The sequence below is a fragment of the Nostoc sp. genome (assembly GCF_036917095.1).
Classification (GTDB): domain Bacteria; phylum Cyanobacteriota; class Cyanobacteriia; order Cyanobacteriales; family Nostocaceae; genus Nostoc.
In genome coordinates this window covers 1-43356 of the sequence record NZ_JBALFH010000047.1, presented here as the reverse complement: position 1 = coordinate 43356, position 43356 = coordinate 1, and the positions used below count along the sequence as shown (strand labels likewise).

The 43356-nt window shown below is 40.9% G+C and carries 41 protein-coding genes, 1 tRNA gene and 1 pseudogene; 25 read left to right on the top strand and 18 right to left on the bottom strand.

From position 1 onward, the window contains the following. Positions 1 to 158 precede the first annotated feature (158 nt). Positions 159 to 1007 (bottom strand): photosystem I biogenesis protein BtpA, encoded by an 849-nt coding sequence (btpA, locus tag V7L01_RS29555; protein WP_335041260.1) that lies wholly within the window; start codon positions 1005 to 1007, stop codon positions 159 to 161. Between the two features lie 757 nt (positions 1008 to 1764). On the opposite strand from btpA, the gene rimO reads away from it, so the two are divergent. Together rimO and V7L01_RS29545 are read left to right on the top strand one after the other, a co-directional pair. Next, positions 1765 to 3084 carry a 30S ribosomal protein S12 methylthiotransferase RimO gene (gene rimO, locus V7L01_RS29550; RefSeq protein ID WP_335041258.1) on the top strand — a complete coding sequence of 440 codons (1320 nt, stop codon included), beginning with the start codon at positions 1765 to 1767 and terminating at the stop codon, positions 3082 to 3084. Between the two features lie 279 nt (positions 3085 to 3363). Then, positions 3364 to 4893, top strand: a complete 1530-nt coding sequence (locus V7L01_RS29545; protein WP_335041256.1) for a DEAD/DEAH box helicase — start codon at positions 3364 to 3366, stop codon at positions 4891 to 4893. A gap of 156 nt (positions 4894 to 5049) precedes the next feature. On the opposite strand, the gene V7L01_RS29540 is transcribed toward V7L01_RS29545, so the two are convergent. From V7L01_RS29540 to V7L01_RS29530, 3 genes are all read right to left on the bottom strand, one after another. Further along, positions 5050 to 5997, bottom strand: coding sequence for an aldo/keto reductase (locus V7L01_RS29540; protein ID WP_335041254.1), 948 nt, complete (start codon positions 5995 to 5997; stop codon positions 5050 to 5052). Between the two features lie 240 nt (positions 5998 to 6237). Next, on the bottom strand, positions 6238 to 6462 hold the full coding sequence (locus V7L01_RS29535; protein ID WP_100901136.1) for a hypothetical protein: 225 nt from the start codon (positions 6460 to 6462) through the stop codon (positions 6238 to 6240). Between the two features lie 201 nt (positions 6463 to 6663). Then, positions 6664 to 6879, bottom strand: a complete 216-nt coding sequence (locus V7L01_RS29530; protein WP_335041252.1) for a hypothetical protein — start codon at positions 6877 to 6879, stop codon at positions 6664 to 6666. 318 nt (positions 6880 to 7197) lie between these two features. Here V7L01_RS29530 and V7L01_RS29525 point away from each other — a divergent pair, with 318 nt between their 5' ends. The 3 genes from V7L01_RS29525 to V7L01_RS29515 all read left to right on the top strand — a co-directional run bounded on the left by V7L01_RS29525 (position 7198) and on the right by V7L01_RS29515 (position 10277). Further along, complete coding sequence (locus V7L01_RS29525) at positions 7198 to 8172, top strand: protein kinase domain-containing protein (protein WP_335041250.1); 975 nt, start codon at positions 7198 to 7200, stop codon at positions 8170 to 8172. A 30-nt stretch (positions 8173 to 8202) separates the two neighbouring features. Further along, complete coding sequence (locus V7L01_RS29520) at positions 8203 to 8871, top strand: vWA domain-containing protein (RefSeq protein WP_335041248.1); 669 nt, start codon at positions 8203 to 8205, stop codon at positions 8869 to 8871. A 119-nt stretch (positions 8872 to 8990) separates the two neighbouring features. Further along, positions 8991 to 10277, top strand: a complete 1287-nt coding sequence (locus V7L01_RS29515; protein WP_335041246.1) for a PP2C family serine/threonine-protein phosphatase — start codon at positions 8991 to 8993, stop codon at positions 10275 to 10277. 229 nt (positions 10278 to 10506) lie between these two features. On the opposite strand, the pseudogene V7L01_RS29510 reads toward V7L01_RS29515, so the two are convergent. Beyond that, a pseudogene (locus V7L01_RS29510) lies at positions 10507 to 10728 on the bottom strand (hypothetical protein); the annotation flags it as partial. Positions 10729 to 10731: 3 nt separating this feature from the next. Continuing rightward, a complete protein-coding gene (locus V7L01_RS29505) occupies positions 10732 to 11553 on the bottom strand; it encodes an Rpn family recombination-promoting nuclease/putative transposase (protein ID WP_335041242.1) in 822 nt (273 codons plus the stop codon). A 256-nt stretch (positions 11554 to 11809) separates the two neighbouring features. Here V7L01_RS29505 and V7L01_RS29500 point away from each other — a divergent pair, with 256 nt between their 5' ends. The 4 genes from V7L01_RS29500 to V7L01_RS29485 all read left to right on the top strand — a co-directional run bounded on the left by V7L01_RS29500 (position 11810) and on the right by V7L01_RS29485 (position 15985). Continuing rightward, positions 11810 to 13243: a BCD family MFS transporter gene (locus tag V7L01_RS29500; RefSeq protein ID WP_335041240.1), complete on the top strand. Its 1434-nt coding sequence runs from the start codon at positions 11810 to 11812 to the stop codon at positions 13241 to 13243. An 84-nt stretch (positions 13244 to 13327) separates the two neighbouring features. Then, positions 13328 to 14134, top strand: coding sequence for an inositol monophosphatase family protein (locus V7L01_RS29495; RefSeq protein WP_335041238.1), 807 nt, complete (start codon positions 13328 to 13330; stop codon positions 14132 to 14134). Positions 14135 to 14357: 223 nt separating this feature from the next. After that, positions 14358 to 14930, top strand: a complete 573-nt coding sequence (locus V7L01_RS29490; protein WP_335041236.1) for a hypothetical protein — start codon at positions 14358 to 14360, stop codon at positions 14928 to 14930. 98 nt (positions 14931 to 15028) lie between these two features. Next, on the top strand, positions 15029 to 15985 hold the full coding sequence (locus V7L01_RS29485; RefSeq protein ID WP_335041234.1) for an MDR/zinc-dependent alcohol dehydrogenase-like family protein: 957 nt from the start codon (positions 15029 to 15031) through the stop codon (positions 15983 to 15985). Positions 15986 to 16072: 87 nt separating this feature from the next. On the opposite strand, the gene V7L01_RS29480 is transcribed toward V7L01_RS29485, so the two are convergent. The 4 genes from V7L01_RS29480 to petP all read right to left on the bottom strand — a co-directional run bounded on the left by V7L01_RS29480 (position 16073) and on the right by petP (position 18995). Next, a complete protein-coding gene (locus V7L01_RS29480; RefSeq protein WP_335041232.1) occupies positions 16073 to 16360 on the bottom strand; it encodes a hypothetical protein in 288 nt (95 codons plus the stop codon). An 83-nt stretch (positions 16361 to 16443) separates the two neighbouring features. Continuing rightward, positions 16444 to 17490, bottom strand: coding sequence for a chlorophyll synthase ChlG (chlG, locus tag V7L01_RS29475; RefSeq protein ID WP_335041231.1), 1047 nt, complete (start codon positions 17488 to 17490; stop codon positions 16444 to 16446). A 92-nt stretch (positions 17491 to 17582) separates the two neighbouring features. Further along, complete coding sequence (locus V7L01_RS29470) at positions 17583 to 18683, bottom strand: Get3/ArsA fold putative tail anchor-mediating ATPase NosAFP (RefSeq protein ID WP_335041229.1); 1101 nt, start codon at positions 18681 to 18683, stop codon at positions 17583 to 17585. A 120-nt stretch (positions 18684 to 18803) separates the two neighbouring features. Continuing rightward, on the bottom strand, positions 18804 to 18995 hold the full coding sequence (gene petP / locus V7L01_RS29465; RefSeq protein ID WP_335041227.1) for a cytochrome b6f subunit PetP: 192 nt from the start codon (positions 18993 to 18995) through the stop codon (positions 18804 to 18806). 831 nt (positions 18996 to 19826) lie between these two features. Here petP and V7L01_RS29460 point away from each other — a divergent pair. The 14 genes from V7L01_RS29460 to rfbD all read left to right on the top strand — a co-directional run bounded on the left by V7L01_RS29460 (position 19827) and on the right by rfbD (position 36162). Continuing rightward, entirely contained in the window at positions 19827 to 20675 is an 849-nt protein-coding gene (locus tag V7L01_RS29460; RefSeq protein WP_335041265.1) for an ABC transporter permease, read from the top strand. Positions 20676 to 20841: 166 nt separating this feature from the next. After that, positions 20842 to 22194 (top strand): ABC transporter ATP-binding protein, encoded by a 1353-nt coding sequence (locus V7L01_RS29455; protein WP_335041225.1) that lies wholly within the window; start codon positions 20842 to 20844, stop codon positions 22192 to 22194. Beyond that, positions 22182 to 22697: an acyltransferase gene (locus tag V7L01_RS29450; RefSeq protein WP_335041223.1), complete on the top strand. Its 516-nt coding sequence runs from the start codon at positions 22182 to 22184 to the stop codon at positions 22695 to 22697. The genes V7L01_RS29455 and V7L01_RS29450 overlap by 13 nt, the downstream gene beginning before the upstream one ends. Positions 22698 to 22726: 29 nt before the next feature. Further along, entirely contained in the window at positions 22727 to 24514 is a 1788-nt protein-coding gene (locus V7L01_RS29445) for a methyltransferase domain-containing protein (protein WP_335041221.1), read from the top strand. Beyond that, positions 24511 to 25557: a glycosyltransferase family 4 protein gene (locus V7L01_RS29440; RefSeq protein ID WP_335041219.1), complete on the top strand. Its 1047-nt coding sequence runs from the start codon at positions 24511 to 24513 to the stop codon at positions 25555 to 25557. The genes V7L01_RS29445 and V7L01_RS29440 overlap by 4 nt, the downstream gene beginning before the upstream one ends. 62 nt (positions 25558 to 25619) lie before the next feature. After that, complete coding sequence (locus tag V7L01_RS29435) at positions 25620 to 26855, top strand: glycosyltransferase (RefSeq protein WP_335041217.1); 1236 nt, start codon at positions 25620 to 25622, stop codon at positions 26853 to 26855. A gap of 85 nt (positions 26856 to 26940) precedes the next feature. Beyond that, positions 26941 to 27657, top strand: coding sequence for a glycosyltransferase family 2 protein (locus V7L01_RS29430; RefSeq protein WP_335041215.1), 717 nt, complete (start codon positions 26941 to 26943; stop codon positions 27655 to 27657). Between the two features lie 107 nt (positions 27658 to 27764). Then, complete coding sequence (locus tag V7L01_RS29425; protein ID WP_335041213.1) at positions 27765 to 29855, top strand: hypothetical protein; 2091 nt, start codon at positions 27765 to 27767, stop codon at positions 29853 to 29855. A gap of 183 nt (positions 29856 to 30038) precedes the next feature. Further along, the gene (locus V7L01_RS29420) at positions 30039 to 31010 is read left to right on the top strand and encodes a GDP-mannose 4,6-dehydratase (RefSeq protein ID WP_335041211.1); all 972 of its coding nucleotides are present in this window, start codon (positions 30039 to 30041) and stop codon (positions 31008 to 31010) included. 8 nt (positions 31011 to 31018) lie between these two features. After that, entirely contained in the window at positions 31019 to 32179 is a 1161-nt protein-coding gene (locus V7L01_RS29415; protein ID WP_335041209.1) for a glycosyltransferase family 4 protein, read from the top strand. Then, entirely contained in the window at positions 32179 to 33273 is a 1095-nt protein-coding gene (locus V7L01_RS29410; RefSeq protein WP_335041207.1) for a glycosyltransferase family 4 protein, read from the top strand. Before V7L01_RS29415 ends, V7L01_RS29410 begins: the two co-directional genes overlap by 1 nt. 99 nt (positions 33274 to 33372) lie before the next feature. Further along, positions 33373 to 34449 carry a glucose-1-phosphate thymidylyltransferase gene (locus V7L01_RS29405; RefSeq protein ID WP_335041205.1) on the top strand — a complete coding sequence of 359 codons (1077 nt, stop codon included), beginning with the start codon at positions 33373 to 33375 and terminating at the stop codon, positions 34447 to 34449. A gap of 118 nt (positions 34450 to 34567) precedes the next feature. After that, the gene (gene rfbC, locus V7L01_RS29400; protein ID WP_335041203.1) at positions 34568 to 35113 is read left to right on the top strand and encodes a dTDP-4-dehydrorhamnose 3,5-epimerase; all 546 of its coding nucleotides are present in this window, start codon (positions 34568 to 34570) and stop codon (positions 35111 to 35113) included. Positions 35114 to 35271: 158 nt separating this feature from the next. Further along, a complete protein-coding gene (rfbD, locus tag V7L01_RS29395; RefSeq protein ID WP_335041201.1) occupies positions 35272 to 36162 on the top strand; it encodes a dTDP-4-dehydrorhamnose reductase in 891 nt (296 codons plus the stop codon). Positions 36163 to 36224: 62 nt separating this feature from the next. On the opposite strand, the gene V7L01_RS29390 is transcribed toward rfbD, so the two are convergent. Next, on the bottom strand, positions 36225 to 36965 hold the full coding sequence (locus tag V7L01_RS29390; protein ID WP_335041199.1) for a 2-phosphosulfolactate phosphatase family protein: 741 nt from the start codon (positions 36963 to 36965) through the stop codon (positions 36225 to 36227). 335 nt (positions 36966 to 37300) lie between these two features. Between V7L01_RS29390 and V7L01_RS29385 the strand changes: the two genes are divergently transcribed. Further along, positions 37301 to 37720 (top strand): BlaI/MecI/CopY family transcriptional regulator, encoded by a 420-nt coding sequence (locus tag V7L01_RS29385; protein ID WP_118169357.1) that lies wholly within the window; start codon positions 37301 to 37303, stop codon positions 37718 to 37720. After that, positions 37720 to 38562 carry a M56 family metallopeptidase gene (locus V7L01_RS29380; RefSeq protein WP_335041263.1) on the top strand — a complete coding sequence of 281 codons (843 nt, stop codon included), beginning with the start codon at positions 37720 to 37722 and terminating at the stop codon, positions 38560 to 38562. The genes V7L01_RS29385 and V7L01_RS29380 overlap by 1 nt, the downstream gene beginning before the upstream one ends. Before the next feature lie 57 nt (positions 38563 to 38619). Here the strand turns inward: V7L01_RS29380 and V7L01_RS29375 are convergent, their stop codons facing one another. From V7L01_RS29375 to V7L01_RS29345, 7 genes are all read right to left on the bottom strand, one after another. Next, positions 38620 to 38817, bottom strand: coding sequence for a hypothetical protein (locus V7L01_RS29375; protein WP_335041196.1), 198 nt, complete (start codon positions 38815 to 38817; stop codon positions 38620 to 38622). A gap of 79 nt (positions 38818 to 38896) precedes the next feature. After that, positions 38897 to 39361 carry a hypothetical protein gene (locus V7L01_RS29370; RefSeq protein WP_335041193.1) on the bottom strand — a complete coding sequence of 155 codons (465 nt, stop codon included), beginning with the start codon at positions 39359 to 39361 and terminating at the stop codon, positions 38897 to 38899. A 295-nt stretch (positions 39362 to 39656) separates the two neighbouring features. Further along, complete coding sequence (locus V7L01_RS29365) at positions 39657 to 40832, bottom strand: aminotransferase class V-fold PLP-dependent enzyme (RefSeq protein ID WP_335041191.1); 1176 nt, start codon at positions 40830 to 40832, stop codon at positions 39657 to 39659. A 24-nt stretch (positions 40833 to 40856) separates the two neighbouring features. Further along, positions 40857 to 40928: transfer RNA gene (locus V7L01_RS29360), tRNA-Asn, on the bottom strand. 144 nt (positions 40929 to 41072) lie between these two features. Further along, positions 41073 to 41624: an NYN domain-containing protein gene (locus V7L01_RS29355; protein ID WP_289798693.1), complete on the bottom strand. Its 552-nt coding sequence runs from the start codon at positions 41622 to 41624 to the stop codon at positions 41073 to 41075. Between the two features lie 290 nt (positions 41625 to 41914). Then, the gene (locus V7L01_RS29350; RefSeq protein ID WP_334720748.1) at positions 41915 to 42592 is read right to left on the bottom strand and encodes an ABC transporter ATP-binding protein; all 678 of its coding nucleotides are present in this window, start codon (positions 42590 to 42592) and stop codon (positions 41915 to 41917) included. A 13-nt stretch (positions 42593 to 42605) separates the two neighbouring features. Further along, a complete protein-coding gene (locus tag V7L01_RS29345; RefSeq protein ID WP_012410874.1) occupies positions 42606 to 42878 on the bottom strand; it encodes a hypothetical protein in 273 nt (90 codons plus the stop codon). Positions 42879 to 43356: the final 478 nt, after the last annotated feature.

Genomic DNA, 43356 nt, shown 5'->3' with positions numbered 1-43356 from the left:
GTTTCCGTCGTTAGCGGTAGCGGTAGCGAGGAACGAGCGTCTGGGGGACTGCCGAACCCGAAGGGTCTTGGGGTCTCTCCAAGTGGAGCAACTGCCGTCATCGGGCATTGGGCATATTGTTTCTCCCCATGCCCTATTCCCCATTCCCTATGCCCCAATTAAGAATGTAACTTCACTTGTTCTGCTGGCTTGCGTTCACCTTTGGAGTTCCAAATGCGACGTGCAGCTTCCACAAATTGGCTGACGCGAATTGGGTCAATTGGTTGCTCAATGCGTCCGTGACGTTTCAATGAACTAGAAACTATTACACCATCTGCTGCCTGCATCAATGTATCAATATTTTCCCAATTGGCCCCACTACCGATAAACACTGGCGTGCCATTTGCTGCGCCACAAGCTAGTTCCAAATCTTCTAAGTTAGGAGGGCTACCAGTAGCCCAGCCGGATAAAATCACTCCGTCTGCTAAACCCCTTTCAATGGTGTCTTTCACGGCGACTGTGAGATTTGGAGAACTCAAAGGACGGGCGTGCTTCACCAACACATCGGCCAGGATTTTAACATCACACCCTAACTCCCGTCGATAGCGGAGTAGCTGATGGGCTTCTCCTTCAATTAATCCTTGGTCGGTTGCCATCACCCCTGTGAGAACGTTGACGCGGATGAATTGTGCCTGCACACAGCTAGCGATCGCTATTGCACTTTTGGCATCATTTCGCAAAACATTTAAGCCCACAGGCAAAGTCACCAAATTCTGTATCCGCTGTACCACAATGGTCATGGCACTCACAACCACTGGATCGACTTGGTTTTTGGTAAACGGCGCGTCGAAAAAATTCTCTACAATCAACCCATCAACCCCTCCACTTGCCAAGGCTGCGGCTTCTTGTTCGGCGCGGTCAATCACCGCTTTTAGGCTACCTCCCCAACGGGGTGAGGTAGGCAGTGGTAGCAGGTGAACCACGCCAATAATTGGTGAGCGAGTTTTAAATATCTGATATAAGTCCACGTCTTTAATCCGCCTCGCGGAGTCCAGAGTCCAGAATTTTTTGACTATTGAACGCCAGTTCAACGCCACTCCCCTGAAGGTCGGAAACCTCCGTGTGGGGGTGGCTCTTCAACGGGGGAAACCCCGCACGTGACTGGTTCCTCTTGACCCTTGACTCTTGACTTTTCATTAACTAGTCAAATGTGTTTTATGATAGTCGGTTTATTGCCTCCTTCCTCGGATGGAAATTGGCGTCAAACCTCCCATAAGATATGTTAAGATAAAACCTGGCTACAAGAGGAGTTTGCCACTCACTAGACGCAAGGCAGCTTTCCGTGGTTTAGGCGTCTCGTCCGCGCACAATCGTAGGACTTTGCCAATCGCCAGGGTAGCATTACTGCTTTATAAGCGTAGTCGCTTTCGTCGACTTCCCTGAGGGTAGCGACTTCTCACAACAAGCCCTTTGGGCGGCTTCCCGATGGGTAGGTTAACAACGCACACGCTGCGGTAATGTAAAATACCAATAGGCGAATTGTTAAAAAAGATTACAAGTGTCAAATGTACCCAAAGACACTTCAATTTACCCTGGGGAACAGATTGATAAAAATATCATAACATGACCTCTATTTTTATTATTGATAGGGTCATAAGTCTACGGACAGTTGCTGACAGTGGGAATCTGCCACTGTACAGTTATCAGAAGGATAGCGATCGGAAAAAAGCGAAATTAGCGCCAGAATGTTTGACTACAAGAAAAAAATGAAGATATTTTCAAAATATGGGTGACAAGCCAACAATTGCGATTTCTCACCTGGGCTGCGAGAAAAATCGAATTGATACAGAACATATGCTGGGGATGCTCGTAGAAGCAGGCTACGGTGTAGATACAAATGAAGAGTTAGCAGATTACGTTATTGTTAATACCTGTAGTTTTATTGAAGCAGCCCGGCAAGAATCTGTCAGAACTTTGGTAGAACTGGCAGAGGCAAACAAAAAAATCGTAATCACTGGCTGTATGGCGCAACACTTCCAAGAACAACTTTTGGAAGAGTTGCCCGAAGCAGTAGCCGTTGTGGGCACTGGCGATTATCACAAAATTGTAAATGTAATTGAGCGTGTTGAACTTGGCGAGCGGGTCAAAGAGGTTAGTATTGAGCCAACCTATATTGCTGACGAAACTACACCGCGCTATCGCACGACAACGGAGGGCGTAGCTTACCTCCGGGTTGCGGAAGGATGTGATTATCGTTGTGCATTTTGTATAATTCCTCATCTTCGAGGGAACCAGCGATCGCGTACTATTGAATCTATAGTCGCCGAAGCCGAGCAGTTAGTTAGTCAAGGGGTAAAGGAAATTATTCTAATTTCCCAAATCACCACTAATTACGGTTTGGATATTTACGGTAAGCCAAAATTAGCCGAATTACTTCGCGCTTTGGGGAAAGTAGATATACCGTGGATCAGAATGCATTACGCTTATCCCACGGGACTGACCCCAGATGTGATAGCGGCGATTCAAGAAACACCCAACGTCTTGCCTTACCTGGATTTGCCCTTGCAGCATTCTCATCCAGATGTTCTCCGCGCCATGAACCGTCCTTGGCAAGGACGCGTAAATGATGGGATTATAGATCGCATCAAAACGGCGCTACCAACAGCCGTATTGCGGACAACATTTATTGTTGGTTTCCCAGGAGAAACAAGCGAGCATTTTGAGCATCTACTAGAGTTCGTCCAGCGGCATGAATTCGATCATGTTGGTGTCTTCACCTTTTCCTCTGAGGAAGGAACCCCAGCTTACAATTTGCCAAATCAGTTGCCCCAATCGGTGATGGACGAGCGCCGATACCAACTTATGGAACTCCAGCAACCGATTTCTCAAAAGAAAAATCAACAGGAAGTAGGCAAAATCGTTGATGTCCTGATTGAGCAAGAAAATCCTGAAAGTGGTGAATTAATCGGTCGTTCAGGTAGATTTTCCCCAGAGGTTGATGGTCTGGTGTATGTCAAAGGCCAGGCAAAATTAGGAACCATCGTGCCAATAGCGATTCACCACGCTGATACATACGACCTCTATGGTCAAGTAGTCAATAACTAAATTGTCTTTTGTCTTTTGTCTTTTGTCTTTTGTTAAATGACCCTTACAGATTTACCCTTATCCCAAGCTCGACGCTGCATTAATGGCAGTTTTCATGAGGGTTTACCTGAAGTTCGGGGACTCACTCGTGGGCATAGCTTCTCGAAAAGTTGAGACTTTGCTATCACCCTTGGCTGACTAACTAGCCAATAACTAATGACTAATGACTAATGACTAATGACTAATAACTAATGACTAAATGACTAATCCAAAATCCTTACAAAAAATTTAGGAGAATTAATGACTCTTTCATTCCAAGAATTAGGCATTTCCCAAGAACGTGTCGAACAACTAGAAAAAATTGGTTTTACTGAACCAACTAACATTCAAGTGCAAGCAATTCCCCAATTGCTAGCCGGTCGTGATGTAGTAGGTCAATCTCAAACTGGAACAGGCAAAACGGCAGCATTTTCACTGCCTATTTTAGAGCGGCTGGATGTTAATCAAAAAGCTGTGCAAGCCATAGTTTTAACACCAACTCGTGAATTAGCAATGCAAGTTCACGATGCGATCGCGCAGTTCATCGGTAATGAAGGATTGCGGGTATTAGCAATCTACGGTGGTCAATCAATTGACCGTCAAATGTTGCAACTCAAACGTGGCGTTCACATGGTTGTGGGTACTCCCGGACGCGTGATCGATTTACTCGATCGCGGCTGTTTAAAGCTCGATCAAGTGAAGTGGTTTGTGTTGGATGAAGCCGATGAAATGTTGAGCATGGGCTTTATCGACGATGTGATCAAAATCCTCTCGCAAGCGCCCGTAGATCGCCAAACAGCTTTGTTCTCGGCAACAATGCCACCATCGATTCGGATGTTGGTGAACAAGTTCTTGCGATCGCCTGCAACTGTCACCGTTGAGCAACCAAAAGCCGCTCCCAACAAGATTAATCAAGTAGCTTACTTGATCCCCCGCCACTGGACAAAAGCCAAAGCTTTACAGCCAATTCTGGAAATGGAAGATCCAGAAACAGCTTTAATCTTTGTCCGCACCAGACGCACAGCCGCAGAACTTACCAGTCAGTTACAAGGGGCTGGTCACAGTGTCGATGAATACCACGGTGACTTGTCCCAACAAGCACGGGAACGTTTATTAGTTAGATTCCGTAACCGTCAAGTTCGCTGGGTGGTAGCAACTGATATTGCAGCACGAGGGTTAGATGTCGATCAACTCTCCCACGTAATCAACTATGACTTACCCGATAGCGTAGAAACCTACGTCCACCGTATTGGTCGTACTGGTCGTGCTGGTAAAGAAGGAACAGCAATTTCTCTAGTACAGCCATTTGAGCGCCGCAAACAGCAAACATTTGAACGTCATAACCGCCAAAGTTGGCAATTGCTGACCATTCCCACACGCGCCCAGATTGAAGCAAGACACATTCTGAAATTGCAAGAACAAGTGCGAGAAGCTTTGACAGGCGAGCGTTTGGCTTCATTCTTGCCAATTGTTAGCGAACTGATTGAAGAATACGATGCTCAGGCGATCGCCGCAGCTGCACTGCAAATCGCTTACGATCAAACTCGTCCTGCTTGGTTGAGTTCAGACGTGGAAATTCCCCAAGAGGAATCCTCTGCTCCCAAACCAAGACTCGGCAAACGTCGTGAATCTTCCAGCGATCGCCCCCGTGCTGCCTGGAAATCAGATAGCAGCAATGGTGAAGAAAGACATTCTTCTCCCAAGCCCAAACTGCGGACAAGTGGACAGGATTCTTCTGCATCTCCTAGTAAAAAGATAGGTTCACCTACAGCTAGGGAATCAGCTTCTTAGTCTAGAGTTAATTAATTTTGGATTTTAGATTTTTCCTTTAATCCAAAATCCAAATCTAAAAATTAGCAAAGTTGAGAGTTGAGAGTTAAGAGTCAAGAGTTAAGATTTTGACTTTATACTCTTGACTTTTTGGCTTTTTTAGACAGTTTAAAAATACTACAGCCAAGGACGGCTAACTTGTTCTAACTCTCCAATTTCATCGTCGCTCAATCTCCAGCCCAAAGCACCAGCATTCTGACGTACCTGTTCGGCTGTCTTCACCCCAGCAATGGGAATAACGTTCCCTTGAGCAATTAACCAGTTGAGTGCAACTTGAGCAGGGGTGCGATCGTATTTTTCTCCAAAATTGCGTAGCAAAGATATAACTGGGGCAATTTTTTGCAGACCTTCTTTCTTAAATCGCGGGTCTCTTTTCCTCGCACCAGTGGGGGTTTCAGTACTATCAATACTGTACTTGCCTGTCAGTAATCCCTGTGCTAGAGGACTATAAGCCAAAATAGTCACACCCAACTCACGGGCAGTTGCCATAATACCTTTGCTTTCAACTTGACGAGTAAGTAAAGAATAGCGTACTTGGTTCACAGCCAAAGGCACTCCCCGGGCCGCCAATATTTGATGCGCGTCTCGCATTTGCTCTGCTGAGTAATTACTCACACCGACTGCCGCAATTCTGCCCCGCTTCACTTCATCCGCTAGGGCATTCATCAAAGTTTCTTGACTTAAAAAGAAGGCAAAAGGCCAATGCACTTGGTACAGGGCGATCCGCTCAAGTTGTAGCCGTTTGAGGCTGGCTGTTAAAGCATCAGAGACAGATTGGGCTGTAAATCGCCACGGTAGGGGGCCAAATTTTGTGGCGATTTGTACAGATTGTTGTGTCTGTTGCAGAAATTGCCCTAAAAATTCCTCGCTCTTTCCCATTCCGTAGATTTCGGCAGTATCAAAGAACGTAATCCCAGCTTCTAAGGCTGCGGTAAATGCTTCTTGTAACTGTTCTGGGCCGTAGCGATCGCCATAATTCCAAAATAGTTTATCACCCCAAGCCCAAGTGCCTATGCACAAGGGTGTAACAGATGGGCCATTTTGCCCCAATGTGATGTTTTCCACGGTTGCAAAATTTAGTTTATTTACATTTCTTTACTTTTATAGTGTATCGTTACAGACAAGATTAGGTGTGGGGAAGTCGATCTAATCTTTTTAAGGATCTTCACGGTGCGATCGCATTTAAACCCTGAATCAAACGCGCATAAACAAGATCCCCGACAACTTTTACGAAGTCGGGGATCTGCGGGCTGCAATTCTCACAAATCAAATAGGATTGCTATAGTTGAGTGTATTTACTTGTAATTATGAATTAGATGGTTTCTCCTGCTTGACTTTTTTGATTAATTGCATGTAGACATTAATTTCACTAATTTCTACATCATGCTCAACTCTGGTTACTTTCCATTTCTCTTTTTTTAGGTAAACTTCCTCTCCTACTCTGGGAGTAAATTGGAGATCGTAGAACTTTTTTAGAAAATCTTTTTGATTTTCTTCCCATAATATTACTTTGACTGGTTCTTGACTCATTGCTTATGCCTTTTTGATTACTAGATGAAGCTAAGTAGTTTGATGACATACATACGGCAAGTGTATCTTACTAATTCAATAGAATAGCGTAGTTAAAACCACATTTTCATAATGTTTAAACTTACCTGGGTAATGCTCAGGGAAACCACAATTCTAGACTCTTAAACCAACTCAAATCTCTGTAATCTAAAACGAGACGCTTCATCCTTGTATCAAATAATCTTTATTAACTGAAGCATCTGTAGGAGCATTTTCCACGATTCCTGCTAGCGATAGTAGCCTTGAACCATTTTTGGGGCGTAACTTTTCCGCCAGTGCTTCCTGTACAACACTTGATGGGTTTTGCTCTGGGCGATCTTTTAAGTATTGGTCAAGTTGTGCCCACAACTCATCAGGAATATATAGTGTGCGTTTCATTTTTTAGCTTCTGAAGGTACAACACTAGTTGTACTCTCATTGTAATTGCTGGAGTGCGATCGTCACCACTTCGCCGGAACTGGCTGGAAATCAAACATAAAACACATAGCACTTCAGGACTGGCGCAGGCTAAAAATCAAGGATTTGGCACGTAATTTCTGATTAAATGTTATCAAACCTCAGAAATTGGGAAAGATATGTAATAAGAGTGTTGCAGCAGTTCATGAAACTATTCTGATGTCAGGATACCCGTTTGTTAATAGCTGTTATTTTTTATGGTTGGGGAACACTTGCTTTTCTAGAGATGGGAGCTAATTTATGGATGTCTATGATGGAAAAGGTAACAGCCGTAAGTTAGGAGAAAAAGTTGGTGGAGGAGGTCAGGGAAATGTTTATTTAGTTCGTTCAGAACCAACTAAAGTTGTCAAGATATTTCATCCAGACAAATTAAAAGAAAGAGGCACAGAATTTCGAGAAAAAATAGAATTACAAAAAAGTATGACAGAATTAGCCCAACACTCCAATATTGCTTGGCCTAGAATTTTAGTTTTTGATCAAAATGCTCACTATATTGGATATGCAATGAAGAGGGTTGAAGGCATACCTTTGACAAAATTAGCACATCCAATGTTATATGAAAAATCCTTTCCGGATTTAGACCGAATCAATATAGTAAAAATGCTTTTGATATTATTAGATATTGTAGATGAATTACATAAAAATCAGGTTTATATTGGTGATATAAATTTAGGAAATATTATTTGTGACCCGCAGACATTTCAGCCTTATTTAATCGATGCTGATAGCTATCAAGTTAAAAAAGATAATAAGGTTTATCGCTGTCCTGTTGGTAGACCTGAAATGACTCCGATAGAACATCATGGGAAAGATTTTCAATATATAACGAGGACAATTGAAAGTGATCTTTTTTCCCTAGCAATTCTTATGTTTCAGTGTTTGATGCTTGGCCGACATCCTTATGACAATATTGGTGGTGGAAATCCCGTAGAAAATTTAAAAAATGCTAGTTTTCCCTATGGTGAGGGAGGGGCAAGACCCGGATATGAAGGAGCGATTCCAAGAGGTAATTGGTACAACATTTGGAGTCATTTGACATATAACGTCAAAAGTTTATTTATTCAAACATTAAAGAATGGTGTTACTCAACCATCGCAACGCGCATCTATTACAGACTGGAAAGATGCCTTAGAAAAATACTTTCATGCAATGCAAAGAGGATATAATGCCAAAGAAATGAAGCCTAAAGATCCAAAACAGAGTCAAAATTCCTAAATTTTAATAGAAAAAGCTGGAGATAATTAAATGCCTACTAGTTATTATGATGATCTAATTGACAATCCAACTTCACGCTGCCCATGTATGTTAGTTCTAGACATTAGTGTGAGTATGCGTGGAGAACCAATCAACGAGTTAAACCAGGGAGTTAATCAGTTTATTCAAGCTGTTATTCAAGATGATTTTGCATCTTATGCCGTTGATGTAGGTATCATTACTTTTGGCGGAACAGCACAAGAAATTGTCCCAATTCAATCTATTCAGAAAGTAGAAGTGCCTACCCTAACTCCTACTGGAAATACGCCATTGGGTGAAGCTATAAATAAAGCAATTCAGGTTCTAGAAAAACGTAAACAAGAATATAAAAAGTCTGGAGTTTCTTACTACCAGCCTTGGTTAGTACTAATGACTGATGGTGAACCAACTGATAACTATCAGGTTGCAGCAACTAAGCTGCGTAAGCTAGCTGAGACGAATAAAATGCTTGTCATTGCAGTTGGTATTGGTGAGCGTTGCAATCTTAGTAAACTTGCTGAATTTTGTTCATCTGACAACCCACCCAAACAACTTACAGGTCTAAAGTTTGAAGAATTTTTCAAATGGCTTTCTCAAAGTGTGGGGGAAGTAATTACTAAATCTACTCCCGGAGTGAGTTTTCAAGCAACGCAATCAACTGATGACTGGGAAAGCTTTTAAGTATGCTATTTGAATTTATCAACAGATTGTTTCAGAATCTAAAGACTTGCTTGACTAGGTTATTTTCTCAGAGTTTTCAGAATGTTGATGAGGAGAATTTAGTTAATGGAGATGAGTTAATGGCAGTAGAGCAAAAGATACTATTTAGAGAAGCAGAATATAATGACTTTATAAATAGATTTCCCGGAGTTCGTCAGCACATAATAACAAATACGACAGTAGATGGTGTTACTACCTACTACTTAGAAAGTATGAAGCGTTTGAAGGAAATTCAAAAAAAACAGGGTAAGGAGGTCATACCAGATGAGTGTATAAAATATGCTAAAGATATAAAAAATACAGGTTCTGGCACTGGTAGAAAAAAATCTACCAAAAAAACGTCATCTCCAACTAAATCTTTATCGGCTGAAGCATCTATCTTGCCTGAGCAAGAAGATACTGAACTTATAAATTCTCCTAACTTAAGCATTGAACATCCAGATTATCAAGGAGTCAGTGAGCAAACAGAGAAAACTATTACACAGGAATACGTTAAGCTTGAAAAAACTACTTCAGAAACATCTGAACCTGCAAGCATTACGCAAGCATTAGCTACTTCAGAAGAGTTTATAGATATTCAAAAGAATTTGACAACTTGGAAGAAATGGCGAAGGGTCTTTGATGCTGTTGTTGGAAGTTCGCATTTACGGGTCGATCCTCCTATCCCCTGCCAAGATTCAGCATTATCTGTATTGATTCCAAGAGCTGCTCTTTTTGTCGCAGATGGCGCTGGAAGCGCAAGATTGTCTCATTTTGGTTCCAGTGCTGTAGTTAGATACTTAAATCGTTTTACAGCATCTATAGAAGATATTAACCAAGAAATATTAGATAAAGATCGACAAGAAGACAGAGAGATTGAAAAAAAATATGCTCATCGTTTTATAAAATATGCCATTGAAATCCTTAAGGAGTTGTCAGAGGAGAAACAGGAATCATTTGATTTGTTTAGATGTACATTATTAATAACAATAATTGGTATAAATCAATTATTCTGGCTGAAAGTTGGTGATGGTTTTATAGTCGTTGAAAAAGGAGAAAATCTGGAATTGCTTGGGCCTTTAGGTAAAGGTGATTTTGCAAATCAAACTACTTTTTTGACTGAACATCTGACTGAGGAGGATATTCACTACGGTTTTATTGATGTTCAGAATGTTACAGGGGTAGCTGCTTTTACAGATGGTGCTGGGGAAAAGCTTGTTAGTAACGATGGGTTAAAAATATCAGGAGCTTTGAGTAAATTTTTTCAGGGTATCCGTACTAGGGAGTTTACCCAAACTGAACTCAATCAATTTTTGAGTAATAAAGAGATTTGGCAAAGAACAACTGGTGATGATAAGGGTATTGCGATTTTGTCATCTTTGCTGTAGATCGAAATCCAAAATTATTACATTATATGTTATAATAGCACGTTTTTGAAGACAGTATAGAGAGGCTGGAGTCCCCTGCTAGCAAGTCCCAACTGCGATGAAGTCATGAACATCTTAATCTGTCATATTTTGGAGCGATCGCTCTAGATACCATAAAAGGGCAATTGAGGATTTTAATCAAGGTCTCCTCATTTTGCCAAAATATGACAACAGACATGAAATATCAATTCTATGTATTTTGTTGTGTGGCAAGCTGGACAGCTTCTATATCAACATTGAGATGTTGAGCAATCTCCTCCATACTCATCCCTGTTTTTAGTAACAGAGGCACGGTAAGTTTCAACATTTCAGCTTCCCGTTCTTCTCGGCCTTCTTCTCGACCCTCGGCTTTCGCTTCCTGATAAACTCTTGTTTGCTCCAAAGTCAATCCCAGCATAGCTTCAACTTCCTCATTCTATGTGCTTGACTGTACGGCAATCTGGACAGCTTCTATATCAACATTGAGGTGTTGAGCAATCTGCTCCACACTCATCCCTGTTTTTAGTAACAGAGGGACGGTAAGTTTCAACATTTCAGCTTTCTGTTCTTCTCGACCCTCTTCTCGACCTTCTTCTCGACCCTCAGCTTTCGCTTCCTGATAAACTCTTGTTTGCTCCAAAGTGAGTCCTAGCATAGCTTCAACTTCCTCTCTACTCAAGGTCGAAAACTTATAAACGGCAATTGTGGTGATGATGTCTAGTATTTCGTTTTTCGGCAGCGTGTCCGTTTCCTCTAATTTTACCCGCTCAATCAATTGCTTTGCTTGCTCTGCCATCACTTCATCCGATGCTAGAGTCAACTGCATCAAGTTGATGCCTATTGGCTGCTGATTAGTCGCGCCTAACTCATCTAAATAGATTCTCTGCACTTGATCGCTGTTGAGAAATATTCGATGAGTTCTTTGATCGCTTGGTTCCAAAGAGCGTGATGAAAAAATTACCACACAGAACCAGTCATCGTACTGAAAACGATTCCGGTTCAGGTACATCAACGACTCGGTAAAGAACCGATGGTAGAGGGCTTCATCTTTTTGGAATTGAACTTCAGCAAAAAAGATCACCTTCGATGTTGCATCCTCTGGAGCTAAAAACACACCATCGATGCGAAAAGCGGTTTCTTTGACTTCAAGTGATTCAAACCGATAGTTTTGCCCTTGCAGAGGAGGATTATCAATCAGTTCAAAGAGTAAACCAGGAAAGCGCTTAAAAATTTGATAGTAAATGGAGTCTCGTTTCACTACTTCATCCTAAAATTCTCTCGTTATGCGTTCGCGGATTACCACCAAGCCCTAAAGATTAATCCTAACTTGGCGCTAATCGAGGTATATAACTGCTTGCCAAATTAGTGCGATGCCTGTGGCAGGCGTTCGCGTAGCGTCTCGAAGAGAAGCCATCGCAACTTCAACTTTTCATTCGCTGATTTTGAGCGGGTAGGGTTTATCTTTATTTAAAGAGAGAGAGATTAAATCCTATAAACTATACGAAAAAGTAGCTATGGCAAGTGGTGAAGTATTTGATACCAAAACTAAATCCTTATCTGTGCCAAGGGTAAACCTGCTGACCATGTTTCGGCTGGGTTTATTTCAGATGGGGTTGAGTATGATGTCCATTTTGACTCTGGGGGTACTCAACAGAGTCATGATTCAAGAAATAGCAATTCCGGCGACGCTGGTATCAGTCGTTCTAGCACTGCCTTTATTTGTTGCTCCTTCTCGTGTCTGGTTTGGCCAGATTTCCGATGCCAAGCCGTTATGGGGATACCATCGCACAGCTTATGTTTGGGTGGGCGCAGCAATATTTGCGATCGCAGCATTTTTAGCTGTACAAGTAATGTGGCAGATGAATCTTGCCGCTACTAGTGCAGGTGGTTGGGTATGGACAACCCAAACAATCGGCTGGACAGCGCTTTTGGCTTTAGTTTTCGCTATATACGGTCTAGGAATTTGTGCTAGCGGTACTGCTTTTGCTGCTTTGTTGGTGGATATATCTGAAGAAGATAACCGTTCTAAAGTAGTCGGTGTGGTTTGGTCGATGCTGATGGTGGGGATAATTGTTGGGGCGATTATTAGTGGCAGCTTGCTAAAACAATTAACGCCAGAAGCAACTGTAGAAACCTTGCAGGGAGCGGTCAACAGACTGTTTACTATCGTCCCAGCAATTGTATTTGGTTTAGCGATCGCAGCCACATTCGGCGTAGAAAAAAAGTACTCACAATACTTAACCCGTTCCACACTGGTGAACCGAGAGGACAGCATTACTCTAAGCAATGCTTGGAAAATCTTAACAGCTAGTCCGCAAACAGGTATATTCTTCACCTTTTTACTGGTGATGACTATCAGTTTATTTATGCAAGACCCGATTTTAGAACCTTATGCGGGTCAAGTGTTTAAAATGCCCCTAGCGGAAAGTACCAAATTAAATATTTTTTATGGAATCGGTCTACTGATTGCCTACGGCGTTACTGGCTTTTATATTGTCCCGCGTTTGGGTAAGCGCAGAACTGCACGTTTCGGCTGTATGTTGGTAGCATTCTGTGCAATATTGCTAGGTATATCAGGATTCACAGCTAATGCAGCAGTTCTCAAATTAGGTTTGGTATTGTTCGGTTTAGCCACAGGTTTTTTAACTACAGCCGCAATTAGCTTGATGTTGGATCTCACCGCAGCAGAAGCCGCAGGTACGTTTATTGGGGCATGGGGATTAGCGCAGTCCATCTCTAGAGGAATCGCGGTGGTAATCGGAGGTACAGTTTTGGATATTGGACGGAAGCTGCTACCTAGCTTAGAACTAGCTTATGGACTGGTATTCGTTCTAGAAGCCGTGGGAATGGTGCTGTCGATTTGGTTTTTGAATCGGGTGAACATTACAGAATTTCAAACAAGTACCAAGCAAGCGATCGCTTCAGTTTTGGAAAGCGATTTAGACTAAACTGTATAGGGCATTGGGCATTGGGCATTGGGCATGGGACAAATGACCAATGACCAATGACAAATGACAAATGACTAATAACCAATGAATGATTTTTGGACAACAATTCTTGATTTTGCCCAAACTACCACTACTAGGGTGGGCAAGCAATTAATGCAAGATTTTGGGAAAGTACAGGCTGACCAAAAAGCTGATGGTAGTTTGGTGACGCAAGCCGATAAATGGGCAGATCGAGAAATTCGAGATGCGATCGCTTCTAATTTTTCTGGTTACGGCATTTTGAGCGAAGAGAGCGATCAGTCATTTCCCGGTACGGAGTGGTGCTGGGTAATTGACCCTCTAGACGGTACAACCAACTTCACACGCGGCATTCCCATTTGGACAATATCTCTGGGTTTACTGTATCGCGGTACACCCATTTTTGGGTATATTTACGCGCCAACTTTGAATCAAGCTTTTCATGGTTTCTGGGCAGGTTCATCTGGGTTAACACCTCCAATAGGAGCATTTCTCAACAACCACCCCATCCATACCAGTGTAGATAGTCCCAGCAATAATCACTTTTTTAACCTCTGTTCCCGTAGCACCGCAGTTATCCAAAACGGCTTTCCCTGCAAAATTCGGATGTTGGGTGTAGCTAGCTATAATTTTTTGACAGTTGCCACTGGGGCTACTCTTGGTGGGATTGAGGCGACACCAAAAGTTTGGGACTTAGCCGGGGCTTGGGTAATTGTCCAGGCTGCTGGTGGGGTCTGGTCATCGCTGAAGTCAGAACCATTTCCGTTGTCACCGGGAGAAGATTATAGCGATCGCTCTTTTCCCACCCTTGTAGTTAGTCGTCCCGAATTAATTCCGGTATTTCAACCTTTTCTCGAAGGCGTAAAAATTTAATTTAATCTGCCGCTCTAATCCCTGAAAACAGTTATTTTGTCAACCAGCCTAGTGGGGGACATACTCGACATTAAACTTAACAAAACCCTAGCCAAACAAAGAATTTAGTATAAAGAAAGCTGGTAATATTCCTGATTTAACTGCCAGACCAGTGTAGTTATTAATTCAAGTATTTTTGTAGCTTACATTACACTACACTGGCTAATTTAGTATAAATAATTTTATGTTGTCCGATCTAGATTTAATTCGAGAGTTTGTGCAAAACTCTATCCAAAAAAAAGAAGTTTTGTTGTCAAACCCTGCTTTGACAGCACAAACAGTGTATAAGACCAACCAACTGACAGCAAAATCTGAAGGCGTAATTGCCACCATCCAACTATCTAACACCCTAACTGAATTCTCGATTTCTCCAAAATCATCCCAGTGGGGATTGATAAATCAGGCATTAGCAGAATATAGTTATCTCCTTAAAGGAGAAGTAGATAGTCGGGGTTTCTATCAGTATCAATACTGCGAAATTCCCAAAGGCTATGAAATGCACTGTACTAAATGTGTGCTTCTATGGCGAGCTTGGTGGAAATATCGCAAATCTACTTCAAGACTGGGGATTCCGTTGGAACTTCTGATCAGAACACGAGATTCATGGTATCCAATTAGAGATTTAATTATTAGCGACGGACTTCTTTATATCAAAACATTAGGAAGCGAGATAGCGCTTGACTCAGATGACTTGGTTACTTGGTTAAGCAAAATTGATGTAACCAAAATTAAAGAAATACCTTCTACAGAGACATAGGTATGGTTATAGGGGTACAGATGTACGTCGGTATATATATTTATAAAAATTTTTCAAAGTGGTATGACAACGTAATTAGGCAAAGGACGTGAAGAGAAATGAAAGGACTTTGGCTCGAAAATAACCAGTTGCAACTACGCACAGATATTCCTATTCCTGAACCACCACCAGGAGAAGCCTTAGTACGCGTCTTGCGTGCGGGTATCTGTAACACCGATTTGGAACTACTCAGAGGCTATTATCCTTACACTGGTATTTTGGGGCATGAATTTGTCGGCGTGGTTGAAAAAGGGCCAGAACACTTAGTTAACCAACGCGTAGTTGGAGAAATCAACGCTGTGTGTGGGCATTGTCGGTTTTGTCGCAGCGGACAACCAACTCACTGCGAAAATCGCACAGTTCTAGGTATTGTCAACCGGAATGGAGCCTTTGGTGAATATCTCTGTTTGCCGGTGGAGAACCTGCATCCCGTACCTGATAATGTGCCAACAGAAGTAGCAACATTTACCGAACCTATAGCAGCAGCTTTGGAAATTCAACAGCAAGTGCCATTGCGTCCAAGCGATCGGGTGCTAGTGGTTGGAGATGGCAAATTAGGGCAGTTGGTAGCCCAGACGCTAGCCCTAACTGGCTGTGAACTCTTAGCTGTGGGGCGTCATCGAGACAAACTGGCTAACTTAGAGGCACGGGGGATAAAAACGAGTCTAGCCGACGCTGTTACAGATGGATATTTCGATATCTCAGTAGAATGTACTGGCAACCCTGAAGGATTTGTGATCGCCCGTCGCGCCTTACGTCCCCGTGGTACGCTTGTACTGAAAAGTACTTATTCTGGCAAGCTAAACCTGGATGCTTCTTCGTTAGTAGTGGATGAAATTACTCTCATAGGCTCCCGTTGTGGCCCCTTTGCTCCAGCACTCCAGCTATTAGCAACAGGACAAATTGACGTGCAACCTTTGATTCATGCAACCTATCCCCTCATTGAAGGGCTTGCAGCTTTTGAACGCGCTCAGAGTCGGGGTGTTTTGAAGGTATTGTTAGAGATTAGTCATTAGTCATTTGTCATTAGTCATTAGTCATTTGTCATTAGTCATTTGTCATTTGTCATTGGTTATTCTCCATCAATCCCCAGTCCCCAGTCCCTAATACAGATAAGGATTCGTCTTCGGTAGATAGTCCAAACAATGGATCGCTTCTTCTGTATTGGCAATAGATGGACGTACAGTACATTTAAGACGGTAGTCGTCGGTAAAAAATTGGCAACCAGTACAAGGGATTTGATGCATTTGCTTGGCTGTAGCCACACTTTCTCGTGCCGCCGACCAGAGACTCAAAACAAAGAGAATAGTTACAGTCCAAGCAACGACAAAGCAAATCGGGACTAAAAAAGGTTGAATCGCATGAATGAGAAAAAATATCAGTTCCAACACAGCATTTCCTGATACAAATTAGGAGTTAAAAGTATATTAACTCCTAACTCCCAATTTCTAGCTTCTTACGATAGAAGTATAATTTAAATGCCAGAATGACCCAGCGCTAAACCAGTGACAAGCATTCCCAGAACAAGGAACGGTTGGGCGCTGGCTTGGTACTTAACATCATTCTTCACGGGGTCACGCAGGAAATACATATCCTGCAAGGTGATTTGCGGAATGATTAACAGTATTAGTATTGTTGCATACAAATTCTCATGGATGCTAACGAGATAAGCTGCTATCAATCCTTGAAATACATCAATCGTTACTACACAAATCCATGCCGCAGTAGTGATACCAAACATTACTGGTAGTGACTGTAATCCTAGCTGGCGATCGCCTTCTACACTCTTAAAATCATTAACAATGGCAATACCCAATCCAGCCAAGCTGTAGAACATTGTCAAAATAACAATTGTGGAATTGAGATCGCCAAACAAGGCGTGTCCTGTAGACCAAGGTAGGGTAATATAGCTTGCGCCCAAGGCGTAGCTGCCTAGCCAGCCGTTTTGCTTGAGTTTCAGGGGAGGTGCAGAATAAATATAGGCGATGAAAGAACCGATAATCGCGATCGCTGTAATTGTCGGGAATTCATGACCAGACCACACATCTAGCACAAATGCCAAACCAATACCAGCAATCAGTAATACCCAAATCTGAATAATTACCTGGGGTAGGGGAATTGCTCCAGAGGGAATCGGGCGATAGGGTTCATTGATAGCATCGATTTCGCGATCGTAGTAATCATTGAGGATTTGGGTGTAACCGGTCATCAATGGCCCAGCCAGCAGCATACAGGTTGCTACCTTTAACACATTTTCCAGCGTCCAAGTATAGTTACCCGAAGAAGCCGCACCACAGACTACACCCCAAATTAGGGGAATCCAGGTAATCGGCTTCATTAGCTGCAAACGGATTTTCCAAATTGAAGTTTCCCCAGACGCTGCACCTTTCATCCCCAGCAGTTGCCTAGTTTTCGCACTGCGATCGGCAGATGCCTTCGCTTGCTCATTGGGATTATTTGCCACTGAGTCTAGTGTCTCAGATGGGTTGGGGTCTGGGGTAATGGGAGTTGATTCTGACATAAGGCGTGTTTTTTTTAGAGTGAGGAGTCAGGAGTTAGGAGTTATGAATTATTGTTTTATTCCTAACTTCTCACTCTTAACTCCTAACTAAATTAAAACGAAATTATCAAATAATTATTCTGAAACTTTGCTCCAGCAACGGGTCTGCCACTCAGAGCCGGGGGTAACGGAATATTGCGCCGCTGATCTCCTGCTTCTACAGTGACTTCTGGCCCATATTGGGTAAGTTTTACTTGCTTTTTGTCAAAACTTGGCAAGAATAAGCGTACTTGACGATTGTGGATGTCTATTTCAATTGGTTTGGGAGCCTGTAGAGCTTGTGCTTCAAAGTTGGGTAGGGCGTCTATCAATGGTTGCCAGTCACCTGTTGGCGAGTCAGGAACGACGCTCACAGGTAGAGGGATAAATTCCTGTGACAGGTTGGCATTAGTCTCAGTAGACACAACTAGAACACCACCAACAGTTAAGCCAATTTGTTGAGCACTACCCCACAAATAACGAGCATTTGCTACCTCAATCGGATCTCCAGTGGTCACTAAGAAAGCAGCCAGACGTTTGGGATCGGCAAGAGCGGCTCTCCCCTTTTCTAAGAAATTATTGACTTGGTTAGTGGGCGCTGCAAAGTTATCTGCTGTCCAATTGATATTGAAAAAGCTGCTAATCAGCGGTTGAATCAAAGGCGATTCAGTAATTGTTTTCCCCAAATCGGAGTTGACGAACAATTGTCGAAATCTCCGGACATACCAACTGATAGATTCTGGCAAACCCAACATTCGCAACGTTAAAGAGTCGCCTGTGCCATCGTACACAATCGCATCATATTTGCCACTGGCATCATATTCGCGAATAGCATTCAGCGCTAGGGCGTTGTCCATGCCTGGTAATACTACCAGTTCTTGACCAAAAACGTCTTTGAAGATGGGCGTCCGGAGATATTGTGCCTCCAGTTTCTTCACTTCATCCCAGTTGCGTTCTAGTAGTACAGATGCTTGAAACTGGACTGCTTGCAAATTGGGAGCAATTTCCTGAGGATCGGCAGCAATGGGAATACCCAGCAGAATTGACAATGTTGGTTCTGGATGTCCTGCTAGGAGTACGCGCTTGCCTTGACTTGCCAATAATTTGGCGGCGGCGATCGCAATTTTGGTACGAGCGGTGCCGCCTTTGCCCAAAAATGTCAATATTAGAGCCATTACTTGATTCCTATTTTCACCGCCGAGCTTTTCAACTCCAACTTAGCACTCAACAAAGACTCTCAACCTGTGCTTTCAACTTCCGAGTCAAAGAAAAACCCAGATTTGAGTTCTTTACTACTACACAGGTTTGATTTCATCTTCAAAGAACCAAGTAGAAGAATTGTCGTCAAAGAGAACCACTACACCGATCCCAGCACCATCGGTGACTTTGTAGCCTTGGATGATACCTACTTGCCCTAGTTTTTTTACAACAGGGGGAGAGACGCGATCGCGCAAACGAAAGACTTTGACCTTTTGTCCGATTTCCATGCCTGATTACAATTCAGATAAACCAAGTTTCAGTGTAGCGGAATCCGTCACTCAACGGTCACTGATTCCAGGAGAGTTCAGGAGTACTGAGTAACCCATAGTATAGATATAGGGGATTAGGGACTACAACCATCAAAATAGTCAATCCCAACATCGAATATCCCAGTTCAGACGGTCAACCATTGGCAGAATCAGACCACATCTCTACGCAATTATCACCACTCTAGAAGGAATTAAACAATACCTAACAGGCAGGCTACACTTTTAGCAGACCAATTTCTCTATTTTCCATAGGACTAAGAGTGTCGGTGGAGGGGGATTATGGGGATTTTAGCGTCTAGATACGGGGGAGAAATTACTAACACCGACGTAGTTAGCTGAACAATTACAGCAAGAACACCAATCGGCTAATAAATTAGCAGAATATTTGCGATCGCAGGGAGTCGATCCAGATAGGTTGAGTTCAGCAAAACTCGTATCCTTAACAAAGAAAGCAGTCTTGTAAACAGAAGTTATATTTGTTGTAGTAAAAATACACTTGACAATAGCCAACTTATAGTATGATTAGCAAGATAATTTGGATACAATTTTCTAGTGATGATAGATTCTCAAAGCACTAAAGGGATTTCCAACAAATAAATTATCCAATCTTGTGGAGTAAGCCGGAAAGCCCGCCCTAATGTAAGGTGGGTGAGACCCAACCTCACAAGAAGTAGTTTTTATTTTTTTATTTGAAAGTCCCTAAAAAAGGAACTTTCATAAATATGATACTTCTGTGAGAGCAATTAGGTGAGTGGGTAGTGAGCGAGGAAGTAGAAATTGTTGCCGACAATGCGGGGAGTTGTACGTAAGGTAAGGAGATGGAGGGGCATCTTGCCCATAGATGAACAGTTGTGGACGAAGTTCGACTTACTGCGAACTCTAGTACGCCGGGATTTAGAGGCGCGTTACAAAGGTTCTGTTTTGGGCAACTTGTGGCCTTTGCTAAATCAGCTATCACAGTTACTGATTTATACTTATGTATTTTCCACTGTACTGAAGGTGAAGCTGACTAATCTCAATGGTTTACCAGCAAATGATTTCACCTTTGGTTTATGGCTATTTGCAGGGTTACTTCCTTGGATTGCTTTTACGGGTGGTCTAATGCAGTCTGCTAATTCGGTGCTAGGACAACCGAATTTAGTCAAGAAGGTAGTGTTTCCTTTAGCTTTGTTACCTCTAGTGCCAGTTTTATCAACATTTATCGAGAGTTCCTTTGGTTTAATGGCATTGATTTTTTTCGTGGCGGTCAATGCTCATACTTTACATACTACCTTGGCGCTATTACCCTTGATCTGGCTAACGCAGTTATTGCTAACAGCAGGATTGGGCTATTTAACCGCAGGACTAACGGTGTTTTTGCGAGATATCCCGCAGACTTTAGGAGTGATTTTAAATATTTGGTTTTATCTGACACCGCTTGTCTATCCAGCATCAGCAATTCCAGAGGAATGGCGGAGTTTGGTATTCTGGTTAAATCCAATGGCAGCGATCGCTGAAGTTTATCGTGACATAGTTTTAATTGGGGAGGTGAAGCATTGGGGTGAATGGGGAGTTGCTTCTGCGATCGCAACAATTATATTTTGTTTTGGTTTTACAGTGTACAAGCGTTTGCGTCCAGCTTTTGCAGATGTTTTATAGGCAGCTTTCATTATTAAAGTGCTTTTAAAACACGCAAATGCTACCTATATAGTAAATAGATAACAATCTGATTCGATAAAAAGCCAAAAATTTAATGACGTAAATAATTTTTAATTGATAAAGTTGTAGCGTGTAAAATTCTTTAGTAGTTTAAGTATGCGGTGTTATGGGTGAGGAGATTGCAATTTCCCTGAAGAATATCTCAAAGAGCTATAAGCGCTATGCTCGTCCGGTAGATAGACTCAAAGAAATTTTACTACCTGGTAAGAGCCACGCTCAAGAGTTTTGGGCATTAAATAATATTAGCTTGGAGATTCCTAAAGGAGAGACACTAGGAATTATTGGTCAAAATGGTTCTGGTAAAAGTACATTGCTACAAATTATTGCTGGAACCTTGACACCAACGATAGGAGAGGTATCGGTTCACGGCAGAGTTTCAGCTTTACTAGAACTAGGTAGCGGATTTAATCCTGAATTTACAGGCAGACAAAATGTATTTTTTAATGGGCAGATTTTAGGATTAAGCCGAGCAGAAATAGAAGCAAAGTTTGACAAAATTGCTTCCTTTGCTGAAATTGGCGATTTCATAGAACAACCAGTCAAAACATACTCTAGCGGTATGTTTGTTCGTTTAGCATTTTCAGTAGCAATTAACGTTAACCCAGAAATTTTAATTGTAGATGAATCTTTAGCAGTAGGTGATGGGATCTTTGTCCATCGTTGTATGGCAAAAATTAGAGATTTTCAAGATTCTGGAGGAACAATCTTATTTGTATCCCATGATGTAGGATCTGTGTCACGTCTTTGCTCTAAAGCTATGTGGATTAATCAAGGGATTCTTGTAGATGCTGGACAACCGGCTGAAGTATGTAAACACTATCAAGCATGGGTACATGAAGAAGTAAATAAAAGAACTAGCATAAATTTGGATTCAAATAAGAATGAAAATATTGGTGCTAATGAAGAAGAAATTGATTTGACTAAAATCACCATTAAAGAATCAAATCCTTTTACTAAAAAGCCGTATATGGCTTTTTATGGATTTGAACGATTTGGTACAGGACGTGCAGAAATTGAGTATATTTCCGTGTTAGACAGTCAGGGTCAACCTATTCAGTTGGTTTATCCTGGAGATGTATTAAAAATTAGAATCACTACATTCAGACACGACAAAGTTAGAAAGCCAAATGTTGGCATAGCGCTACTCGATAGATTGAGGACTGTTTTATCAGGATGGAGTACAGAACTCTTAGATAAAAATTTTGCTAGCTACTGGCTATCTAAATCAGAAATAGGAAGAGCAACAGTTGACTTTGAGTTTATTTGGCCCCACTTAGCTGGTGGTAACTATGCCTTAGATATAGCATTCGGAGATGGAACACACGAAAATTTAGAAATGCTGGACTGGATTCAGAATGCCATAGTTATACAAGCAGCAGTTAATGATTTGGTAGAAGGAGTCTTTCAAGTATCTGGCAGAAAGATCAGACTCTATGAGGAATCGCTATGTACACAATAGTTAAAAATTATTTTAAATCTAAGCTCGAAAGCTGGATGAAATTATATTTTGATATTTACCTCAAGCAATCTCTAACGCAAGGCTATTTTGATCAGCGCATCAAAGATGTAAGCTTAAAACAATACTTGGTTTTTGGCGAACCTCAAAGACTAAAATTGTCACAAACATGCGTTGTAAATAATGCATTATTTAACTTATCTTCGGGAAATATAGTAATAGGAGAATATGTTTTTTTTGGGCACAATGTTAGTGTAATAACTGGAACTCACGACTATAGAAATTTTGGGCAAGAGAGGATGCACAATTTTCCAGATGAAGGAAATGATATTGTAGTTGAGGAAGGGGCTTGGATAGCAAGTAATGCCACCATAATTGGCCCCTGTAAAATTGGTAAGAATTCTGTAGTAGCGGCAGGTGCTGTTGTTAAATGCGATGTTCCTAGTTATCATGTTGTAGCAGGGATTCCAGCAAAAATAGTCAAACAGATAACCCCGTCAAAGTGAAATTTATATATTATTTAAAAATATAAAAAATGATTGAATCTAACGATCCGGAAATCAAGATTGATGAATTAATACAAAAAATTGTTGAGCAGGTGAGAAAAAGCCAAGTTAATTCTCAATTACCAAGTTCGCAATCTAATCTAGACATATCGAAACTGAAGTTAAGTATTAGTCATATTGAAAATTTTCTGAAAAATGCAGAATCTCGTTCACTGGTACGTACAAAGTGGCCAGACAAACTTAATATATTTCCTTTTAATTTCAGTACTAAGTTACAACAATTTATTCTAAAAGTAATCAATTTTCTCTTTAAAGATCAACGAGAAGTCAATTTAAATATAATTAACTCTCTAAAAGAGTCTGTAGCACTTAATCAGCAGTTAATAGAACAAATTGCAAGTTTAAAAGCGCAAGTAGATAAAGGGCTGGATGAGAGTCTAATTGCAATGGATAATCACATCCAAAGGCTAGGTGAACGCCTCGATACAGTAGATAATCGCTTTCCAGAGTTGGATGAGCGTCTAATTGCAATAGATAATCACATCCAAGGGCTAGGTGAACGCTTCGTTATAGTAGATAATCGCTTTCCAGAGTTGGATAAGCGTCTAATTGCAATAGATAATCATATCCAAGGGCTAGATGAACGCTTCGTTGCAGTGGATAATCGCTTTCCAGAGTTGGATAAGCGTCTAATTGCAATAGATAATCATATCCAAGGGTTAGATGAACGCTTCGTTGCAGTGGATAATCGCTTTCCAGAATTGGATAAGCGTCTAATTGCAATAGATAATCACATCCAAGGGCTAGATAATAGCTTAAATGCTATTGATATAATTTCTACCTGGCTAACTGGTATTCAAGAAAGTTTGGATACGGTGAATAGCCGAGTACAAGAAATAGATGAACAAAAAACTATTCTAAATGCTCATATTGAAAGACTAAATGAGCATTCAATTACAACAGATAGCCGTATAATTACAGCCAATACTCGTATTCAAGAAATAAATGAGCGTTACATCAGAAACGATGGATACCTTAAAAATGATCTAATGCAACAGAAGCGTTTAATAACAATGTTTATGCAAGAGGCAAGGAAACGTTTACCGGAACCTTTTAGTCAAGAGCAATTAAAAACTTTTATTAATGAAGATATACATTTTCTAGATGCTTTTTATGTTGCTTTTGAGGAGAAATTTCGAGGTAGCCGTGAAGACATTTTAAGTAGGTTAAAAGTTTATTTGCCATTGATTGAGGAAGCAAAGGTAGGCACAGCCGAATCTCCAATTTTAGATGTGGGTTGTGGGCGGGGTGAATGGTTAGAACTTCTCCAAGATTCAGGATACATTACTAGGGGGTTGGATATTAACAGAGTAATGATAGAGCAGTGCCGAATCAGAGGACTAGAGGTTATAGAAGGAGATGTAATTAGCTATTTGCAATCTTTGCCAGATGCTAGCTTGGGTGCAGTAACTGGTTTCCATATCATTGAACATTTAGCATTTGAGGTATTGCTAAAGTTATTTAGTGAGACTATGAGAGTGCTTAAGACAGGAGGATTGGTGATTTTTGAAACACCAAATCCAGATAATATCTTAGTAGGTAGTAACACCTTCTATTTAGACCCGACACATCGTAATCCACTGCCAAGTCCTACGATCGCATTTGTGGCAGAATCATTTGGTCTATCCAAAGTTACATGTATTAAGCTTCATCCTGATACCATTCAACCTAGATTAACTGGGTCAGAACTGGCTGAACGCTTCAGTGATTACTTTTATGGGCCACAAGATTATGCACTTGTAGGATTTAAACCATGAGAGTATTAATAGTTACGACTCAAGTTCCCTTTGTGAGAGGAGGTGCAGAGATACTAGCAGAAGGTCTTCTAAAAGCTATATCTGCTGCCGGTCATGAGGCCGAGATAGTTGCAATTCCCTTTAAATGGTATCCTCCAGAGCGGATTCTGGATCATATGTTGGCTTGTAGATTATTAGACCTCTCAGAATATTGTGGTCAAGCAGTAGACAAAATTATAGGTTTAAAGTTTCCTGCATACCTAATACCTCACCCTAATAAGGTTATGTGGCTTTTGCATCAGCATCGCACAGCTTATGATTTATGGCATACAAATTATTGCGATTTAATTAAATTTCCTAATGGACTACAGGTTCGTGAAGCAATTATTAATGCTGATAATAAAGTCTTAAAAGAGTATAAGTCTATCTATACTATTGCTGGAAATGTTTCCCGAAGATTAAAGAGATTTAATCAAATAGATTCTATCCCGCTTTATCACCCTCCTCAAAATTCTGAGCTTTTCTATTGTGAAGATATAAATGATTATCTGTTTTTTCCCAGTAGGCTTACAACTATTAAGCGACAAGAACTTGTAATAAAAGCCCTTGTAGAAACAAAAAATCCTGTAAAGGTATTGTTTGCAGGGAAACCAGATACAGTAAGTTATGCTGAACACTTAAAGGATTTAGCTAAAAAATTACATATAACCAAAAGAGTAGTTTTTTTAGGTGAAATTAGCGAAGAAGAAAAAATTAGAACCTATGCAAAAAGTATAGGAGTTATTTACCCGCCTTTGGACGAAGACTATGGTTATGTCACCCTGGAAGCAATGCTAGCTTCCAAACCAGTTATTACTTGTATGGATTCAGGAGGTTCTTTAGAATTTGTCCGTCATGAAGAAACGGGTTTATTTGCTGAACCTAATTCTAAATCTCTTGCCGCAGCTATGGATCAATTATGGGAAAATCGTTCTTGGGCACAAGCTCTTGGTAAAGCAGGACGAGATTATTATCATAGCCTTAACATTTCATGGTCTAAAGTTGTTCAAAAGCTAGCTGCATGAAAATTAACTGGTTTTCCCCATTATCACCTGCAAAGTCCGGTATTGCTGAGTATACATCTCAATTGATTCCTGCTTTGCAAAAATATGCTGAAATTGTTCTGTGGACAGATCAACAGCACTGGATTTCATCTTTGGAAAAGTACGCCACAGTCCGCCATTATGATTTGGATAATACTCCTTGGGTTGAAATTAACCAAGCGGATTTAAATGTATATAACATAGGCAATAATTCAGACTTTCACTTTGCTATATGGCAGATTAGTTGTCAATGTCCAGGTTTAGTGGTTTTACATGATGTTAAATTACAGCACTTTTTTGTTAACATCTATCTACATCGAGAACAAAAGTCGAATCGAGATGCTTATTTATTTCAGATGAAAAAATACTATGGAATTCAGGGTGAGCAAGCAGCCGTGAAGTTTTCGAGTGGTAATATTTCAACTGAGTATATGGCTGAACTCTATCCGCTAACATTTTTAGCTTTAAAGAATGCAGTAGGTGTTGTCACACACACAAAAGCGGATTTCCAAACTATTAAGCAAGAAAAGCGATGGTTTGTCGGCTATGCGCCATTACCATACATGAGTGAATGGCAAGCAAATTCGCAAAGTAAAAAGAATAAAGCACCTTATCGCTTAATAGTATTTGGCTATCTTGGTCCAAACCGTGGGTTAGATTTTTTGTTTAATGCATTATCTAGTTTTTCTGAAAAAAATCAGTTTTTCTTAGATATATATGGGCAAGTTTGGAATAAAAATTATATTGAGCAACAAATTAAATTATTAGGACTTAGTAATATAGTAAAAATACATGATTTTGTTGCGGATGCTGAGTTAGACTTGGCTTTAGAAAATGCTAATTTAGCCATTAATTTACGCTATCCGACTATGGGAGAAGCATCACTGAGTCAACTTCGGATTTGGAGTCACGCACTTCCCAGTCTAGTTACACGGGTTGGTTGGTATGCAGAACAATCGGAAGACACTGTTGCATTTGTGCGTCCAAATTATGAAATTGAAGATATCCAAAAGCATCTCAAAAGTTTTTTGGTGAATCCCAAATACTTCACAAAAATGGGAAAAAATGGGCAGAAAATTTTACGGAAGGAACATAACCCAGAAATTTATGCTCAGGCGATCGTGAGTTTTGGACAAAAAATTCAAAGGTTTCGATGTAGTGTAATAGCGGATCAATTAATAGACAAAATAGGAGAAGAATTAAGTAATTGGATGGATTACAAAACACTGGATATACAGATAGAAAAAATTGCTCAAGCAATACATTTTATTAGTAATTAATTCTCTCTTTTATAAATTTAATTCTAAATAGATAGTTTTAGATAAACATTTTTGTACTACTGATAGAAGAGGAGTTAATTACTGTATGAAGCTATCTGTTGTTATTCCTTGTTACAACGAATTGGGAACTATTAGCAAAGTTGTAGAAGCCGTCAAGGCATCGCCTGTAAAAAATTGTGAAATTATTATAGTAGATGATTGTTCAATAGATGGTACGAGAGAGTTACTTAAATTAAAAGTAGAGTCACAGGTAGACCAAGTAATTTACCATCATAAAAACAGAGGTAAAGGTGCAGCTTTAAGAACTGGTTTTGCTGCGGCTACTGGAGATATTGTTATAGTTCAAGACGCAGATTTAGAGTACGATCCGCAAGAATATCCCTTATTGATTAGGCCGATTATTGATAATAGAGCTGATGTAGTTTTCGGTTCTCGTTTCCAAGGTGATAGACCTCACAGAGTTGTCTACTATTGGCACAGAGTGGGCAATGGATTCTTAACAATGTTGTCTAATATGTTTACCAATATAAATCTAACAGATATGGAAACGTGTTATAAGGCTTTTCGACGTGAAATTATTCAATCTATCAAAATAGAAGAAAATCGATTTGGATTTGAACCTGAAATTACAGCCAAGGTTGCGAAACTTGGCTGTCGTATTTATGAGGTTGGTATATCTTATTATGGTCGAACTTATAAAGAAGGTAAAAAAATAGGTTGGAAAGATGGAGTTAGAGCTATTCATTGTATACTAAAATACAATCTATTTAAAAAAAATTATGTTGACAAGATATCTAAATAAAAAATAATTTTATTTGCCTAGTAATGTAATATAGGGTGAATATTTTTATGCTGGTTTATTAAAATTAGCAATTTAAAAAAATTATGCTTTTAGTAATTTAATAAACAATGAATAAAAATCTAAAAAAATTTTCTATTCCTGCACTCTACACTATTGTTTGTCTTGTCGGAATTTTTATAGCATTTTATCCAACAATCCTCAGTAGATTCACTCTGATGCAAACCGATCCTGGGGATACTAGACTAAACAATTACTTTTTAGAGCATTCTTTTCAATTATTGATAAATAAAGACTATGCAGGTGGTTTATGGTCGCCAGCCTTTTTTTATCCTTACAAAAATGTTCTGGCTTTATCAGACAATCTATTTGGATCTGCTCCTATATATTGGTTATTTAGATTATTTTTATCAGCCGATGTTGCATTTCAAATATGGATGATTGCTGTTTGTATTCTTTGTTTTGCTAGCTTCGCTCTTTTAATGCGGAGATATCAGGTAAGCCATTTATTGAGCGCTTTAGGAGCCTTACTGTTTGCCTTCAGTATGCCTAGAATTAATCAAATTGGGCATCAGCAATTACTACCCCAGTTTTTTACACCTCTAGCTTTTCTTGTAGGGTGGGAATTTTTCCTGCAACCAACTCGAAAAAAGATAACATTGTTTTTGCTGCTAATTTATCTGCAAGTACTTGCCGGAATTTACTTAGGTTGGTTTTTACTATTTAGTTTACCTATATTTTTTGCCATAGCTTACAAATTAGCTCCAGCATCAGTCCGCCATAATCTTTTATCATACTGTCGAGCTGATTACAAGGCAACGATCGCAATTATTGTAGTATGGGCAGCAACAATGTTTGTTACCCTACTTCCATATTTGGAAGCCAAGTCAGCTTTAGGGAAAAGATCATACTCAGAAGTAGATACAATGCTTCCCAGAATTTCTTCTTGGTTTGCAGTTGCTCCTGGTAGTCTTTGGGCACCTTTACTTTCCTGGGTTTCTAAAAGCTTACCAATGCCATGGCCAGGAGAACATCGCATGTTTGCTGGGATCATAATTTTTTTATTAATAGGAGTTTCTGTATATACACTATTTAAATCGTATAATATATTAACTGTTCAAAGAGCATTACTTGTAAAAGTATGCTTTTTTGTCTTTATTACTTTGTTTTGTTTGTCACTGCGCCTACCTTTTGGGATATCACTTTGGAGAATAATTTATGAAGTTGTACCTGGAGCCTCTGTAATCAGGGCAATTACTAGAATATGGTCAGTTGCATATTTTTATTTATTGGTTGCTGGAATATTATGTTTTGATTCTTTATTACAATCAACAGTAATTATCAAGCGCCGTCTTTTCAAGTTAGTTATAGTAAGTATATTTTGTCTAATAGGTATATCAGAGCAGCTTATATTCAATTTACCTAACTACGAAAAAGCTCCATTACTGAAAGAAACTACAGAAATTAGCAGTTTAATGAAACAAGGTTGTAACGTTGCATATTTATCTTCAAACGTTGAAAAGCCTTTTTATATCGATCAGTTAACAGCAATGTGGGCTGGAATAGAAGCAAACATTCCAGTTGTAAACGGTTATTCTTCTGCTCCTCCACCTAACTATGGTGATATAGGACAACCCTTAAGCATATCTCAAGTGCTAAACTGGTTAAGTTTTTTTAATAAAAATATTTCTGGTAAATTATGCGTTATATTTCCAAAATCATTAGAACAAAAAGATAGTTTTCTTGCTACATTAGCACTTCAACAAAACACGATCGTATCCAGCAATTTTATTTCTTACAGAATTCAATTGCCAATAGAACAAATATTTAAACAGGAAATTAAAGTTTTTGATTATCCGAAAATTATGGTAATTAATTTGCCAAAAAAAGTACCAATTATAGTAAAAAACACAAGTAACTTTTTATGGTCTAATAAAGGAGATAAACCAACTAATCTTTCTTATAAATGGATAGGGATAGACTCTCAAGGGAAGTCAACTAATATTCAGGGGAATCGAACTCAACTGCCTTTTGATGTAGCTCCTGGAGAGTCGCTAGCAATTAATGCAGTTATCAAACCACCTACTACACCAGGAAAATATACTCTCATTTTAACAATGGTGCAAGAAACGGTTGCTTGGTTTAGCGATAAGCAATCTTCATACCCTAAAATCGATGTAACTGTTATATCAGATTCTTAGTTTTTAATTTGCGGTATTACATATATTCTGCTTCTCACTTGAGTCAATTTAAGTATTGCTTCTCCATCTATTTCCTTAGGTTATATTTTATTTTAAAACAAAGCTTGGGAGTGTAACTAATAGTTTGCTATAAGTACTGAAGAACTTTTTAACTTTTAGTTTTTTAAAAGTAGGCTTAGAACTGTGACTAAAAAAGCTCTGATTACTGGCTTAACTGGACAAGATGGCTCTTATCTTGCTGAACTACTATTAACCAAAGGCTATCAAGTCTTCGGATTAGTCCGCCGCTCAAGTTCCAGTAATCTTGAGCGCGTCAATCATCTTTCTGGTGATATCCAAATCCTTTCTGGCGATCTTTTAGATCAATCATCATTAATGGATGTGATTACGGAAGCTCAACCTGACGAGATTTATAATCTCGCCTCTCAAAGCTACGTTCCTCTCTCTTGGACACAACCTGCTCTCACTGCTGAATATACAGCTCTAGGTGTCTCCCGCCTCTTAGAATCTATTCGTCGCTGCAAACCAGATGCCAGATTCTATCAAGCATCTAGTAGTGAAGTTTTTGGTCAACCTGATGAATCGCCTCAAGCTGAACGCACCGCCTTTCGTCCGCGCAACCCTTATGGTGTTGCCAAAGCATACGCTCACTGGATGACTGTCAACTATCGGCAGAAATACAACCTTTACAACTGTTGTGGTATTACTTATACTCACGAATCGCCTCGACGTGGCACAGAATTTGTATTTCGCAAAATCACGCATGCAGCTGCCCAAATTAAATTAGGTTTGGCAAATGAACTAAAATTAGGCAACCTAGATGCCCGTCGTGATTGGTGCTACGCCAAAGATGCTGTTTACGCTATGTGGTTGATGTTGCAGCAAGCACAACCTGATGACTATATTATCGCTAGTGGTGAAACTCACTCTGTCAGAGAACTCGTTGAGTGTGCTTTTAACAGCGTTGGTCTAAACTGGCAAGATTATGTCTCAGTTGACCCTGCTTTTTATCGCTCTGATGAACCTGTGCAGTTAGTTGGTTCTATTAATAAAATTAAGATGGAGTTAGGTTGGCAGCCTCAGCATTCTTTTGAGCAATTGGTTGAGTTAATGGTTGATTACGATCTAAAAAAATTAAGCAACGGCGGAGCTTAAATATTCTGATGCTAAAAGTTGTAGTTGATGCCACCCCAGTGGATTCAAAACCTAGTGGGGTTGGCTTTTATATTGCTAATTTAATATGCGCTCTTGATGTATTACAAAAAGAGGAAAATTTTCAGTTAGGAGTAGTCTATCAACCAGGATTAAAAAATTGGCTTCGGGGTGACTTCATTGTTCCTGAATGCTTTAAAAATTCTTCTCAACAGTATCTCTTGCCTTTACCTGTAAGAGTCTCAGATTTATTATTAGCTTTAGCTTTTAAACCTAGTTTATCTTACTTTGAAAAATATTTTGGTTATCCCGATATATTACATGGTACAAATTACTCAGTTTATCCCTGTCAAAATAGTTTAAAGGTAATGAATATATACGATCTGACTTTTATTAAATATCCTAACTATACAGATTCAGTCGTAAAAACATATACAAAAAGGGTAAAGCGATGTTTACAGTGGACAGATTTAGTTTTAACTATTTCAGAAAGCTCTAAAAAAGATATTATTGAATATTTACAAGTAGACCCAGAAAAAGTCTATGTCACACCTTTAGCTAGTCGCTACTATCCTAATTACTTGTCTGAGGAAGTTGCCCAAATTCTAGAAAAACAAGCTAATTATGATTTTTCCAAGCCATATCTACTTTTTGTCAGCACAATAGAGCCAAGAAAAAATATTAATAATATAATTACAGCATTTAATCTTTTAAAAGAAAAGTATAAAATTGAACATCAATTAATATTGATTGGTAGGAAAGGATGGAATTACGAACCGATATTTGCGGCTATTGAAAATTCGCCTTGGGCAAACCAAATTCATCATCTTAATTACCTATCTAATGAATTAGTTGCATTATTTTACTCTAAAGCTGATGTCTTTGTTTATCCATCTCATTACGAAGGGTTTGGTTTACCCGTACTGGAAGCAATGACTCTAGGTGTTCCTGTGATTAGTTCCAATACTTCTTCAATTCCAGAAGTTACAGGAGATGCTGCTATATTAGTTGACCCTAATAACCCTATCGAGCTAGGGGAAGCGATACTGAAAGTAATCAGTGATTCCCAGTTACGCCAAGAATTAATTAATAAAGGGAAAGCCAGAGCAAAATTATTTTCTTGGGAAAGAACGGCAAAAGAAACATTAAACGCTTACAGAACCATTATTTAATGAAAATAGTAGATAATACCTCTGCCAAACAATTAATTATTAACTTATCTATTCTCTTATCTCAACCAACAGGTATAGGCAACTATGCTCAAAACCTTTTTCCTTATTTAAAATCTTTGCAACCCACTCTATTAGTAGCGCAAAAATATCCCGATTTTGACTGCTATCCAATCCCGTCAAATTTAACACCAGACTACGGCACTAAAGGTCATTTTAACCGCCTCATTTGGACACAATTTCAACTACCACAAATATATAAAAACCTCAAATCAAGTTTTTTATTCTCCCCGTTACCGGAAGCACCCCTTTATAGCAACTGCCGTTTTATCGTCACATCTTTTGATATGATTCCGTTGCGCTTTGCTAAACGCTTCTCACCACTTACACCTTACCACCGCTACTACACTCCTCAAGTCCTTAAGCAAGCACAACATATTATTTGCATCTCCCAGAGTACGGCTAAAGACATCACTGATTTTTACCAAATTCCTGCCAGCAAAATTACTGCGATTCCTTTAGCGCACGATCGCACTCACTTCCTTCCTCTCAACCTCCCCACCAGCAACTACTTTCTCTACATTGGCCGCCAAGATCCTTACAAAAATATCGAGCGACTCATCAGTGCTTTTGCGGCGTTACCTAACTGTAAAGACTATGAACTATGGTTAGTAGGGCCAGTTGATTCGCGTTACACCCCGACTTTAAAAGTGCAAGTTGCAGAATTGGGTGTAACTAATCAGGTGAAGTTCCTTGACTATGTACCATATAGCGAATTGCCAAAAATCATCAATCAAGCGATCGCTCTGGTTTTTCCTAGCCTTTGGGAAGGTTTTGGTTTACCTGTCCTCGAAGCAATGGCTTGCGGTACTCCCGTCATTACCTCCAATCTCTCTTCTTTACCTGAAGTGGCTGGCGATGCAGCGATTCTAATCGATCCCTACAACACTGGAGAAATTACAGAGGCGATGCAGGCGATCGCAACTAATTCGGAATTGCGATCGCGCCTTTCTAGACAAGGTATCATTCACTCTCAAAAATTCAGTTGGGAAAAAACAGGGAAAGCAACTGTCGAAGTGTTATCCCGTTACATATAAAAGATAAACTAACGCCAGAATTTAAATGCAATGATTTGAGATTTTGTCAAGTTTTCAGATTATCTTGACTAATGACTCGATAATTAATCCTAAATCCTGATGAAAGCATTAATTCTTTCTGGCGGTAAAGGTACACGCTTACGTCCCCTCACCTATAGCGGGGCAAAACAACTTGTACCAGTTGCTAACAAACCTGTTTTATGGTATGGCATTGAAGAAATGGTCGCGGCTGGTATTAGTGATATTGGCATCATTATCAGTCCAGAAACCGGGGCAGAAGTTCAAGGAAAAACTGGAAATGGAGAATCCTTTGGAGCGAACATCACCTACATCGTACAAGATAAGCCACTTGGACTTGCTCACGCCGTCCAAGTAGCTCGTTCTTTTTTAGGTGATTCTCCCTTTGTCATGTACTTGGGCGATAACCTGATTCAACTAGGTGAGTTAAGTTACTTCCTGCAACAATTTAGCCAACAAAAGCCAGATGCTTTGATTCTCTTACGTTCGGTTGCCAACCCTAGTGCCTTTGGTGTGGCCCAGGTAGATGAAACAGGAAGGGTATTACAGTTAATTGAAAAACCCAAAGTTCCTCCCTCAAATCTGGCATTGGTAGGGGTTTATTTCTTTTCTCACCTGATTTATGATGCGATCGCCAATATCCAACCTTCCACCAGAGGCGAACTGGAAATAACTGATGCCATTCAATACTTAATCAATCAGAAAAAGCAGGTTGTAGCCTACAATCTTCAAGGTTGGTGGCTAGATACTGGCAAAAAAGATGACTTATTAGAAGCTAACCGATTGATTCTCGATACTTATCTGACAGCATCAGTTGTGGGCGAAATCGATTCTCAAAGCCAGATTATTGGACGAGTGCAAATCGGTGCAAAATCTCAAGTAATTAACTGCACAATTCGGGGGCCAGTAGTCATTGGTAGCAATTGTCATTTAGAAAACTGCTTTATTGGGCCTTATAGTAGTATTGCTAATAATGTCACCCTCATTGATACCGATTTAGAACACAGTGTGATTTTAGAAGGTGCTAAAATTGCCGGAATCCATCAGCGCATTATTGATAGTGTGATTGGACAAAGGGCACAATTGAGTCTTGCACCCCGTCGCCCTAAAGCCTTGCGATTTCTGATTGGCGATGACTGTCAAATTGAATTAACGTAATTTGCTTGTTAAAAATAGGACAAGCCACAGTCAAAGTTGGAACACAGTGCCTGTAAAATATGAATGCGAAATTCATCTAACAATCACAACACTGCGTCACATCCGATAAATATTATTAATGAGCATTGTAAATACCAAGATTCCTGAAGTTCTGCAAATTGAACCCCAAGTATTTGCAGACGATCGCGGTTTCTTTTTTGAAGCTTACAACCAGCAGAGATTTGCTCAAGAAATTGGGATTGTTACAAACTTCGTCCAAGATAACCACTCTTGCTCTAAACAAAACGTTCTACGTGGATTGCACTATCAAATCAAACAACCTCAAGGAAAACTCATCCGTGCTGTTGTCGGTACTATTTTTGACGTAGCTGTAGATATTAGAAAAAGCTCTCCTACCTTTGGTAAATGGGTGGGTTCTGAACTCAGTGCTGAGAACAAACGCATACTGTGGATACCATTGGGCTTTGCTCATGGCTTCCTCGTCCTTTCAGAAGTAGCTGAAGTTCTCTACAAAACTACAGATTATTACGCACCCCAAAGCGATCGCACAATTCTATGGAACGATCCAGATTTAGCGATAGATTGGCCCTTAAGTGCGCCACCAATTTTATCAACTAAAGACCAAGCTGGTAAACCTTTGAGAACTGCTGAAGTATTTGATTAACGTAGTCATTGGTCATTGGTCATTGGATTTTGTCAGATGCCCAGCCTCTTGCTATACCCTAAGCTTACTTTTATAGTGTGCAGAAAAACTTTGTCTTTCATCGAACTAATTCAAACCAAGTTAAAGAGTGGGCATGGCTTCTCTTAGACAAATGACAAATGACTAAATCAATTTTGCTGATTGGTAGCAATGGTCAAGTGGGTCAAGAACTACAACAAATACTCTCATCTAACGGCAATGTTATCTCAGTAGCACGCCCAACAGTAGACCTTGCCCAACCTGATACCCTCCGCAACGTTATCAGATCCAAGCAGCCGCAAATTATTATTAACGCTGCTGCTTACACTGCTGTAGACAAAGCTGAAAGTGAACCCGAACTTGCTACCGCTATTAATGCTAATGCACCCCTAATTCTTGCCCAAGAAAGCCAAAAATTAGGAGCTTGTCTAATTCATATTTCGACCGATTACGTTTTTGATGGTAATGGCTGTAATCCATACCAGGAAACCGATGCGACTAATCCTTTGAGTGTCTATGGTAAAACCAAACTTGCTGGAGAAGAAGCTATTCGGGAAACTTGCGCCCATCACTTTATCCTCCGCACTGCTTGGGTTTATGGAACCTTTGGCAAAAGTAACTTTGTCAAAACCATGCTGCGACTAGGTGCAGAACGCCAAGAACTTCGTGTTGTCGCCGATCAAATTGGTAGCCCGACTTGGGCGCAAGATATAGCCGCAGTTATAGCGCAGACGATTCCCCAGTTAACCCCAGAAATTAGCGGCACTTATCACTACACTAATAGCGGCGTTGCTAGCTGGTATGATTTTGCCGTTGCCATTTTTGAAGAAGCCCAACAGCTAGGCTTCCCTTTGAAAGTTGAACGTATTGTCCCCATTACAACTGCCGAATATCCCACACCAGCCCGTCGCCCTGCTTATTCCGTCCTTGCTTGTGGAAAAATTTCCGCAATTCTAGGGACTTATCCTTCTCATTGGCGACAAAGACTTCGGCAAATGCTTGCAGATTTGAAAATTGAGCATGGGGCATAGGGCATTGGGCATTGATTATTCTCATCTGCTCCTCTGCTCCCCTGCTCCTCTGCTCCTACTCTCTATTTCTTTTGACTTTTTAAAACTCCCGTTTCATGTTGTATGGGCAAGACATCCAAAATATCAGTTTGGGAACAATATTTTAAATCTTCGTGACAGTCAAGACGCAACAATCGTTGGCCGTGACTAGCTTGGTGAAGTAATCCCAATAAGTTATCTTGCCATTGAGAGTAAAGAGCGATCGCACTTATTACTTCATCATTACCAGCTAGTTCTTCTGCTGACAACGTGGTTTTCTCCAAAAGACTATGAGCGATCGCACCCGCACAAACTGTATCCTCTAAAGAAAAGCTGCCTTCCCAACCAGAACCGACAATCCACACTGTCTTTGGTTGCAACTCTTGGAGAAATTTCACTACCGCTGCCCGGTTAATCAAGGCTGCTGCTAATACATTTGGGGAGTCTTGTACCCGTTGTAAAGCACGTGTACCATTTGTGGTACTGATAAACAAACGCCGCCCCTCCACTAATTCTGGTGTGCAGTCGAGGGGAGAGTTACCCAACTCAAAGCCAGCTACTTTTGCGCCGCCGCGTTCTCCAGCCCGGAGACGTTTTTCAGGAGGCCATTTTTCGCTAACTTCAATTAACCGATCTAAGTCGCTGAATACTTGTACAGCTTCGCCTCCAGCTGCCAAAACTGTCGCAATTGTGCTAGTGGCTCGCAAGACATCGACTGCGATCGCACATTCTGGCGCTTCATCCGTTGGAGTCAATTCAGGAGTGTGGTATACGAATAGCTTCACGCGCTGGATACACCTGCTTAAATAGTACTGCCGCAAATAACATTCTACCTAGTTGGTGTCACTAACTATAGTCACAATTATTCGCCAAGTATTTTTTAGCATCAAAATGCACCATGTAACCCATTTAATACATAAATACGCAAAAAGCCCATTTTTATGCTTTTAGACTTTCAGATTTAGGGCACTATCCTGTAATCTAAAACAAGAACAGACTTTCTAAAGCTGTATTTGGCATTCCCAGTTAGCACCACTACGCATCCTGACTAAGCTTGCCAAATAAAAACTCAAATTTTCACCTCCACTCCGCTTATCCAAAATCTCAAATCGAAATCGCTATGGCACCTTTACCCGATTACCGCCCTAAACAACTATCTTTAGGCCCCTTGGAAGCGGAAATTTTAAATATCATCTGGGAACTTGGTTCAGCCACAGTAAAAGATGTACACGATCGCATCCTTGCCGATCCCAACCGCGAATTAGCGTATACTTCTGTCACTACCGTCTTACGTCGCCTCACTGATAAAGGTTGGCTAGCCTGCGACAAGAAAGAGCGGGCATTCTATTGGCGGCCAATGCTGAGTAAGCAGCAATCAGATGTAATCAAAGCTCACGAGCAATTACAGCGATTTCTAGCAGTAGGAAACCCCGATGTTATTGCTGCCTTCGCCGATAGTCTGGATGAAGCAGCTAGCGAGCAAATCGCAGCGATCGCCAAACGTATTCAATCTGCACGCCAAGCCAGGGAGGAAAAATGATGCATCTAATAATGATTTTGAATTCTTTGGCAGTTGCCTGGTGGTTAAGATCCGCTGGGAATCAACCCCAAGGCAATTGGAATCTGCGGTGGCAGCGATCGCTATTTTTGTTTCTCTTCCCGCCCTTGCTAATTTTCATGACTGCGATCGCCGTGCTGTTCATGGGGCCTCAAGGACAAATGGGCGGGATGTACACAGGCTCCGTCAGCTATGTAGTGGCATTAATTTATATGGCATTTTTTGCCATTTCATGTATTAAACTTGCCTTCCAGGGTTGGCAGTCCGTGGAATCTGCCCGTAACTGTCCTTTGGTGAATGTTGGGGATAGACGAGCCAGGTTACTGCAAACGAGCGCGTTGTTTGCGGGTCAAATTGGTTTTTGGCAACCAGAATTAGTGGTTAGCCAAGGATTAGTGCAAACTCTCTCACCGGCTCATTTAGAAAGCGTCTTAGCCCATGAGCAAGGGCATCACTATTATAGGGATACGTTCTGGTTTTTCTGGTTGGGTTGGGTGCGTTCCTGTACTGCATGGTTGCCAAATACAGAGCCTTTGTGGGAAGAACTTTTAGCTTTGCGCGAACTCCGTGCCGACGGTTACGCAGCATTGCAGGTTGACCCTCTGGTGCTAGCGGAATCGCTTTTATTAGTGGTAAGCTCCAGCCCAGTACTATCAGAAATTTGCTGTGCTGCATTGGGTTCCTCTGGTGCAGGCGATCGCTTAGAACAGAGAATAGAAGCCTTATTAGCGCCACCAAAACCAATCCAAGAACCTCAATTGCAGTCCTGGCATGGTTTTCTTTTGGCGTTATTGCCTCTAGTGGCTGTGATATTTCATAGTTAAGTTGAATTTATAGCAGGGAACAGCCAATAGGCAACAAGCATAACTATATTTCAACTGCTATAAAAAGCCACTACAGCCCAAAGCTGCGACGGTAGCGACATCGGTCGTGTCTGTAGTGACTTCTGCTTTCCCTATAGTAACTTCTGCTTTGACGTTACCGTGTTTCGCGCAAGCTGTAGCAACTTCTGCTTTCCCTGTAGTAACTTCCGCTTTGACGTTACCGTGTTTCGCGCAAGCTGTAGCAACTTCCGTCATGACTGTAGCAACATTGGTTATGTCTGTAGCGATGTCGGTTACGACGATAACGATGAAAACTTTATTCGCCTCTACACCATTACTCTTCTTCTAGCAACTGTTCTATATATTTTTGTACTAAAGGCACTTGAAAAGCATTGCCTTCTTGAGTCAAGATTTCTTTTCGCGTTAGTTTGCGGACAACGCCTTTGTCTTGCTGTGTGGGAGTTTGCCCGTGGATTATCCTGCGTAGGAGAGAGCGATCGCTCTCTGCTAAACTCGTCCATAATTCCCGAAAATACCGATCGCCTCGCTCCAGCACAACAGGTATAACTTCTTTAACATCCTGTGCAGTAGCTTTTGCTGTATCTGCTTCTCGCCTATTTTTTCTGATATCGCGGTTTAGCAACTCCACCAACTCATAACATACCAACTGAACGAGATCAGGTTGACAGCGAGTAACTTGGATAATTTCATCTACAGCAGTTGGTTCATAGATATCGCTGAAGTTCTCTACTGGCTGTTGAATCAAATCGCGGGCTTCTAACTCGTGCAAGTAGGTCATTCGCAAAGCACGGGTGTTAATTAGATAGTCACTCCAGTAATCATCAAGTTCAGATAACTCCTGTGAACCACTAAAAAGTAAAATCCACTTCTGTTGAGCCCCATAATCTCTTTGCAGACCGCCAAGACACGATGAATCACCGTTTCTACGAAAGACCGATTTGTAGAGACGGCGATTTATCGCGTCTCTTGCCTTAAACGTGGTATCGGATAAAAATATTTATTTGGCAAATACGCCAATACTGCTAAAAGTGCAAAACGTACCCTTGATGCGATCGCCAGTTTCCTAAACTAGATTAACAGCACAATCCCTTTAACACCTTTGCTAAATACTCATACTGCTCTAAACTATTGTAAATCTGCGCCGAAATCCTTACCAACAGCCGAGGTTGTTCCTGCCACGGCATCACCTGCACTTGAATACCAAACTTATCAAACAACTCATCATGTACAGACATGAAATCACGGTTTTCCAAAGTCGCAGGCATTGGCACAACTGCCATTGAACCAATCATCTCCTCTGGACAAGGCGGCTGCACTCCCAGCGCTTCACAAAGTAGCTGTCTTCCCTGCAACACTAGCTGATGATTTTGCTGTCTCAATTCTGTCCACCCACCAGGTAGCAACGAACCCATAAAAGCGATCGCTTCCGGTACAGACATATAAGCTGTAGGATCGTCTGTACCTGTCCAGTCAAATTCCAACTGAAAGCGGGTTTTATCAGTGCGTGGCGAATTTGTCCCGTGGCTAATTGTCAGAGGACGAATTTCTGACTGTTTATCTCGTCGCACATACAAAAATGCTGCCCCCTTGGGCGCACACAGCCATTTATGACAATTCCCCGTGTAATAAGTTGCGCCAATCTCCCGCAAATCGAGAGAAATCATTCCAGGCGCATGTGCCCCATCGACCAATGTATCTACACCCCGTTGTTGCAACTGCTTCGCCAACTCTTGAATCGGGAAAATTAGCCCTGTCTGACTGGTAACATGATCCAAAAGTGCTAATCGTGTTTTTGGTGAAACTCGCTCAATTACTGCTGCGATTACTTGCTGTGGCGAGTCAATGGGGAAAGGAATTTTTGCCACTACCACCCGCGCACCAGTGCGACTGGCAATAAAATCAAGTGCATTGCGGCAAGCATTATATTCGTGATTAGTTGTAAGTATTTCGTCCTCTGGTGAAAATGTCAGCGACCTTAACACCGAATTAACGCCAGTCGTCGCATTGGGGACAAATACCAAATCTTGTACATCAGCACCCACAAACGCCGCCAGCTTACTTCTGGCATCATCTAGCAGAGGTTCCCATTCCCTACCAAAAAAGCGTAAGGGTTCATGTTCGATCTGCGATCGCAGTCTTTGTTGAAACTCCAGCACTTGTTTAGGACAAGCACCAAAAGACCCATGATTCAGAAACGTCACAGCCGATTCAAGCGACCATAAGTCTCTGATGGATAATCTAGAATCCAAAATTTAAAATCCAAAATTGATAAACTCCCCAGGCTGGATTCGAACCAGCGACCAATCGATTAACAGTCGATCGCTCTACCACTGAGCTACTGAGGACCACTCACGATTTATAATAGTAGGGCTAAAAATAGGATTTGGCAAGTACTTTCGCCAATATTTTTTTTAGATAGTTAATTTAGAGAAATTTTGCAGCCAAAATTTATTCAGGAACTTAAGCAGAGACTCTGAGATATTAAATATCTACTGTAATCCCATTCGTAATTCAGCCAGACGCTGCCGCGCTTTAGCATCAATGGCATTAGCTAAAAACCGACTCTTAGATTGTTTGCGCGTATGATACTTTTGTCGCATTCGGCAAACAGTGGTTTCCACTTCCCCACAGAGTTGCTGTGCTGACAACCATTCAGCCCCATACCCTTGGATCATCAACTGCTGTGCCCGATCTGATGTAGCAACAATCACACGCGAAATCAAAGATTGGGCTATTTGGTGGCGAAAAGAAGCGCAGGATTTTTCAATATAAGTATCTGCGGTTTGCCCAAAATCAGTGTAATAAACAGATAAAAGCTCAGTAATAATTTCTTTATTACTAGAGGTATTCTGATATTGGGCATCAAAAACTATCTGAGTTGTGTAACCTTGAAACGCACTATAACCAGTCATCGCTTCCACAAGTTCGCCCCGTGCAGCCTCTAGTCCAACGCTATCACGCGTTTTTTTAAGGCAAGGCCAAGCGCCTATGATATTGTAGCCGTCCACTAACAAAACGGCTTGGAGTAAGGAACGGGGCATGGTTTTTGATCACAATTTTCTAGAGTTAACAAAATTCATTCATAAGTTTTATAATAATTGATGCATAGTCTGTAACACTATGCTACATAGAATAAAAAATACGGTAGCCTCACAAAACTAAACCCTAAGACAGACGCACCAACTTAAAACGCGCCTTTTAAATAAAGGCGCGTCCTAGTTCTTTGTTATTAGTGTTTAGGAGTGCTGTTAACGGATAGCTAGGGTTTAGCGCGTGCAATGAATTTTACTTAATTTACTCAGCACTCGATTACTCAGCACTCAGCACTTAATTAAGAGGCTTCGCTGTGCACCTCCATCAGACGTTGTTTGAGGCGTTGGGCTTCACCACTATCTACTAGAGAGCCTTTTTCTAGCAAGAAAGCACCGTCACAGTAATTTAGCTCATCTAATCGATGTGTCACCCACAGGGCTGTAATACCTCGACTTTTGACAAGGCGACGGACACCAGCAACTAAATCCAACTGGCTATCTGGATCTAGTAAAGCAGTGGGTTCATCTAATAATAAGACTTCACAGCGACGGGCGATCGCACCTGCGATCGCGACTCGCTGTTTTTGTCCCCCAGAAAGTGCATAGATAGGGCGTCGTTGCAAAGTAAGCAAATTCACCGCTCCAAGCGCCTCCTCAACCCTGGCTCTGGTAGCAGCAGGTGGCAACTTTTCTTCCACCAATCCAAAAGCCACATCAGCACCAACTGTTGGCATCACCAGTTGATGATCTGGATTTTGGAAGACAAAGCCAACTGGTTGCAAAAGCCGAATTTCGCCAGATTCAGGAGCTAATAACCCCGCCAGCAGTCTCAGTAAAGTAGATTTTCCACTGCCATTTGTACCCAAGAGCATCCAAAACTCACCCTTGGGTACTTCTAAAGAGCAAGATTTGATAACTTTCTCTCCATTAGGCCAACTGAAATTTAAATCCTTGACCTCAATGCCCACTTGAGCCATTTGTCAACCTTGGTTACTCAGCAGCTACAGCGAAAAAGCCAGGTGGTCTGCCACCGCCAGGGGTTGTACCATCTTTCTGAACAATCTGCACCCCAGAAATTTCACTAGCGCGGACAGCAATTTTCTTCTCTGTCTTGCCCTCGCACTTGAGTTCTACAATGTCAGGGTTCCCAGAACGGATTGCTGCCAAAATTAGCTGATAGACAGCCTCGGCATCCTCTGCTGACTTACGTTGTACCGAGATAGGGAAAGCAGTGTTTCTGATGCTTAAATCGATGGTAAACATTTAGCAATAATCAAATTTAACTGTGGACTCATTTTAGCGTCAGCTGACTGATTCTAGGGAAATGGGGATTGGGGATTAGGTATGGGGCATAGGGCATGGAGAAAGAGGCAGAAGAGAAAAACTTACTGCAACTTCTCCCCTGCTCCTCTGCTCCCTTGCTTCTTCCCTACTTCCCACTTTCCACCTCATCTAGATAAAAAATTAATTTTTATGACAAAACCCCTAGAAAAATTAGCGATTTACACCTAATATGATTAAAGGTGTGTAAAAAATTGTAAACTAGGTTAACAACCCGGTTAACTTTCTGCTTATGGAAGGCTTTAATTTAGCCATCTATAATACAGATACAACCTGTACTTATAAACATTTGGAGATTTGCTCTAATGACCATCGCAGTTGGACGCGCCCCCGGTAGAGGGTGGTTTGACGTTCTAGACGACTGGCTCAAGCGCGATCGCTTCGTATTCGTAGGTTGGTC

Excerpts from the sequence above, each read along its gene's own strand:
- rimO (WP_335041258.1), top strand. The coding sequence starts at position 1,765 with ATGGGTGACAAGCCAACAATTGCGATTTCTCACCTGGGCTGCGAGAAA.
- V7L01_RS29545 (WP_335041256.1), top strand. The coding sequence starts at position 3,364 with ATGACTCTTTCATTCCAAGAATTAGGCATTTCCCAAGAACGTGTCGAA.
- V7L01_RS29535 (WP_100901136.1), bottom strand. The coding sequence starts at position 6,462 with ATGAGTCAAGAACCAGTCAAAGTAATATTATGGGAAGAAAATCAAAAA.
- V7L01_RS29530 (WP_335041252.1), bottom strand. The coding sequence starts at position 6,879 with ATGAAACGCACACTATATATTCCTGATGAGTTGTGGGCACAACTTGAC.
- V7L01_RS29525 (WP_335041250.1), top strand. The coding sequence starts at position 7,198 with ATGGATGTCTATGATGGAAAAGGTAACAGCCGTAAGTTAGGAGAAAAA.
- V7L01_RS29520 (WP_335041248.1), top strand. The coding sequence starts at position 8,203 with ATGCCTACTAGTTATTATGATGATCTAATTGACAATCCAACTTCACGC.
- V7L01_RS29515 (WP_335041246.1), top strand. The coding sequence starts at position 8,991 with ATGGCAGTAGAGCAAAAGATACTATTTAGAGAAGCAGAATATAATGAC.
- V7L01_RS29500 (WP_335041240.1), top strand. The coding sequence starts at position 11,810 with ATGGCAAGTGGTGAAGTATTTGATACCAAAACTAAATCCTTATCTGTG.
- V7L01_RS29495 (WP_335041238.1), top strand. The coding sequence starts at position 13,328 with ATGAATGATTTTTGGACAACAATTCTTGATTTTGCCCAAACTACCACT.
- V7L01_RS29490 (WP_335041236.1), top strand. The coding sequence starts at position 14,358 with ATGTTGTCCGATCTAGATTTAATTCGAGAGTTTGTGCAAAACTCTATC.
- V7L01_RS29485 (WP_335041234.1), top strand. The coding sequence starts at position 15,029 with ATGAAAGGACTTTGGCTCGAAAATAACCAGTTGCAACTACGCACAGAT.
- chlG (WP_335041231.1), bottom strand. The coding sequence starts at position 17,490 with ATGTCAGAATCAACTCCCATTACCCCAGACCCCAACCCATCTGAGACA.
- V7L01_RS29470 (WP_335041229.1), bottom strand. The coding sequence starts at position 18,683 with ATGGCTCTAATATTGACATTTTTGGGCAAAGGCGGCACCGCTCGTACC.
- petP (WP_335041227.1), bottom strand. The coding sequence starts at position 18,995 with ATGGAAATCGGACAAAAGGTCAAAGTCTTTCGTTTGCGCGATCGCGTC.
- V7L01_RS29460 (WP_335041265.1), top strand. The coding sequence starts at position 19,827 with ATGCGGGGAGTTGTACGTAAGGTAAGGAGATGGAGGGGCATCTTGCCC.
- V7L01_RS29455 (WP_335041225.1), top strand. The coding sequence starts at position 20,842 with ATGGGTGAGGAGATTGCAATTTCCCTGAAGAATATCTCAAAGAGCTAT.
- V7L01_RS29450 (WP_335041223.1), top strand. The coding sequence starts at position 22,182 with ATGTACACAATAGTTAAAAATTATTTTAAATCTAAGCTCGAAAGCTGG.
- V7L01_RS29445 (WP_335041221.1), top strand. The coding sequence starts at position 22,727 with ATGATTGAATCTAACGATCCGGAAATCAAGATTGATGAATTAATACAA.
- V7L01_RS29440 (WP_335041219.1), top strand. The coding sequence starts at position 24,511 with ATGAGAGTATTAATAGTTACGACTCAAGTTCCCTTTGTGAGAGGAGGT.
- V7L01_RS29430 (WP_335041215.1), top strand. The coding sequence starts at position 26,941 with ATGAAGCTATCTGTTGTTATTCCTTGTTACAACGAATTGGGAACTATT.
- V7L01_RS29425 (WP_335041213.1), top strand. The coding sequence starts at position 27,765 with ATGAATAAAAATCTAAAAAAATTTTCTATTCCTGCACTCTACACTATT.
- V7L01_RS29415 (WP_335041209.1), top strand. The coding sequence starts at position 31,019 with ATGCTAAAAGTTGTAGTTGATGCCACCCCAGTGGATTCAAAACCTAGT.
- V7L01_RS29410 (WP_335041207.1), top strand. The coding sequence starts at position 32,179 with ATGAAAATAGTAGATAATACCTCTGCCAAACAATTAATTATTAACTTA.
- V7L01_RS29405 (WP_335041205.1), top strand. The coding sequence starts at position 33,373 with ATGAAAGCATTAATTCTTTCTGGCGGTAAAGGTACACGCTTACGTCCC.
- rfbC (WP_335041203.1), top strand. The coding sequence starts at position 34,568 with ATGAGCATTGTAAATACCAAGATTCCTGAAGTTCTGCAAATTGAACCC.
- rfbD (WP_335041201.1), top strand. The coding sequence starts at position 35,272 with ATGACTAAATCAATTTTGCTGATTGGTAGCAATGGTCAAGTGGGTCAA.
- V7L01_RS29385 (WP_118169357.1), top strand. The coding sequence starts at position 37,301 with ATGGCACCTTTACCCGATTACCGCCCTAAACAACTATCTTTAGGCCCC.
- V7L01_RS29380 (WP_335041263.1), top strand. The coding sequence starts at position 37,720 with ATGCATCTAATAATGATTTTGAATTCTTTGGCAGTTGCCTGGTGGTTA.
- V7L01_RS29375 (WP_335041196.1), bottom strand. The coding sequence starts at position 38,817 with ATGACGGAAGTTGCTACAGCTTGCGCGAAACACGGTAACGTCAAAGCG.
- V7L01_RS29370 (WP_335041193.1), bottom strand. The coding sequence starts at position 39,361 with ATGACCTACTTGCACGAGTTAGAAGCCCGCGATTTGATTCAACAGCCA.
- V7L01_RS29355 (WP_289798693.1), bottom strand. The coding sequence starts at position 41,624 with ATGCCCCGTTCCTTACTCCAAGCCGTTTTGTTAGTGGACGGCTACAAT.
- V7L01_RS29350 (WP_334720748.1), bottom strand. The coding sequence starts at position 42,592 with ATGGCTCAAGTGGGCATTGAGGTCAAGGATTTAAATTTCAGTTGGCCT.
- V7L01_RS29345 (WP_012410874.1), bottom strand. The coding sequence starts at position 42,878 with ATGTTTACCATCGATTTAAGCATCAGAAACACTGCTTTCCCTATCTCG.